At 51.4% G+C, this 57,671-nt stretch carries 46 protein-coding genes (2 of these 46 cut by a window edge); 29 read left to right on the plus strand and 17 right to left on the minus strand.

What is annotated here, in order from left to right; genetic code table 11:
• Positions 1 to 909: the 5' portion of a polyketide synthase gene (locus H6F91_RS20350; RefSeq protein ID WP_190771632.1), read on the minus strand. Its footprint begins 951 nt before the window's first position; the window shows 909 of its 1,860 coding nt (coding positions 1–909); the start codon lies at positions 907 to 909; its stop codon lies off the left edge, out of view.
• Positions 910 to 1,124: 215 nt separating this feature from the next.
• Between H6F91_RS20350 and H6F91_RS20355 the strand changes: the two genes are divergently transcribed.
• From H6F91_RS20355 to H6F91_RS20365, 3 genes are all read left to right on the plus strand, one after another.
• On the plus strand, positions 1,125 to 1,907 hold the full coding sequence (locus H6F91_RS20355; RefSeq protein WP_190771631.1) for a PD-(D/E)XK nuclease family protein: 783 nt from the start codon (positions 1,125 to 1,127) through the stop codon (positions 1,905 to 1,907).
• A gap of 1,078 nt (positions 1,908 to 2,985) precedes the next feature.
• Positions 2,986 to 3,183: a hypothetical protein gene (locus tag H6F91_RS20360; RefSeq protein WP_190789447.1), complete on the plus strand. Its 198-nt coding sequence runs from the start codon at positions 2,986 to 2,988 to the stop codon at positions 3,181 to 3,183.
• Between the two features lie 588 nt (positions 3,184 to 3,771).
• Positions 3,772 to 5,298: a hypothetical protein gene (locus H6F91_RS20365; protein WP_190771629.1), complete on the plus strand. Its 1,527-nt coding sequence runs from the start codon at positions 3,772 to 3,774 to the stop codon at positions 5,296 to 5,298.
• A 143-nt stretch (positions 5,299 to 5,441) separates the two neighbouring features.
• Here H6F91_RS20365 and H6F91_RS20370 read toward each other — a convergent pair whose 3' ends face one another.
• Positions 5,442 to 5,705 carry a hypothetical protein gene (locus H6F91_RS20370; protein WP_190771628.1) on the minus strand — a complete coding sequence of 88 codons (264 nt, stop codon included), beginning with the start codon at positions 5,703 to 5,705 and terminating at the stop codon, positions 5,442 to 5,444.
• 86 nt (positions 5,706 to 5,791) lie between these two features.
• Positions 5,792 to 7,657 carry an AAA family ATPase gene (locus tag H6F91_RS20375; RefSeq protein WP_190771627.1) on the minus strand — a complete coding sequence of 622 codons (1,866 nt, stop codon included), beginning with the start codon at positions 7,655 to 7,657 and terminating at the stop codon, positions 5,792 to 5,794.
• Between the two features lie 314 nt (positions 7,658 to 7,971).
• Here H6F91_RS20375 and H6F91_RS20380 point away from each other — a divergent pair, with 314 nt between their 5' ends.
• The 3 genes from H6F91_RS20380 (at position 7,972) to H6F91_RS20390 (ending at position 11,371) form a co-directional block, all read left to right on the plus strand.
• The gene (locus tag H6F91_RS20380) at positions 7,972 to 9,852 is read left to right on the plus strand and encodes an ArsA family ATPase (protein ID WP_190771659.1); all 1,881 of its coding nucleotides are present in this window, start codon (positions 7,972 to 7,974) and stop codon (positions 9,850 to 9,852) included.
• Between the two features lie 532 nt (positions 9,853 to 10,384).
• Positions 10,385 to 10,606, plus strand: coding sequence for a hypothetical protein (locus H6F91_RS20385; protein WP_190771626.1), 222 nt, complete (start codon positions 10,385 to 10,387; stop codon positions 10,604 to 10,606).
• Between the two features lie 3 nt (positions 10,607 to 10,609).
• Positions 10,610 to 11,371, plus strand: a complete 762-nt coding sequence (locus tag H6F91_RS20390) for a pentapeptide repeat-containing protein (RefSeq protein WP_190771625.1) — start codon at positions 10,610 to 10,612, stop codon at positions 11,369 to 11,371.
• Between the two features lie 302 nt (positions 11,372 to 11,673).
• Here the strand turns inward: H6F91_RS20390 and H6F91_RS20395 are convergent, their stop codons facing one another.
• Positions 11,674 to 12,378 carry a GvpL/GvpF family gas vesicle protein gene (locus H6F91_RS20395; RefSeq protein ID WP_190771624.1) on the minus strand — a complete coding sequence of 235 codons (705 nt, stop codon included), beginning with the start codon at positions 12,376 to 12,378 and terminating at the stop codon, positions 11,674 to 11,676.
• A 150-nt stretch (positions 12,379 to 12,528) separates the two neighbouring features.
• Complete coding sequence (gene raiA / locus H6F91_RS20400; protein ID WP_190771623.1) at positions 12,529 to 13,200, minus strand: ribosome-associated translation inhibitor RaiA; 672 nt, start codon at positions 13,198 to 13,200, stop codon at positions 12,529 to 12,531.
• 383 nt (positions 13,201 to 13,583) lie between these two features.
• Between raiA and lipB the strand changes: the two genes are divergently transcribed.
• Both lipB and H6F91_RS27585 read left to right on the plus strand, forming a co-directional pair.
• On the plus strand, positions 13,584 to 14,270 hold the full coding sequence (gene lipB, locus H6F91_RS20405) for a lipoyl(octanoyl) transferase LipB (protein WP_190771622.1): 687 nt from the start codon (positions 13,584 to 13,586) through the stop codon (positions 14,268 to 14,270).
• A 429-nt stretch (positions 14,271 to 14,699) separates the two neighbouring features.
• Positions 14,700 to 15,038 carry a hypothetical protein gene (locus H6F91_RS27585; RefSeq protein ID WP_199307957.1) on the plus strand — a complete coding sequence of 113 codons (339 nt, stop codon included), beginning with the start codon at positions 14,700 to 14,702 and terminating at the stop codon, positions 15,036 to 15,038.
• A 117-nt stretch (positions 15,039 to 15,155) separates the two neighbouring features.
• Here the strand turns inward: H6F91_RS27585 and H6F91_RS20415 are convergent, their stop codons facing one another.
• Positions 15,156 to 15,677, minus strand: a complete 522-nt coding sequence (locus H6F91_RS20415; protein ID WP_190771621.1) for a phosphoribosyltransferase family protein — start codon at positions 15,675 to 15,677, stop codon at positions 15,156 to 15,158.
• Between the two features lie 176 nt (positions 15,678 to 15,853).
• Between H6F91_RS20415 and H6F91_RS20420 the strand changes: the two genes are divergently transcribed.
• Complete coding sequence (locus H6F91_RS20420) at positions 15,854 to 17,305, plus strand: MFS transporter (protein ID WP_190771620.1); 1,452 nt, start codon at positions 15,854 to 15,856, stop codon at positions 17,303 to 17,305.
• Positions 17,306 to 17,355: 50 nt separating this feature from the next.
• On the opposite strand, the gene H6F91_RS20425 is transcribed toward H6F91_RS20420, so the two are convergent.
• Both H6F91_RS20425 and H6F91_RS20430 read right to left on the minus strand, forming a co-directional pair.
• Entirely contained in the window at positions 17,356 to 17,568 is a 213-nt protein-coding gene (locus H6F91_RS20425; RefSeq protein WP_190771619.1) for a DUF2555 domain-containing protein, read from the minus strand.
• Positions 17,569 to 17,658: 90 nt separating this feature from the next.
• Entirely contained in the window at positions 17,659 to 18,399 is a 741-nt protein-coding gene (locus tag H6F91_RS20430) for a hypothetical protein (RefSeq protein ID WP_242035894.1), read from the minus strand.
• A 267-nt stretch (positions 18,400 to 18,666) separates the two neighbouring features.
• On the opposite strand from H6F91_RS20430, the gene purH reads away from it, so the two are divergent.
• From purH to H6F91_RS20470, 8 genes are all read left to right on the plus strand, one after another.
• Entirely contained in the window at positions 18,667 to 20,202 is a 1,536-nt protein-coding gene (purH, locus tag H6F91_RS20435) for a bifunctional phosphoribosylaminoimidazolecarboxamide formyltransferase/IMP cyclohydrolase (protein WP_190771618.1), read from the plus strand.
• A gap of 93 nt (positions 20,203 to 20,295) precedes the next feature.
• Positions 20,296 to 20,610, plus strand: coding sequence for a hypothetical protein (locus H6F91_RS20440; protein ID WP_190771617.1), 315 nt, complete (start codon positions 20,296 to 20,298; stop codon positions 20,608 to 20,610).
• 320 nt (positions 20,611 to 20,930) lie between these two features.
• On the plus strand, positions 20,931 to 21,413 hold the full coding sequence (locus tag H6F91_RS20445; RefSeq protein WP_190771616.1) for a DUF4079 domain-containing protein: 483 nt from the start codon (positions 20,931 to 20,933) through the stop codon (positions 21,411 to 21,413).
• Positions 21,414 to 21,643: 230 nt separating this feature from the next.
• Positions 21,644 to 22,048 carry a photosystem II protein Psb27 gene (gene psb27 / locus H6F91_RS20450; RefSeq protein WP_190771615.1) on the plus strand — a complete coding sequence of 135 codons (405 nt, stop codon included), beginning with the start codon at positions 21,644 to 21,646 and terminating at the stop codon, positions 22,046 to 22,048.
• 14 nt (positions 22,049 to 22,062) lie between these two features.
• Positions 22,063 to 22,482, plus strand: coding sequence for a hypothetical protein (locus H6F91_RS20455; protein WP_190771614.1), 420 nt, complete (start codon positions 22,063 to 22,065; stop codon positions 22,480 to 22,482).
• Positions 22,483 to 22,857: 375 nt separating this feature from the next.
• Positions 22,858 to 23,697, plus strand: coding sequence for an FtsQ-type POTRA domain-containing protein (locus tag H6F91_RS20460; protein WP_190771613.1), 840 nt, complete (start codon positions 22,858 to 22,860; stop codon positions 23,695 to 23,697).
• Positions 23,698 to 24,340: 643 nt separating this feature from the next.
• Positions 24,341 to 25,543, plus strand: a complete 1,203-nt coding sequence (gene ftsZ, locus H6F91_RS20465) for a cell division protein FtsZ (protein WP_190771612.1) — start codon at positions 24,341 to 24,343, stop codon at positions 25,541 to 25,543.
• A 1,491-nt stretch (positions 25,544 to 27,034) separates the two neighbouring features.
• Positions 27,035 to 30,781, plus strand: coding sequence for a DUF4347 domain-containing protein (locus H6F91_RS20470; RefSeq protein ID WP_190771611.1), 3,747 nt, complete (start codon positions 27,035 to 27,037; stop codon positions 30,779 to 30,781).
• A gap of 538 nt (positions 30,782 to 31,319) precedes the next feature.
• On the opposite strand, the gene H6F91_RS20475 is transcribed toward H6F91_RS20470, so the two are convergent.
• Positions 31,320 to 31,571, minus strand: a complete 252-nt coding sequence (locus H6F91_RS20475) for a TIGR02450 family Trp-rich protein (RefSeq protein WP_190771610.1) — start codon at positions 31,569 to 31,571, stop codon at positions 31,320 to 31,322.
• Positions 31,572 to 31,804: 233 nt separating this feature from the next.
• On the opposite strand from H6F91_RS20475, the gene upp reads away from it, so the two are divergent.
• The 5 genes from upp to H6F91_RS20500 all read left to right on the plus strand — a co-directional run bounded on the left by upp (position 31,805) and on the right by H6F91_RS20500 (position 39,331).
• A complete protein-coding gene (upp, locus tag H6F91_RS20480; RefSeq protein ID WP_190771609.1) occupies positions 31,805 to 32,455 on the plus strand; it encodes a uracil phosphoribosyltransferase in 651 nt (216 codons plus the stop codon).
• A 93-nt stretch (positions 32,456 to 32,548) separates the two neighbouring features.
• The gene (locus H6F91_RS20485) at positions 32,549 to 32,884 is read left to right on the plus strand and encodes a hypothetical protein (RefSeq protein ID WP_190789448.1); all 336 of its coding nucleotides are present in this window, start codon (positions 32,549 to 32,551) and stop codon (positions 32,882 to 32,884) included.
• Between the two features lie 107 nt (positions 32,885 to 32,991).
• On the plus strand, positions 32,992 to 33,903 hold the full coding sequence (locus H6F91_RS20490) for an endonuclease/exonuclease/phosphatase family protein (RefSeq protein ID WP_190771607.1): 912 nt from the start codon (positions 32,992 to 32,994) through the stop codon (positions 33,901 to 33,903).
• Between the two features lie 1,124 nt (positions 33,904 to 35,027).
• On the plus strand, positions 35,028 to 37,295 hold the full coding sequence (locus H6F91_RS20495; protein ID WP_190771606.1) for an SH3 domain-containing protein: 2,268 nt from the start codon (positions 35,028 to 35,030) through the stop codon (positions 37,293 to 37,295).
• 365 nt (positions 37,296 to 37,660) lie between these two features.
• Positions 37,661 to 39,331: a pseudouridine synthase gene (locus H6F91_RS20500; RefSeq protein ID WP_190789449.1), complete on the plus strand. Its 1,671-nt coding sequence runs from the start codon at positions 37,661 to 37,663 to the stop codon at positions 39,329 to 39,331.
• A gap of 279 nt (positions 39,332 to 39,610) precedes the next feature.
• Here H6F91_RS20500 and H6F91_RS20505 read toward each other — a convergent pair whose 3' ends face one another.
• The gene (locus tag H6F91_RS20505) at positions 39,611 to 40,417 is read right to left on the minus strand and encodes an inositol monophosphatase family protein (RefSeq protein WP_190771604.1); all 807 of its coding nucleotides are present in this window, start codon (positions 40,415 to 40,417) and stop codon (positions 39,611 to 39,613) included.
• Positions 40,418 to 40,533: 116 nt separating this feature from the next.
• Entirely contained in the window at positions 40,534 to 41,991 is a 1,458-nt protein-coding gene (locus tag H6F91_RS20510; protein WP_347280065.1) for a BCD family MFS transporter, read from the minus strand.
• Positions 41,992 to 42,359: 368 nt separating this feature from the next.
• Between H6F91_RS20510 and H6F91_RS20515 the strand changes: the two genes are divergently transcribed.
• From H6F91_RS20515 to H6F91_RS20530, 4 genes are all read left to right on the plus strand, one after another.
• Positions 42,360 to 45,917: an AAA-like domain-containing protein gene (locus tag H6F91_RS20515; RefSeq protein ID WP_190789450.1), complete on the plus strand. Its 3,558-nt coding sequence runs from the start codon at positions 42,360 to 42,362 to the stop codon at positions 45,915 to 45,917.
• 159 nt (positions 45,918 to 46,076) lie between these two features.
• On the plus strand, positions 46,077 to 46,736 hold the full coding sequence (locus H6F91_RS20520) for a hypothetical protein (RefSeq protein WP_190771602.1): 660 nt from the start codon (positions 46,077 to 46,079) through the stop codon (positions 46,734 to 46,736).
• Entirely contained in the window at positions 46,733 to 48,475 is a 1,743-nt protein-coding gene (locus H6F91_RS20525; protein ID WP_190771601.1) for a vWA domain-containing protein, read from the plus strand. Before H6F91_RS20520 ends, H6F91_RS20525 begins: the two co-directional genes overlap by 4 nt.
• Before the next feature lie 28 nt (positions 48,476 to 48,503).
• Positions 48,504 to 48,878, plus strand: a complete 375-nt coding sequence (locus tag H6F91_RS20530; protein WP_190771600.1) for a hypothetical protein — start codon at positions 48,504 to 48,506, stop codon at positions 48,876 to 48,878.
• A 181-nt stretch (positions 48,879 to 49,059) separates the two neighbouring features.
• Here H6F91_RS20530 and H6F91_RS20535 read toward each other — a convergent pair whose 3' ends face one another.
• The 6 genes from H6F91_RS20535 to H6F91_RS20560 all read right to left on the minus strand — a co-directional run bounded on the left by H6F91_RS20535 (position 49,060) and on the right by H6F91_RS20560 (position 55,197).
• Complete coding sequence (locus H6F91_RS20535) at positions 49,060 to 50,895, minus strand: AAA-like domain-containing protein (protein WP_190771599.1); 1,836 nt, start codon at positions 50,893 to 50,895, stop codon at positions 49,060 to 49,062.
• Positions 50,896 to 50,901: 6 nt separating this feature from the next.
• The gene (locus tag H6F91_RS20540; RefSeq protein ID WP_190771598.1) at positions 50,902 to 51,996 is read right to left on the minus strand and encodes a response regulator; all 1,095 of its coding nucleotides are present in this window, start codon (positions 51,994 to 51,996) and stop codon (positions 50,902 to 50,904) included.
• 134 nt (positions 51,997 to 52,130) lie between these two features.
• Entirely contained in the window at positions 52,131 to 52,979 is an 849-nt protein-coding gene (locus H6F91_RS20545; protein WP_190771597.1) for a beta-1,6-N-acetylglucosaminyltransferase, read from the minus strand.
• A gap of 293 nt (positions 52,980 to 53,272) precedes the next feature.
• Positions 53,273 to 53,896: a DJ-1/PfpI family protein gene (locus H6F91_RS20550; protein ID WP_190789451.1), complete on the minus strand. Its 624-nt coding sequence runs from the start codon at positions 53,894 to 53,896 to the stop codon at positions 53,273 to 53,275.
• A 32-nt stretch (positions 53,897 to 53,928) separates the two neighbouring features.
• A complete protein-coding gene (locus H6F91_RS20555; protein WP_190771595.1) occupies positions 53,929 to 54,342 on the minus strand; it encodes a hypothetical protein in 414 nt (137 codons plus the stop codon).
• A gap of 468 nt (positions 54,343 to 54,810) precedes the next feature.
• Complete coding sequence (locus H6F91_RS20560) at positions 54,811 to 55,197, minus strand: tautomerase family protein (RefSeq protein WP_190771594.1); 387 nt, start codon at positions 55,195 to 55,197, stop codon at positions 54,811 to 54,813.
• Between the two features lie 75 nt (positions 55,198 to 55,272).
• On the opposite strand from H6F91_RS20560, the gene H6F91_RS28360 reads away from it, so the two are divergent.
• From H6F91_RS28360 to H6F91_RS20570, 3 genes are all read left to right on the plus strand, one after another.
• On the plus strand, positions 55,273 to 55,404 hold the full coding sequence (locus tag H6F91_RS28360) for a hypothetical protein (protein ID WP_277874411.1): 132 nt from the start codon (positions 55,273 to 55,275) through the stop codon (positions 55,402 to 55,404).
• Between the two features lie 169 nt (positions 55,405 to 55,573).
• Positions 55,574 to 57,190: a PEP-utilizing enzyme gene (locus H6F91_RS20565; RefSeq protein WP_190771593.1), complete on the plus strand. Its 1,617-nt coding sequence runs from the start codon at positions 55,574 to 55,576 to the stop codon at positions 57,188 to 57,190.
• Positions 57,187 to 57,671: the 5' portion of a PEP/pyruvate-binding domain-containing protein gene (locus tag H6F91_RS20570; RefSeq protein ID WP_190771592.1), read on the plus strand. The gene runs 364 nt beyond the window's last position; 485 of the gene's 849 nt are visible here — the first part of the coding sequence; its start codon is at positions 57,187 to 57,189; its stop codon lies beyond the right edge, outside the window. Before H6F91_RS20565 ends, H6F91_RS20570 begins: the two co-directional genes overlap by 4 nt.

Below are 57,671 nucleotides of genomic sequence, written 5' to 3' on the forward strand. Positions count from 1 at the left end.
GCGCCCGTCGTGGTTGACCGCTGAGCCGAGAATCACGGCGTGAATGCGATCGCCATCGCGCTCAGCATCCCGCAGCCGCTTCAACACCACCATGCCACACCCTTCCGCTCGCACAAAACCATTGGCGTCGGCATCGAAGCTGCGGCAACGCCCATCGGGCGAGAGCATCCGTGCCCGCGCAAAATTAATTCCGGGTTCGGGTGACAGGATACGGTTCACGCCTCCCGCCAGAGCGAGGTTACATTCCCCATTGCGAAGACTCTGGCAGGCCAGGTGAACGGATACCAGGGAAGAAGAGCATGCCGTATCCACGGCCAGACTAGGCCCTGTCAACCCTAACAGATAAGAGAGACGGCCAGCAGCCACGCTGTGGGTGTTGCCCGTGGCCAAATAGGCGTCAATCTGCTCCGGTGCCTGATTGAGGAGTTGTTGCCAGTAGTCAATGCTGCAAATTCCAACAAAAACCCCGGTCAGGGAAGCATTTAGGGAATCGGGGGCGATCGCTCCATGTTCTAGAGCCTCCCAGCTCACCTCCAGGAGTAGCCGTTGTTGTGGGTCGAGAGAAAGGGCTTCCCGAGGGGCCATGCGGAAAAAGGGAGCATCAAAATCCCACAGATGAGGCACAAACCCACCGCGCCGGGGGCAGCCCGGTAACGCTGGATCAGGGCTGTCATAGTCATCGGGGTTCCAGCGATCGCCCGGCACGTCAGTAATGGCATCTTGCGACTGATGCAGAACACTCCAAAAACTGTCGGGCGAATCAACGCCTCCCGGCAAACGACAGCCCAAGCCAATGATGGCGATCGGTTCGGTGCGCGCCTGTTCCAGGGCATCAACCTTAGCTTGCAGTTCTTTCAGGGCAAGTAAGGCACGTTTAGTCGGTGACAACGAGTCGGGCTGTTCTGCCATGGAGCGTGCGTCGGTCTATGCAAAAGCGTTAATCCTGCTCAGTATGCCAGATAGTGCGGGAATACTGGTGAAGGAAGGGGCCAGTTATAACGATGACCCTCTAGTGCAGGCATGTCTTTGAGAGCTTGAGTGAGTGCAGCCTGGCCAGGCTCAAAAACATGCTTGAATCACCCAGGAACGTTATAACAATCAAACATCATTAACATCGCTGCATCATGATGCAAATTTCTCAAGGGCATTTAAATACGTTGGATTATTGCCCCCGGCTCTTTCAACATATTTACCTCGACCAATTAAGTATTCCACTGACCTTTGAGCAGCAGGAGGCGATGGCCCGAGGTAGCCGCTTCCACACATTGATGCAGCAGCACGAATTGGGGCTCTCTACCCAGGTGCTGGGTGAAGATGCGGCCCTCAGTGAACTAATGGAACGCTTTCTGGCAACGGCCCCAGATGTGATGCGGCGCGACCATGCGCTATTTCGGCAAAGTGAACATCGCCGTCAAATCGTCTTTCAAGATTTTCTGATGACCGTTGTCTATGACCTGTTGATTCTGGAGCCAGAGCAGGCCGATATTTTGGACTGGAAAACAGGCTTGGGTCTACCATCAGCCCAGAAGCTAGAACGCAACTGGCAATTCAAGCTGTACCCCTTCGTTCTGGCAAAAACGAGTTCTTACTTACCCGAACAAATCACAATGACCTACTGGTTTGTGCAACCGGGAGGGCCTGACGAAGCTTCAAACCCTCAAATGATGCGATTTCCCTATGCGGCGGAGAAACATCATGCGATCGCCGAAGAACTTAGCATCCTACTGGCCCGCTTAGAGCAATACCTGGAAGATTACCGGGCTGGACAGTTCCTTCCCCAGGTTGATGACGGAAATGGGCATTGTGAAGCATGTCCCTTTGCAATACGGTGCGATCGCAGTTCTATCCATCGCACGTCAGAAGCTACATTGCCCGCTCTAAATGACATCCATGAAGTCATTATTTAACCTCAGTTCAGGATAGGCTGAAGTGCCCTTAGCGCGAGCTTTGCGCACTCAAAAATACCCTTAACCCGAACTCGGGTTATTTAATATGCATATTCGCTCAACTTGATCAGGAAAAGAGAACCTGAGGTTAACCTCAGGTTCTCTTTTCCTGATCAAGTTGAGCTTTGCAACAAGAACAAATTACTGACAAGTAATATCAACCTTTAACCTTTGCAATTTCTTAAAAGCAACCCACTTGAGTAATGACATCTTTGATACAAAATTAATTCATCCAAAAGGCATAGCCGGACAATTAGTCTTGCAAGAAGCAGTTTCTATCTAAAGAGGGATGCCAGCCATATAGAAGCAAAGGCTTAATTCCTGGTCTTATTAAAACCCTTAAACCTCGATACAACCTAATGGTATTCCTTAAAACTATCTATTAACAACCTGAACCATTTTCTAAAGACTGATGCTCTAGCTGAAAAACACATCTAAGATGGAAATACCTGCAATTCAGGGCTTTTGAACGTATTGATAGATGCCTTCTGCTATTTGTATACGGTTTAACTGAAAAGTCTCCCTAAAGACAGGTGTAATAGGTAAAGGAGGGATATGTAAATGACCGGAGAGCTTTGTAACTTTCTCTTTAGTTTTCTTGTATTTTTGCTTCTATTTAAATTAGATTTAATATTAGCAAATCAGGGATTACTCGGTTATCAGTTCTGGTTCAATTACACCAAAGTAATCCCTCGGCAGTAGAACTCCTGAAAGCATTAAGTTACGATAACTTTCAGAGGTTAGTAGAAGCAGTTTTGACAACTGCCTAAGAAACGAGAAGCTAAGATATTTGCTCCCTACTTCTTGGCATTGTTTCTTTCAAAATCTCCCTCTTGATTGTTCTCTTAAGCTCCCTGACTATCTGCTAAAAATTGTTCTTTTTCCTGTTTTGTAGCTATCTACTTCGTGCAACCGCTTTCAATCCAGCGCTATCTAAAGGTCCAGACATTAAGAAGTCTTCACCTTAAGATGCAGACGCTGAGGGATTGTTCCCGGAACCTCAAACAATTTTAATTAACCTATTTGGCATTTGATGACTATGAATACTTGTCCTTGCTGCTCCGAACCACTACTGCGTCATGCTCAACGTGGCCGCATTTACTGGTTCTGCCCCCATTGCCATCAAGAAATGCCAAATCTTTCCACGCTGATTCTGGCTAATTCTCAAGCGGCAGTTTTGACAAGTGCAGATAACTCTCGGCCTAAGCCTCAAGTGCTGTCCTATGCTGGGCTTTAAGTTTTGTTTATGAAGGTTGGTTTTTCGGGCTGCTTGTTAGAAAAACCGATCTAATCAAGTTTCAAACCCTCATTTATTGCTCTACTTAATTTTTGATAGGACACAAGGAAGGGTTAGGGGTTTACCTTAACCCTTTTCTCGTATTCATCTACTTAACCTCAGTTCGGGATAAGCTGAAATGCTCATTTTGGCGTGCGCTTTGCGCACGCCAAAATGAGCGTTTTCAAGTACCGCGCGTTGCGCGGCACTCGAAAACGCCCTTAACCCAAACTCAGGTTACTTACTCTCCGCTGAAAGTAGCCATCTTTAGCCTCAGGACAGGACGAAACATAAAACTACCTCTAAAACCCAGTTTTTTCGTTGTGAGGGCTTCATCGCCACAATGGAAAAACTGGGTTTTAGAGGTTTTGTCCCATACTGAGATCTTTAACTGTAGATAACAGGTGCGAGGGGTGCATCCCACTTTTGCAAATTTGGAAACCCACTTACAAAAGTAGGATGCACCCGGTGCGAGGGCTCTGGGCTGTTGTACCTCCGACGGTACCTGTGATACGGTTCTGGGTGTTTTCTCTAGCAAGTCAAACTTCTATGAATCTCCCCTTAGTATTTGATATTGCACTAGGGCTCATCTTTATATTTCTAACTCTCAGTTTGTTAGCGTCAGAAGTCCAAGAACTGATTGCAACCCTGCTTCAGTGGCGGGCAGAACATCTTAAGCGCTCCATTGAAAACCTGATACTGGGCCAGGGCGAACAGGATCCGGCTTATCAGGAATTTGTGAATGAACTATACCGAAGCCCGTTAATCCGAGCCTTGAATCAGGAAGCCAAAGGAATTCTTCCTCGCTTCTTCCGGGATGTTGTACATGGAAGCGGAAGTGTAGTTCGTTCTGTGACGGGTCGTCAGGAAACGTTCGGGGGAAACAGAACCGGGCCGTCCTATATCCCTGCTCCAAGCTTTGCAGAAGCATTACTGCAAAAGCTTGGTATCGATGGCCTAGCACAGCAAGCCAGCGAACTAACCTTGAGACAGTTGTGCCGCGAACGGATAACGATGCTAGAGCGACTCCTTCAGTCCCTTCGCAATAGTGCTGGCGATGATTCACTGCTAGCAATAGAATTTGAAAGTTTAAAGCGCCAACTAATTGAGATTACTCGAGATTTCAAAGGTAACCGAATTCCTTTGTCGTTGGCCCTGGAGCAGGCGATCGCCCAAATCTCTCAGTTCCTCGACAATACAGAGCGCTTCCTGGATCACAACGACCAAAATTACGCCATCATTCGTACACGGTTGCCCTTTTTACGTCAGTCAATCCTTCAGAAGAAACTAGAACCCACGATCTATGAACTTCTAGAGGTCGTCGTTAGAAATGATGTAGAGGTGCCAGCGGAATTAGCCGAGACAGTTCAGGAATTGCGTCAACGGCTCCGGTTTATTCCTCCAGAATTGCGCTCTAACATTCTGTCACTGGCCCAGCAAGCCCAATTAAAAGCAAGCAACCTGCGGGACGGTGTTCGCCAATTGCAGGCCGAGATAGAAACCTGGTTTGACCGCTCGATGGATCGGGCATCGGGAGTTTATCGCCGCAATGCTAAAGGGTTTGCTATCATTCTGGGCATTTTGACAGCAATGGCCACGAATGCTGACGCGTTTCTGATGGTGGAACGCTTATCCCAAGACACAGCCATTCGGACGGCCCTCACACAAACAACCGATCAATTGATTAGCCAGCAGTTTCAACGAGATAACTTCCCCGATGCCGTGGGTGGAACAACCCCAGATATCCCAACCAATGAACCTGGCAATCCAACCGAAGTACCCACTACTGGAGAAGCTGATGCCCGTGCCTTAGAGCAAAACTTGAGCAGTGTCAAAGACGCTTTGGGTGATGTATTGGGTGATATTCCGCTTCCCCTGGGCTGGAATTCTGACAATCTTAGACGCCAATTTCCAGCAGAGAGCAACCGCTTTCTCACCATACCCAAGTCACTTCTGGGTTGGCTGGTTACTGGAATTGCCATCTCTATGGGTTCGAGCTTCTGGTTTGACCTGCTGGGCAAAATCGTGCGGGTACGGAACACAGGCACACCGACCAAACCCAGCTCTAGCGATTAATATTGCTATTCGGCTGCAATTGAATCAGCGCTGATGCCAGACGTAGTAAGCTTTAGCAGCAATACAACGGCACAAACTCCATTAACAACGATTGAGGGTGACGTTTTTGCGCCACCCTCAATCGTTTGGTTCTTTCGCTAAGACTACGCTTGAACGCGCCGTTCAAATTCGGCACGGGTATCTTCGACCTGTGCGAGAGCTTGGGTATACAACTCGCTATGCTCGGCTTTGAGCCAGGCCAACAGACGGTTAATTTGAGCGTTTCGCAGTTCCAAATCGGCCTGGAAAATGGTGGCGATCGCCATGTGCTGAGCGTACTGCTCTGGATGGCCCTGAGCAACAAAACTCGCCATTAGTACAGCCAGAGCCTGCTGCTTGACGGGGTCGGGCGTGGGTGAAGTAATCATCGGAATTTTTGAATTGCAGAGGTTAACAGTTGAAATCCTTCTGAAGAACGCTCGCTCAGGCGGATACCATTTGCGAGTGGTCAGGATTAAGCACGGTTTTTCTGAGCTTCCAATAGCTCAAACGCGTGGGCAAAGTCTTCCGTGGTGATTTGCAGGGTGCTGGGGTCCTCCTGTCCTTCCGCCCGGAAGCGACGAATGGCTTCCAGGGCAGCCTGGTTACTCAGGAGAGCCAGATCGGCACCGTTCCAACCGTCGGTCTGGGCAGCCAGAGCCGCAAGATCCACTTCGGACAAGGGGCGATCTTCGTTATGGACTTGCAGAATCGCCAGACGGCTCGGCTCGTCAGGCAAGTCAATTTTAATTTGTAGGTCGAGACGACCCGCTCGTAGTAGTGCGGCATCCAGGGCATCAGGGCGGTTCGTAGCTCCCACAAGCAGCACATTCGTGGCGTCCTGAAGCCCATCCAATTCCGTGAGAAGCTGACCGACGACGCGATCGCTCACCCCTGAATCTCCAGAGAACTTACCCCGAGCCGGAGCCAGGGTATCAATCTCATCCACAAACACTACACAGGGCGATGCCTGACGCGCCTTTGTAAACAGTTCTCGCACAGCCTGTTCGGCAGCGCCGACCCATTTACTGAGCAGCTCGGGGCCATTCACTGCAATAAAGTTAGCTCGGGCCTGAGTGGCGATCGCCTTGGCCAATAAAGTTTTTCCGGTTCCCGGAGGCCCCCATAGCAAAATGCCGCGAGGTGCCTTTGCCCCTGTTCTCTGATACAACTCGGGGTACAACAGCGCCCCTTCAACCGACTCCTGAAGCTTCTGCTTCGCCAGTTCTAACCCACCGATGTCATCCCACTCCACCTTCGGAGCTTCAACTTCGATCGATCGCAGCACCGAGGGCTTGATTTCACGAATCGCCTGGAGAAAATCCGTCTGGTTCACCGTCATATCGTCGGGAATGGGACCGCTGAGAGATGGCACCTGACGGCGCAGGGCAGTGTAGGCGGCCTTTTGGCAAAGCGCTTTGAGGTCAGCTCCAACCATCCCGACGGCGAGGTCGGCGATCGCTCCCAACTCCACCGTTTCATCCAACGGCATGGCCCGTGTCTGAATCCGCAGAATCTCCAGACGACCATCGCGATCGGGCACGCGGAACTGCACTTCTCGATCAAAACGACCCGGACGACGTAGAGCTGGATCCAGGTGATCGGGGCGGTTGGTAGCCGCCAACACCAGAACACCATTGGTAGCAGCGAAACCATCCATCAGGCTCAGCAGCTGTGCAACGAGGCGCTTTTCGACTTCCCCTTCAACCTTGCTGCGATCAGGGGCAAGGCTGTCAATTTCGTCAATAAATACCAGACAGGGAGCTGCTTTCGAGGCCTTCTCAAAGACTCCACGTAGCTTTCCTTCAGCCTCGCCATAATACTTGCCCATCACCTCAGGGCCAACGATAGCGATGTAATTCACACCCAATTCGTCGGCCAGAGCACGAGCGGTCAAGGTTTTACCCGTTCCGGGTGGCCCAACCAGCAGAACGCCACGGGTCGGCTCCAACCCAAGTTTTTTCAATAGGTCAGGGCGTTTTAGGGGCAACTCCACTAACTCACGCAATTCCTGCAAGATTGGCCCTAAGCCGCCCACATCCTGGAGAGTGGGTGGTTCCGCAGACGGCTGGTCGTCTTCAGAGGATGTTGAGGATGTTGTAGAACCGGAGTCCTTGGGGGGTGGGGGAATAATCACCGGATCATCGGCAGTACTAGCGGGGGCATTGGGGCGAATCCGACTGGTGCCGATATTGGTAGGTCGATTCCCCTGACGGGGAATACTACTCAGAGGGCGAGTGTTGATCTGAACATTAGTCTGGAGTTCTCCCTTCTCCGCCTTCTCTTCTAGAAGTTTTGCCAATTCCAGGAGTTGCTCAAAGCCTTTAAATAAGTCGCTCATGGGTGAGTCCGGTGACAACCGTTGGGTAGTGGCTGTTGAAAAGGGGCGCAATCACTTCAGGAATGGCCCGGTAGGCTGATCTATTGAAAAGTCGCGCCCCGATTCAAAAATTGCCTAAGCCCTTCTTCGACCTAGTATTCCCCGCACCAGGAAACCATTACCTTTAAAAAAACATGGACGTTACGTTTCATCGCAACTTTTCCCCTGAAACGGATGGCAACTCTGGAATCAATAGGTTAGAAGCAACACCTCAGATGCCAATAACACTGGAGTACCCCGTGGGGCTAACGCCGTTTCATCACTTACACCTGGCAATGTTTAGCGGCAAAGGAGGCGTCGGAAAAACGACCCTCTCCTGTGGTTTTGCCCGTGCCTGGGCACAGCAATTTCCCAACGAGCGGGTCTTGCTGCTATCCACCGATCCGGCTCATTCCTTAGGGGATGTGTTGCAAATGACGGTGGAGGACAGCCCCCACCCCATGCCAAATCTGCCCAACCTACAGGTGCGCGCGCTTGACGCTCAACGCCTTCTAGCCGACTTCAAGAATCGGTACGGCAAGGTTTTGGAACTACTCGTGGAGCGGGGTAGTTTTGTTCAAGGGGAAGACCTTAGCCCGGTGTGGGATTTGAGCTGGCCAGGGCTCGATGAATTGATGGGCATTTTGGAGATTCAGCGCATTCTGAGAGATCAAGAAGCGGATCGGGTCGTGGTGGATATGGCCCCCAGCGGCCACACCCTTAACCTGTTCGGACTCATGGACTTTCTAGATGAGTTTTTGAAAGCGCTGGATCTATTCCAGGAAAAGCATCGCGTCATCAGTGAAAGCTTTGGGGGCCGTCATCAGCGAGATGAAGCGGATGACTTCCTGATCGAGATGCAGGAAGACCTGCGGACTGGGCGCGAGTTGCTGCAGAATAGCGATCGCACCGCTTGCCTCATCGTCGCTATCCCAGAACCCATGAGCTGGTGCGAAACTCACCGCTTCCTGGATGCCCTATTAACCCTGAACATTCCCGTCGGTGGCATCTTTCTCAATCACTGGCTTCCCGCTGATTCTGCTGTAGACCGTCGAGTAGAACAGCAACATTTATTGGAAAAGTTCCGGGCGATCGCTCCCAGTCCCCTCTTCTGCATCCCTCAGCAAAACAACGAACCTGTCGGAGCCGAAGGGTTGGATCGGCTAATGGCTCAACTGGTTACAGCCCCTGACAGCGTGGGAGAAGTTACACCGGAACAACGTTCCTTCCAGCTTCCGCCCATCTATGCCCCGGGCTTTGAGGATTTTGTAACAGCGGGACGGCGGTTGGTCATTGTCGGGGGCAAGGGGGGTGTCGGGAAAACGACCGTATCGGCAGCGATCGCCTGGGGCTTGGCAGCCCGTCATCCTGATCAATCCGTTCGCATTATCTCCATTGACCCGGCTCATTCCCTGGGTGATGCCTACGGTACGCTGTTGCAACATGAAGCCACCGCTATTACAGCAAACTTGAGTGGCCAGGAAGTGGACGCCGAGAAAATTCTCCAGCAGTTCCGCGAAGATTACCTTTGGGAATTGGCAGAAATGATGAGCGGTGAGACTGGAAGCGATGACTTGCGAGTAGCCTATGGGCCAGAAGCCTGGAAGAAAATTGTCTCTCAGGCACTTCCTGGCATTGATGAGATGCTGGCTTTAATTACAGTCATGGAATTACTGGAAAGCGGGGAACAGCAGCTCATTGTGCTGGATACAGCTCCCACAGGGCACCTGCTTCGCTTCCTGGAAATGCCGACCGCTCTGGGAGACTGGCTCGCCTGGATCTTCAAACTCTGGTTGAAATATCAAGATGTTGCGGGCCGTGTCGAGCTGATGGGCCGTCTCCGCACCCTACGAAAGCGTGTGATGGATGCGCAGAAAAAGCTGAAGGATCCAGCCTATACAGAGTTTATTGGTGTGGTGCAGGCACAATCACCCATTCTGGCGGAAGCAGAGCGGTTGACGCAGTCGTTGAAAGAGATGGCGATCGCCCAACGCTACATCGTCCATAATCGCTACGAAGTCGGCTATGAAATTCCGGCAGAACAGTTTTGCCAGCAATCCATCGTACGCTTGGCCCAACTTCCCCGCCTGATTCCTGCTGGCAATGGTTATGCCGATGCACCTCTAGGGCAGGTGCAAATCGCGGCCTCACTTTTATTTAACCTCAGTTCGGGTTAAGGGCTTTTTCGAGTGCCGCGCGACGCGCGGCACTCGAAAAAGCTTATTGTTGCGTGCGCTTAGCGCACGCAACAATAAGCTTTTGGGCTTATCCCGAACTGAGTTTGTTTAATTGACAGGACTGATATGATTTGACAGCAAGTTATGAGGTCTTGACGTAAATACAGCGGTAGATTCCAATGCTGGTTATTCTCGAGAGCTGGTGTTAATGCCATTCGAGGCTTGGAAAGCCTATTTCCACGGCCTTTCATTGAAGTATTTGTGAATCTCAACCCATGGGTCAGCAATCTCTTCTAAATAGGGGGGATTATAATGAAGAGATGAACATCGTGGATCTCCCCATGCGCGCTCGCGTAGTAGGGGTTATTATCACAGTACTTTGGCAATAGAAAACTGGCTTTTGCCGCTATGAGTTCATCAAATACTTGATGGCTCATGGCATTAGAGAAGTTCGGTTAAGGGCTCCGCTGTTGTCACTGACCCAGAGGGACACCATCTTCCACATCCATTCGTAGAGTTCTGGTTATCTGTTATGCTTCATGCAGAGCGCTTTGAGGATCATCGGGGGCAATCGGTTAGCACGCCTGAAGTCAAACGAGCTTCTCTCAGTTCCCTTACCCCCAGTCCCAGTGAAGCGGCTGATCTCGAAGCACTCCTAGCTGAGAATTTGAGCCCTAATAAGCGCGCTGTTGTCCAAGCCCTCATCCACACGTGGGAAGCCAATCGCAAGGTACGACTGGAGCATACAGGTTAAGATGTGTCCGATGAATCACCTTCTTTAAGGAGACTGATCGAGCTCATTCAGAAAAAGCTTGGTTCCGACACAGATCCGTCTTCCTTAGAGTTAATTGATCTCATTAAGAAGGTCGTCCTGGCAGACACGGACGATTTTTTAGAATTAACGCGGTTGGCTGGCCTCAGCCCCCTCGAAAGCTATGCAGGCCAAAATCTTGTCGGTGTCAATTTAGATGACGCAGATCTCGCTAACGCCGATTTTTCCCGAGCAATCCTCATCCGTTCCAGTTTTTGTAGAGCCGAGTTAAGTAGTGCCAACTTAAATAAGGCTAATCTCACCAGTGCAGCCTTTGCTCAAGCACGTCTGATCAGCGCCACCTTAATGGATAGCAACTTGACCAACGCGGTCTTCAGTGGCGCAGACCTGACAAATGCCAAGCTCAATCAGTCCGTTCTAAAAATGGCAGATTTGAGTGACACGCATTGCATCTGTGCAGAAATACGGTTCGCTGATCTGACAGGGGCTACCCTTTGCCGTGCTCGCCTAGAAGAGGCCAATTTATCATCCACCAACTTCCGCCGTGCCAACCTAACCCGCGCAAATCTTCAAGGAGCCAATCTATTCGGGGCAGATTTTTCCAGCACGCTGCTTTACCGAGTAAATTTTAATGACACTAACTTAGATGGCGTCAAGGTTGAAGGAGCCCACTTCAGCGCTAACCCTGGCATTAACCGCGAGATACGCCGCGATCTGATCCGCCGGGGGGCAATCTTTGAGGATTGATATTCGATGGAGGGGGCTTCACACGCTTTACATTGCATCGAGGTTCAACTGCTGGTTATATAGCGCTACCATCCATGTGTGAACCACGAGAGCGCTATTAGAGCGCTTTTCAAGCGCTTACAATCTGGTTGTTTTTGTGAGAGCCGCGCGGCTCTCACAAAAACAACCGTGGCTGATTCAAGCACAAGGCACTGTAAATTAAGGAGATTTCCAACAATGAAATTACCCCCAGGATGTTGGTGCTTTGCCCGCTTCGCGGGCAAAGCACCAACATCCTGGGTAGATTCTTATGCAGAAACCTCCTAAACAAAGTGGTAGGGAGGCAACGGAGCATCTAGCATGACTTCCCAAAGCGGGCAGAGGGCTTGCCATTGCTCCAGATAGCCTTGAGGGCTTTGGGGCGGCTCAGCTAAGCCGTTCCCCCGACTGAAGTCTGCCAGGAAGTAGAGCCGTTCCATCCCATCACGGGGCTCAGCCGTAAAGAGATGGGGATAAATTTGGGCGATCGCCTCCCGCAACACATCCCGCTGCTGCTGCCGCTGCTGTTGCTGCTCGAACTGTTCTTGAAACTGGCGTTTTTTCGCTAAGAAATACGCCTTTCCACCTGCTTCCGCAGGAATCGCGGAGGCAGAAGCTACAACAGGTTTCAGGCGCACCGTATATTCAGCTTTCCCTTTGACTTTCGCCAGTTTTGCAAGATATGCATCGGCATTATCTTGCAGATGGTTCTCCAGGTCGGTCTGAGAGCGAAAGCAGGTACCAAAGCGTAAGGGTAATAAATCCGTTTGCTCAAACGCTTCGCGGATCACCTGGTCATGATGCAACACTGCCCGCATTAGTCGAGCATCGTCAGATTGCAACGTCTCAATGTCCAGGCCTACTTCTACTAAAGCATCCAGGGAACCAACAGGAATACGCTGCAGCGCTCCTGCAATACCCTCAGGCAGCACCAGCATCGCGTCAGGTGGCAACAAGGCATAGGTATAGGTGGTTTGAAGAGATGCCATGTGACTATGCTCATAACAAACGGCCATACCTGGATGCCTCTAGATATGACCGTTTGGGTCAATTTGCAATTAAACGCTGGCGATCGCCTCAGCACAGGCTTTGCCAGAATCGATAATTAAAGGTTTTCACCCCCAACTATCAATATGTCGCTACCGCATAGTTACCCCAGTATTAGCATGGCTGGAAGAACCATTTTGCGAGGCTTTGGCCGCACCATTCTTGTGGCCATTGGAGCTACTAGTATTACGGGGCTGAATCACCCCATAGCCACCGTGGTTACGCTCATAGATAACGTTAATTTCCCCAGTTTCGATGTTACGGAATGCATAGAAGTCATGATCTACGAGTTCTAGCTGTTCAAGGGCCTGGGCAACCGTCATTGGAGGCATGGCGAAGTACTTGGTGCGAACCACCTCAGGAGGTAACTCTGGGGTGCGATTCTGGAGCAGTTCTTCGACATCCGCTGCATCTGTAGTTACAGGCGTACTATCCAGAGCTTCGGAGGTTTTTAGTGGGGTGCGGGCGTTTCGTTTTTCCTTAAATTTACGAAGTTGTCGGCTGATTTTATCAGCGACCAGATCAATACTGGCATAGAGACTCTCACTACTTTCTTCAGCCCGCACTACTGTTCCGTTCGCGTAAATCGTAACTTCAGCAGTCTGCTTAGGGCTTATCCGAGGGTTACGGGCAACCGACAGATGGACATCCACTTCCGTCGTCAATGTATGAAAATGTTGCACAGCTTTCTCAATCTTTTGTTGGACGTAGTCGCGGATTGAGTCGGTAATTTCGATGTTTTTTCCCTGGATAACAAGCTTCATATAGCTCCTCCATAAACGGTGGATCTACATTCACCCTAGCACCTTGTATTGTGGAGAACTAAGTCGTTAAAAATGTTTTGCATCCCTTGATAATTCTTGATTTGACAGCCGGGATCACTCGGTTGCCAAACGGATAGGTCTTCCACATATGTGGGTAGGAAATAGGTAAAACCCACAGCACGGTTATAGCTATCCTAGATATAGTGCCCCCACATAAATGCTAAGAAACGTACGGACAAGAAACGATATCCTAATCTTGATAAGCAACATCAGCGAATCTATTATCTCTTTTACCTAAAGAAATTGTTAAATTCTCTGTTTTCACGCTTTTAACAGTCCCTTTTTCTCTGAGGTTTGTGTTAAAAGAAAAGGCTCAATTTTCTATGAATTGTAACTGCAATTTGGTATGGGCCGGCCAGGTGCCCTATGAGCAAAGCTGGGAATGGCAGCGATCGCTCGTTCGCCACAAGCAACAAAACCCTGACGCTCCAGATTGGCTGTTGCTGCTAGAACATCCCCCGGTCTACACCCTGGGAACAGGCTCAACCACTGACTTCCTCAAATTTGACCCTGAAGCGGAAGGCGTAACGGTGCATCGCACAGAACGGGGTGGGGAGGTAACCTATCATGCGCTTGGGCAGTTAGTCGGGTATCCCATTCTGAACCTACGCCGATATCAGCAGGATTTGCACTGGTATCTACGGAACCTGGAAGAGGTTGTGATTCAGGCGATCGCCCCCTATGGTCTTCAGGGTGAGCGCATTGACGGTCTCACAGGAGTTTGGGTTGAAGGTCATAAGGTGGCCGCGATTGGCATTAAGGTAAGCCGCTGGATTACGATGCACGGGTTTGCCCTGAACGTATGCCCCGACCTCAGCGGATTTCGGCAGATTGTACCCTGTGGTATTGCAGATCGCCCTGTGGGAAGCCTGGCGCAATGGGTGCCAGAAATTACATTGGAGGAAATGAGAGGGGCGATCGCCCAAAGCTTCAGCCATGTTTTTGAGATTCCACTCGTGCCCACTCCGTTGGAATCCATGACGCAACCAATCTCAGCTCTACCCTCCTGAAAGAAGGTCGTTAGAACTAAGCCGATATGTGTGGGAGCGTAATTCTGACGACCTCTCGATTAGCACGTTGCTCCAGTGATGTTTCAACCTGTGGATGTGGAGAAAGGGGCACTTCGTGCCCCTTTCCCCACATCCCATCCATGGGCCTAGAACACTATCAAAAGTCCCTGAAAGGGCTGATTTTTCAAACACTTCCAAGCTCGGATGCGACTAGTTGAATTCACTAGCTAAGTAAAGTTGCGGGTGTTATGCTTAAGCTACAGCGGCAGGAAAGTCTTTTGAGACAAGGCTTTAGTGTGAATACATACACTCAAGCCGCCCTGGTTAAGTCTGTTTCCTTCATAACCGTCAGGGAAAGCATTCACGCTCACTCATAACTTTGTGCGGATGAAATAATTCATCCGGCATTTTGGCATAGGTGCTCTCCCCATGGGAAATAATTTTTCCGGTAATTCCATTGACCTGGATTGGTCTGAGCAGACAGAGGAGGTGTTTCGCCTTCCTTCAACCCGGGAACATTCAGCCCCTTCTACACCAGCAGCGCAACACACAACCTCCTTCTTACTAGAACTTGGGTTAGGCCGCATTTACTCTGGTGCGGCGCCCCTTGCGCCTCTGAGAAAACGAGACTGGGCCGCACTTGAAGACTGGTTCCAAGCTGACTCTATGCCTGAAATTGAAGCCGATATTCACCACAATTTATTGTTGCGATTTCCAGAACCCTGCTGGGAAGATCACATTTTTGGTTTTTTAGGCGAGTTCCTATAGCGCTTTCTCCTAACGTTTTTCGAGCATGCTTGAAACACTACCCAAATGTTTTTTCGTGCGCGAGGCGCACGAAAAAATAACCCCGTCAGCGGGTTTTAAAGCGTTCCCTAGTTCCGATTAATTAGACGAAGTTTTGAGAGATGCAAAAAACTCTGCTGGAGTTGTCTGCTCATATTTCTCGAAAGGTTGGTGAATCCATGGATCATCGGGCAAGTAGGAGACATAGTAGTCTGGCTTGATGATGGAGCAGTCCTTATACCAGAGGACAGCCGTACGAATCTCATCAACGTAAAACCCGTACTTGGTTTGCAACCAACTGATACTCCGCTTCAAGGTATGCCCGGAGTCTACCAAGTCGTCTACCAGCAAGACATGGCTACCCAAGTTGGCCGTGGTTTTAGAGAGATCCTGAGAAAACGTTACCGAACCTCGAATCTGATTATTGGGGCCACCGTAGGAAGCAGTCGATAGTACTGCAAGGGGTTGATCAAACAGGCGGGCCAGGATATCGCCAACCCGTAACCCACCCTTTGCCAGACACACAATTTGATTAAATTGCCACTGAGACTCGTAAACTTTCAGGGCAAGTTGCTCGATAGTTTCGTGGTACTCGGGCCAGGAGACATACAGATCGGGCATGGGAGCAGCAGTAGGGAAAGAGGAATAATGGCACCAGGCAACGATTTTTTCCAGCTAAAACCGGAATACCACGATGCAGCTTAGTGAAGATGATGAGCATGATACAACTCTTGAACATCATCATGGAATCAGCAACGCCGAATCGGTATTAGACTGATGACCTGACCTTTTACAGCATGGATGGTAACCCTGTGGTGGCAAGTAAACGCCCCTCTGACAAACTCAGCTTTGCAACCAAGTTAGCCTATGGGGCCGGAGACTTGGGGCCTGCCATCACTGCCAACATGCTGGGTGTGTTTTTGCTCATTTTTTTTACGAGTGTAGCGGGATTGAACCCCGGCCTTGCGGGTAGCGTACTGATGATCAGCAAAGTTTGGGATGCGGTCAACGACCCCATGGTGGGTTGGTTGAGCGATCGCAGCCAGAACCGCCTGGGTCGTCGCCTTCCCTGGATGTTATGGGGAGCCATTCCCTTTGGCCTCTTCTTCTTTTTGCAATGGCTTGTGCCGCGCTTTAATGCTGACCCCACGGTCAATCAATGGAGTTTGGTTGCCTACTATCTGGCGATCGCTATCGTCTTCAACACCTTCTACACCGTCGTTAATCTTCCCTACACAACCCTGACCGCCGAACTCACCCAGGATTACGACGAGCGCACCAGCCTCAGCAGTTTTCGATTCACTTTCTCCATTGGTGGCAGTATTCTCTCCCTGGTACTCGCTCTAGGCGTTTTCGCCCTGGTCAAAGATAACCCCGTGAATCAGTACCTGTGGATAGGGGGCATCTCAGCAGTGCTGTCGGTATTACCACTCTACTGGTGTGTCTATGGTGTGCGAAAACGGGTTATGGAGGTGGAGCGCGAGCGCCAGGAACTGCCCCAACCGGAATCCATTCCCTTTGCCGAACAAATCAAAATCGCCTTTAGCAATCGTGCCTTTCTATTTGTGATCGGCATTTACCTCTGCTCCTGGCTGGCGGTACAGAACACGGTTACAGTCATTCCCTACTTCGTCAAGAACTGGATGGGTCTGGGCGATCAGGACTTCACTAAAGTGGTAATTGCAGTGCAAGTCACCAGCTTACTGATGCTCTTTGTCTGGAGTGCCGTCAGTCGCCGAGTCGGCAAACGAGTAGTTTATTTCATGGGAATGGTGCTGTGGATTGTGGCACAAATCGGACTCTTTCTACTCCAACCGGGACAAGTGGGATGGATGTACGGTCTGGCCATCATGGCTGGCTTTGGGGTTTCCACAGCCTACCTAATTCCCTGGTCGATGATTCCCGATGTGATCGAATTGGATGAATGGCAAACAGGCCACCGCCGAGAGGGGGTGTTCTATAGCTTTATGGTGCTGCTGCAAAAGCTGGCTCTGGCTCTAGGCCTGTTTTTAGTGGGGCAAGTATTGGAAAAGTCTGGCTTTATCACAACTGCTGCAGGTGAGGCCCCACCTGTGCAACCCGAATCGGCCTTGTTTGCCATTCGCCTCATGGTTGGCCCGGCTCCTGCCATTGTCCTGATTATTGGCCTGGTGCTGGCTTACTTCTACCCGCTCACCCGCGAGGTACATGCCGAGTTGGTCATGCGGTTGGAAGAGCGGCGAGCCCAAGCCAGAGTGTCCGAAGAGTAGCCCAAAAAATAAGGGCCACCCTTTTGGGGTGGCCCTTATTGGGACAAATCTCACGATTCGTCGTAGGCTTCCATATCCAGCAGGTAGTAGTAAGGCTCTGCGAGCTCCGGCCGTTGAAAGGCGATCGCTCGCAATAAATGCCAATCCTTTAAGCAATCGAAGGGACTGCTGTAGGAATCCTGCTCCAAACGCTCTGCCAGGTCTGCTACATCTTTCTCGGTCAGGTGAGTTACATCCTGTTCGGAAAAGCTCAGCGTCGTCATCACCGGTCCTCCCCATCGATTGCAAGAGACAGCATAGTCTTCCGGCTTTTGCCTAGAATTCTATCTGTTTTACTATCCTCATTACTTATCCTAAGCGGTTCCGCCGGATGGCTGAAAGATCTGGCGTGTAAAGTTTTGCACAAGCTGTAACACCCGCAGCGAGATCTCGTGGCCCCCCTCCAGTTCCTGATAGGTCACTGAAACGCCCAAGTCTTGCAACATATCTCGGCTGGTTTGGGCCGACTGGAGCGGTACAACAGAGTCTTGCCGTCCATGCACCATAAACACGGGCGGAGGTGAATCCAGGGGTTGCACCGGGCTATGGAGGTAACCGCTCAGGACAATCAGCCCGGCGAGGGGGAGTGTAAGTCCCACTTCCATCGTCATGGCTCCTCCCTGGGAAAAGCCAGCCAGTATGGTTTTCTCAAGGGGAACTCCGGTTGAGGTGGAGAGCGATCGCACCCACTCCGTCAACATATGACGGCTCTCCACTAACTCTGGTTGTTGAGCTAACGAGGGTTCACAGGTAAAGGTGTAATTGGGCGGAAAGTTATACCACACACGCCCATCCGGACCAAAGGGAAAGGGAAACGGTGCGTCTGGGAAGATCATTTGGAACTCCGGCAACTCCAAATAATCTGCCAGGGCAGCAACATCCTGGGCACTGGCTCCCCATCCATGCAGAGCGATCAAAAGCCCCTGAGATGCCTGACCGTTGCGGGGAGGGATAGAAATCGCACGTAAAGACAGAACAGTACCTCCTGAACACTTCACTACAGGCATCATATAGCTAGAGCTATTTTCGTTAACCCCAATTCGGGACAAGTTCAAGAGCCTTTAACCCGAACTCAAGCTCCGTTAGGAGATAGGGCGAGAGTGAGTGCTGTGGACTCACTCTTGCCCTATCTCCTAACGAAAGAGTGTGCCTATTCATTTCGTTGAGGGAGAGAACGGCGAAGCAGCCATTTCTTTTAGGGCTTCAAGCCTGAGAGTTCAGTTTTTCAGGGTTTAATCCCATGCGATAATGGAACGTTGCGGCATTGTCATCCGCCTACAGATCGGCAACCGCCTGTTGTTTTTCGTTACATCCAAAATCCCATGAGTCTTGCCCTGTTGAGCGTTTCCGATAAAACTGGTCTGGTGGAGTTTGCTCGTCGCCTGGTTGATGAGTGCGGCTATGGGATTGTCAGCAGTGGCGGCACCGCCCAGACTCTCAAAGATGCCGGTATTCCGGTTACGAAGGTTTCTGACTACACGGGTTCCCCAGAAATTTTGGGTGGCCGGGTAAAGACGTTACATCCCCGGATCCATGGTGGGATTTTGGCTCGGCGCGACGTTCCCCAAGATGTCACCGATCTAGAAACCAATCAGATTCAACCCATTGATCTAGTCGTTGTCAACCTCTACCCCTTCGAACAAACCATTGCTAAACCTGGGGTCACGCTGGCAGATGCGGTAGAACAAATCGATATTGGTGGCCCCGCCATGCTGCGGGCATCCGCCAAGAACTTTGCCCATGTCACCGTGCTGTGCAATCCGGCTCAATACGATGCGTATATGGAAGAGTGGCAGCGGGGCAACGGACAAGTTTCCTTTGAATTCCGCAAAGCCTGCGCGTTAGCTGGGTTCCAGCATACGGCGGAGTATGATCGGGCGATCGCCGCCTACCTCAGCGCCGATCCTGAAGCTCCCCTTCCCGCTCAATTCACCCTCAGCGGTTCTCAAATCCAGGCACTGCGTTATGGCGAGAACCCACACCAACCTGCCACCTGGTATCAAACAGGAGCAACTACCAGTGGCTGGGCCGCCGCCACCAAACTCCAGGGCAAGGAACTTAGCTACAACAATCTGGTAGATTTAGAAGCCGCCCGACGCATCGTTGCGGAATTTAACGACGACCCAGCCGCTGTCATCATTAAACACACCAATCCTTGCGGGGTAGCCCAGGCCAGCACCATCGCTGAAGCCTACAAGAAGGCCTATGAAGCCGATGCCACCTCGGCCTTTGGCGGCATTGTGGCGCTGAACCGGGCGATCGACACATCAACCGCCTCGCAGCTCACCGAAACCTTTTTGGAGTGCGTTGTTGCCCCAGCCTGTGATCCTGAAGCTGAAAAAATCCTGGCTGCCAAATCCAAAGTTCGGGTACTGGTTCTGCCTGACTTAGCGAAGGGTGAACCCACCACCGTCAAAGTTATTGCTGGTGGATTTTTGGTGCAAACCGCTGATGATCCCATCATTGACCCAAGTCAGTGGAAGGTCGTCACGGAGAAGCAGCCAACGGATGCTCAGTGGGCTGAACTGGTATTTGCCTGGAAAGTTTGTAAGCACGTGAAATCTAATGCCATTGTGGTGACGAACGATCGCACCACTCGCGGTGTGGGTGCTGGGCAGATGAACCGGGTAGGGTCTGTGGCGCTCGCCATCAAACAGGCTGGCGATTTTGCAAAAGGTGCCGTGTTAGCCAGTGACGGCTTCTTCCCCTTCGACGACTCTGTGCGAGAGGCAGCAGCAGCGGGGATTGGGGCGATCGCCCAACCGGGAGGCAGTCTCCGGGATCAACTCTCAATTGATGCAGCGAACGAATTAGGATTGGCTATGATCTTTACGGGCTTCCGCCACTTTTTACATTAATCGCGGTTTTACGCGGAATTTGGCGCAGCCCTGTTGCAAGGTTTACTAGGCACATCCGTGTGGGTGTGTCGTGCCGTTACTGTGAGGTTTTTTATGGCATCTGACGCACAACCATCTCTTCCTGCCGAGGTTTCCCTGACACTATTGCTGGAAGGGGGTCAGCAGCATACGCTCAAAATTGCGTCTAACAATCGGCTGCTACAGCAGTTGTTTGAAACAATTGTGAACCGGACCGATAACCGTCCCCAGCATGTTTTTCAAATCCCTATTAACAACGGAGCAGGGGTTCTTTGCTTCGCAGGTGAACGGCTGGTGGGCATTATCACGGAGCCTCCGCTGATCGTCCAACAGCCCCCCGCACAGGAGCAGACAGTTCCTATGAGTGATCCCCTCGCCCCTGGTGCTTAAGGGATTTTGACTGTGGATTCTATTGAGCCCCACGGTCAGGAACATCTTGGATGCATCATGTAATCCTTCGAAGCCCTTTGAAACGTTAAGTTTCAAAGGGCTTTTCACAAGTCTGCTATACGGCGCTGTATGGGTTGATCAAGAAGGCTGGGTATAGCGCAATGCACTACACCCAGCCTTCTTAATTGTTGTATGTGCCTTTGCCGCGCAGGTAAGGCCGTTCAGGCCGCAAAAACTACCCAAGTTGTGGCCCAATAGGTATACCCTTTCTATGATAAGTTTTATGAAGAATCTAAAATCTTCCGAAACCGCAGAGACGTATGAGCGTTGCCCTTCCGGAGTCCGTTAAAGTCTGGAGCCAGTTCTTTCATCCAATTTTGATGTGGGTGCTGTTTGCTCTCACCCTGTATGCCTTTTACCTGGGTATGCAATCGCGTCGGATTCGCTCTGCAGAGGCTGATGTGCGTAAGCAGCTGATTCAAGGTAAGTTTGGCTTTCGCCATCATCAGCTGGGAGCAATTCTGCTATCGACCATGGTGCTGGGCACCCTGGTCGGTATGGGTGTCACCTACATCAACAATGGCAAATTGTTTATGGGGCCTCACCTGCTTGCTGGTCTGGGAATGACAGGACTGATGGCAACGTCCGCCGCGCTGACCCCCTTTATGCAAAAAGGCAATGATTGGGCTCGAAGCTTCCATATCGGTTTGAATGTAGCCCTCGTTGGATTGTTTGGTTGGCAAGCGGTCACAGGAATGCAAATCACTCAGCGGATTGTTGGTCGTATTCTGGGTGATAGTTGATTCCTTTAACAAGGATTTAGCGTAGATTTTCTACGCTAAATCACTGGATTCAGATTCCTTGAAAGCTCTTTGATTCCTTAAGAAATTAGAAAACTTGTAATGAAGGGCGATCGCACAACCCCCTTCCCTCTGCCTCTCTGGAGAGATAGAAGGGCGATCCCCATTCAAGATAAGATAATGCTCAACGCCCTTCCGGGTTTTTTCGCTGTCAAAGTCAACCGCGAGGTTTTATGAAATCATTGCTCTCTCGTATTTTTGCCCTGGTACTAGTGCTTGTCGTCAGCCTAACCGGGCTAACCGCCTGCTCGAATCCGAGCAATCTCACGGGAAGCTACCGCGACGATTCCTTGATGGTGATCGAAAGCCTGCGAACGGCCATCAACATTCCCGATAGTACCCCTCAAAAGGTAGCGGCTCAGGCAGAAGCTCGTCAGCTGATCAACGATTTCTTCTCCCGTTATCGCCGCGATGATTCTCTGGCAAAGCTGACCTCATTCACCACCATGCGTACTGCCCTTAACTCCCTGGCAGGTCACTACAGCTCCTACCCCAATCGTCCTGTACCTGAAAAACTCAAGCAACGCCTGGAGAAGGAGTTTGCGCAAGTTGAAGCTGCCCTCAAGCGTGGTGCTTAAGCCCCTCTTTTACTATGGAACGTGGCCTGCTCTGGTTACCACTACTCGTTCTTTTTTTCTGGTTAGCTTGGGCTGGCTGGAATGAGTATCAAAAGTTGGAAGCCTACAAGGTTTGGGCATCTGATTTTGAGCGGGCCAAATACGATATTTTGTCGGCCCTAGGCCAGTCTGGAGATACCCTTACCTGGGGTAAACCGACTCGCCAAGGGCCGATTAATTTGCAAACGCTATCCCGTCAGCAAATTTCATCCGTGCAGGTTTGGGTGGATGGAGGAGCGATCGCCCTTGACGCAGAAAGTCCGACAGGCCGCCGTTCTGAAATTCGGTTACAGCTCCCTGAAACATTTATCAGCATTCCATTCACCGACGCAACACTGGCCGTGCGATGGGGCCGTTTTTTGAATGAATGGTTGCAATCCGATCAAACTGTGTAGATTTTGAAGATAAAAATGAAGCGCTGCACACCATGTGGTGCTTGTTTTCATTAACTTAGGAGATTTCCAGAAAAGAACTTCCCCATTTTTTGGAAAAAGGACGCGGCTTCGCCGCGTCCTTTTTCCAAAAAATGGGGATATTGTTTCTCAGAAACCTCCTTAGTTCTACGCATCTGTGGTTGAAATGAAGTCCCGAAACAGTCCACCTTCGGTGGACTGTTTCGGGACTTCAAGCTTGGGAAGGCATGTCCTCCTAAGCTTGAAGCGCATCATGAGAATTGCCAGTATTCGGTGAGTTCGTTCGACCGACGCAGATATTCGCAGTAGAATCAGGGGTGCCTGCTGAGCCTATCCTGGCTATTCCTCCTCATCGTCATGGCTGATTTTTCGCGTATTTCCCGTTCTACTCTGGCCGATCGCCGGCGTCAGTTGCGGCGGCATCGTCGTATGCGAGCCATTCAGGGTTTGTGGCGCACTGTCGTGGTGATGGGGCTAGCAGGTGGAGCTATCTGGGTCATTCAGTCTCCCATATGGATTGTCCAAAGTGCTGATCAGGTCGTCATTCAGGGCAATGAGTTGTTGTCGCCCGAGCGAGTTCGATCCTTATTGGGTCTTGAGTACCCCAAACCCTTGTGGGCTGTACAACCGGAGGCGATCGCCCAAAATCTGGAAATCAGTGGCCCCATTGCGCAGGCGACGGTTACTCGCCACCTGTGGCCTCCCAACATTGTGGTAGATATTGAGGAGCGCCGTCCTGTAGCAGCCGTTCAAGGCTATATCGCCGATCCTGCTGCTCCCAACGCTAGTCCTGCTAGCAACGGAACTGGCTTACTTGATGCCACAGGAGCCTGGATCCCCATGGAGGACTATGCTCTGCTGAGTTCTTCCCTACAAATGCCACCCTTAGTGGTGATTGGGATGAGGGGGAGCGATCGCACGCAGTGGGTCGAGATTTACAACCAGCTCACCTACTACCAGCAAAACACTCCCAATGCCGTTCACATTAGCGAGCTCGACTGGCGATCCCCATCGAATTTAATTCTGAAAACAGAACTGGGATCGGTACACCTGGGGGTTTATCAGTCGACGAAGTATTTAGCTCAGCAATTACAAGCACTTACTCAGATGCGCCAATTGCCAAAAGAAATGAATGGGCGACAGGTTGACTATATTGATCTACGTCGACCCGAAGACCCAATTCTGCAAATGCGCTAATCACCTACCCATTCCCCTAAATACAGGTGGGCACGCAGTACCGGGCAAATTGGTTGAGTTACCTCAATTCGGGATAATCCCAACAGCCCATTTTTGCGTTCACCCTACGCACGCAAAAATGTTTTTTTCAAGGGGCGCGCCTTGGGTGTCTCTTGAAAAAGCCTATAGCCCAAACTCAGGTTGAGTACAAGCGGAATGTGGGGTGAAACACTTCGCATTCCGCTTGTACTTAAGTCCTTACAGTATCAATTAGGGTGATAATTTAATTTGGGGTTAGACCACTTCTGGTGGTGTGGAGCAAGCAGATGCATGACTATAGATAGATATTTCAAACAAATTTTATTGGTGTTTCTAGACAAGTTCTCCTAATATGGTTAAAATCTAGAACCGCAATTGCCAAAACGCCCATCGCTGGGTGATTAGCGACCTTATCAGGTCATGATGAGTCTCCTGAAAAAGGCAAATGAGTTCAAAATACACTGATGTAGAAAACATTCTATAAATAGAGTCATTCGGATTTTCCCAACCTTGTGTAGAAACAGGCTAGTATCGATTCGTTCAACTTGCTGGTCGTTCAGTAGTAGATTGGTAGAGAAGAATTTTGGTTAAACTGCCATCCCCCCAACCTTATAACAACGGTTCAATGAATACTGCGAATCCTTTTGCGAACTCGGGTGCCAATTCTGCACTACACTTGGGGCAATCCGGCGAGAATAATCCTACTGTGTCGGAAGAAACCAGGAGCAACGATATTGTGCCGAGTAGTCTAGCCAGAATTAAGGTCATTGGGGTCGGTGGTGGCGGATGCAACGCCGTTAACCGAATGATTGCCAGCGATGTGTCTGGCATCGAATTTTGGACAGTTAACACTGACGCTCAGGCACTGAGCAACTCCATCACAACAAATCGGTTGCAAGTTGGGCAAAAGCTGACACGCGGGTTAGGCGCGGGTGGGAACCCAGCGATCGGTCAAAAAGCAGCAGAAGAATCCCGCGATGAAATTGCAACTGCGCTAGAAGAGGCAGATCTTGTTTTCATTACCGCCGGTATGGGTGGTGGTACTGGAACTGGAGCCGCACCTATTGTGGCAGAAGTGGCCAAGGAAGTAGGGGCTCTAACGGTAGGGGTTGTAACCCGGCCCTTCACATTTGAAGGAAAGCGGCGCACAGGCCAGGCTGAAGAGGGAATTGCTGCCCTTCAAAGCCGGGTTGACACGCTTATTATTATCCCTAACGATAAATTGCTGACCGTTATCTCCGAGCAAACTCCGGTTCAGGAAGCATTCCGGGTTGCCGATGACATTCTGCGTCAGGGGGTACAGGGGATTTCCGACATCATTACAGTGCCCGGGTTAGTTAACGTTGACTTTGCTGACGTGCGTGCGGTCATGGCGGATGCTGGCTCTGCGCTGATGGGCATTGGCATGGGTTCCGGCAAATCCCGAGCCCGTGAAGCAGCGATGACGGCAATTTCGTCTCCGTTGCTTGAGTCATCGATCGATGGAGCTCGTGGAGTTGTATTCAACATCACTGGAGGAAGCGATTTAACCCTCCATGAGGTTAATGCAGCAGCAGAGATTATCTATGAAGCTGTTGACCCCAATGCCAACATCATCTTCGGAGCCGTGATTGACGATCGCCTCCAGGGTGAAGTGCGGATTACAGTGATTGCAACGGGCTTTGCGGCAGATGCAGCAGCGGCTAATTCCGCGAACAAAGTTTCAACGTTGAAGCGACTGCCGACAACCCCAATGGGAACAACACCGCTACCTCAACCACCTTCCGTAGGCGGCAAACCTAGCTTGGATATTCCTGAGTTTCTGCAACGTCGCCGTCCAACCCGCTAGGGGTCGTGCATTTAATAACCTGTAACTCTTTTTTGGAGTGACGGCGAAGCCGTCACTCCAAAAAAGAGTTACAGGTTGTTTTATTTGTGATCCTAAGCTTCTATGCTGAAGTGCCCTGAACTGAGGTTAGTTAAAACATTAGGAGCGAGTAAGAGTAATGCTTCCAGCCCTCCTGACGTGCTAACTAACGTGCCACTAGCAAGACGTGAGCCAATCTAGACCATCGTGTACTGAAGCTTTTAAGGGAGAAATTTTAGCAAGCACCATCCCTCGAAGGGTTATTTTTATGTGCGAAACACACGAAAAAAGAACTCTTAAAACAGTCCCTCGTACCTGATGGCTGAAGTTTACTGATGCTTGAAGATGCAGAACGCTTCGTCTTCCCCCAAACAAAACGATCTTCACATGCAAAGCCTAAGCTTTCATGAAAACCGTCACTACAGATTCACTGACTCTTCAGGCAAAGCAACGATCTTCCTTTAAAGAAGTATCGACAATGATACTTCGGGTACATCCCACTTTTGCAGATTGAAATCCCAGTTTTGTTAATGTGGCGGGCGAAGCCCGCCACATTAACAAAACTGGGATGCACCCGATACTTCTTACGTTAAGAAGCCGGAAGGCCCTCCGTATTTTCTTCTTCTCCTCCTCCATTACCAGATACTAATCTATAGGCTGAGACAATTCTGGAGAAAAACTTTTGTCGGCCATAGCACAGTAAATTAGGCTCCCAAAAACTGAATGGGTTGTTATGGCCCAAAATCTCATACTTGTCGCTATTTCCCTCAAGGCAAGGGGTTAAGTTTGCCGCCAAATACTTGCCTCAGCATTTCATACAAGGAAAAATAAAATCTGCTCACGGGGTCTTTCGGGCGAGCTTTGATATAGCCTCAGCTTTGAGAAGCCTTACGAGATAGGCAACGCCGCTTTCCCGACCGGATTGTGTCAACTAGCAATATAAATAGCTACTTATCGCCCGGAAGAGAGATGATGCATTCTAAAACTAACGTTACTAAACTTCTATTAGCTGAGCTCAGCAAATATTCAAAAAGTATTTAGATCAAATGAATAGAATAATTTAGCCAATTATGAGATTTTTATTTTTTACTGTTAAAGTTTGACTAAACAGTGAAAGTTTGAAGATGGCTTCATCTTTCCTCACACAGAAAGTAATCATTCTTGGGGTGCGTGTACGAGGGGACATCTACGCTATAAGATTTTGCAAATTAATTGCAAAAAAAACCTCGGAGATCTTGAATTTTTGACAAACATGAGCAACGAGAAATTCCTTTACAGCCTAACAAGGCTGTATCATAACGACGTTTCAGGGTGTGTTTTTATGAGTAACCGCCTTCACCAAAGTTACTCATTCAATCGTGAAAAGTTTTCTGGATTTTTCAAGGTTTCCTCAGACGGCATACAAATTCTGCCCCCTTGTACGCCGCCTGCTAAACCTTTCCTGCTCGCTATCTAAATTTTGAGGCGTCTATCGTGATTACCCAAGCTTCCCCTCATCTGCTGATTCTGGACCAGAGTGTAGAAAACTATGAGACGCTCCTGGCAGGTGTCTCTCATAGCTTTGATGTGATTCATTTGGACCCGAGCCTCGATGGTGTCGAGCAAATCTCCCTGGCTTTAGCCGAGCGAGTTGGGCTCCAAACGCTTCATATCGTCTCTCACGGTTCATCTGGCAGCCTTGCCCTGGGGAACAGCCCCCTAAATCGAATAACCCTGAATCGTTACGCCCCATCCATTATGGCTTGGGCCAAAGCTCTAGCTCCTAATGCCGAAATCTTCCTGTACGGCTGCAATGTTGCCCAAACCCTGGAAGGACAACAGTTCGTTAATGCCGTATCGGAGTTGACTGGAGCCGCGATCGCCGCCTCCACCACTCCCACTGGCTCGGCCCTCCTCGGGGGAACCTGGGACCTGGCCTACCGCACCGGTTCCATTCGCACCCCTCTCGCATTTTCAGCCCAGGCTCGGGAAGCATACCCAGCCGTGCTGGTTTTAGCCATACCCAACTTACTATATGGTGCTGCCATCTCAGGCGGTGGCACTAATACCGCCACCACGATTTACGAAATCGATACCGAAACGGGTAACGCGCTACAAAGAGGCCAGTTAATCGACACCAGGAATGGAGGATCAGATAACATTGGAACCTTTGCGATCGCTCGTGTCATTCAAAACAACGAAGGCCGTTTATACTTCATTGAAAATCAACCAAGTGCTGGCCTCGGTAATAACCCAGACCCACCACGCCGTATTGGTTACTGGGTTCCGTCAGCAACTGACCCCGCTGGGGTGACGACCATTCTTGCAACCATCCCAACGGGTTCGGGGATTGGCGATGTTCTCAAGATGGCCCAGTCAAGCGATGGAACGATTTATGCAATTGCAAATGCAACGGGTGGGTCAACTCTCTATACCATTAACAGTAATACAGGTATTGTCACACCACTGGGGGCTATCACAGGTCTTCCCAATGGCAGCGGTGACATGGCCTTTAACCCACAAAATCCCAACCAACTATTTGTCACCTCTTTAGTAGCTGGCAACGCTGCTGTACAGCTCTATAGAGTCAACCTGGCCACGTTGCCCACGTTAGAGGCACAACCAATTGGCTCAGCCTTGACTGAGGTGGGTTCGCAGGGGATTGGTGCTTTAGGTTTTGGGGAAGATGGCAATCTCTACATCAGCTCTACAGCTACCATCAATAACCAAACCGTCCGTCAGGTCTATGAAATAGACGAAACAACTGGCGCTATTGTTGGTGCCCCAAGAACTGTCCAAATACAGGGAGGCGGTGCACTTACAAATGATCTGAATGATTTCGGTAGCCTACCTACTCCAACACAGCAGATTAACCTGGAAGTCATTGCGGGGACTGACCTGCCACCAACTGTACGGGCTGGGCAGCAAATTACCTTTACGCTTCAGGTACGTAACACCGATCCAAATCTAGACGTTCGAGGTGCGTCGTTTACCTCCCTCCTCCCTCCCGAACTTACCAACATTACCTGGCAGGCACAGGGCGGTGCTGGCGTTACCTTCCCTGGTGCCTCCAGTGGCACTGGCAACCAAATTGACAACCTGGTTAACCTGAACGCCGGATCTACCGTCACCTACACGGTCACCGCAACTGTCGCTGCCGGAACCCCTGAGAATACAACCCTCACGGTATCTGGCCGGGCAGACCTCCCCCCCGGTCTTGTAGATAGCAACCCTGCCAACAACGTAGCCACCGATACCACTACCGTGGTTGATGAAGATGGTGGTTGCGTCGTTGGCACTCCCATTCTTGGCAATAGCCGCGCAAACCGCCTGGTTGGAGCCACTGGTATCATCGACACCATCCGAGGATTTGGTGGTAATGACGTACTGCTAGGGTTGGGTTGTCCCGACCTACTCATCGGGGGTTCAGGCAATGACACCCTGAATGGGGGCGCAGCCAATGACACCCTGAATGGCGGTGACGGACGTGACATTCTTACGGGTGCCATAGGTAACGACCGTCTGCTGGGTGCCAATGGCAATGATATTGGTCGAGGTGGTTTAGGCAACGACCGTCTCGAGGGCGGCAATGGTAATGACACCCTGAATGGAGAGTTGGGCAATGACTTCCTGAATGGGGGCGCTAATGAGGATAGGCTCTTTGGTAACGAGGGCACAGACCGTGTGTTTGGGGGCGGTGGCAATGACACCCTAGATGGTAATGCCGGAAATGACCGCCTGTTTGGTCAGGCTGGCAGCGATCTTGGCCGGGGCGGCGGCGGCAACGACTTCCTCAATGGTGGAAGTGGTACCGATACCCTCTTTGGGGGCGGCGGTACCGACAGCATCTTTGGGGGTATAGGTAATGATTTCCTCAGTGGAGATATTGGAAACGACCTGTTGCGGGGTGGTGATAATGCAGACCGCTTGCAGGGTGGTGATGGCCAGGATCAACTATTAGGGGATGACGGTGAGGATGTCTTAGCCGGTGGTGACGACGACGATATTTTGGATGGGGGTACCAGCAACGATTTGCTCGCTGGCGATAATGGCAATGACACGCTACGTGGGCAGGCAGGAAACGACACCCTACGAGGCAATGGTGGCACAGACACCATCTTTGGTGGCCTGGGTGATGACTTCCTCAACGGAGGTCTTGCTGATGACCAGTTGATCGGCAATGAGGGCAACGATCGCCTGCGCGGTGCCTCTGGAAACGATCGCCTCCGTGGGTTGGAGGGCAATGACTTCTTAAACGGTGGCACAGGCCTGGATACGATCAATGGCGGAGATGGTAACGACCGCATCTTAGGTGGCCTCGGAAATGACTTCCTGAAAGGTGGCTTTGGCGATGATGTGTTTGAATGCGGTGACGGAGACGATACCGCTAGCGGCGACACAGGCAACGACCGCATTTCAGGAGAGGCCGGAAGCGATCGCCTCAATGGAAGATTGGGGAATGATGTGCTGGATGGTGGTGCCGGCAGTGACAGCCTGAATGGCAGCCGAGGTCTCGATCGCCTGTTTGGACGAGCCGGAAGTGACCTTATCCTTGGGGCTCAAGGGACAGACACCCTGTTCGGCGGCGATGACAACGATACGCTGTTAAGCGGAACCCAGGATGACCTTGTATTCGGGGAAGATGGGGATGACAGTGTTGACGGAGGCCAAGGCAACGACTATCTGTCTGGTGGGCTCGGCAACGACAGTATCCTTGGCAGCACAGGCCGAGACTCTTTGTATGGACGGGAGGGTAACGACTTCCTGGAGGGAGATATTGGCCAAGATCTTCTGGCAGGAGGCGCGGGAGCAGATACATTCCAATTTGCGACTCCTAACCTAAATGAGACGATCTTCTCAGACTCAGTTGTTACCCAACCGGACCAAGTTGTAGATTTCGATCAGACCGAAGGCGATCGTTTCCGGCTCAGCTTTTCTGTGGGTGTCCTAACCGATCAGCCGAGTGCCTTGTTTAATGCTGGAACATTAACTGCAGATAGCTTACGGGCAGCAGTTGGTTTAGCCTTTGAAGATCGCAACTTCAAACAACCAGGTAAACAAACTGCCGTTGCCAAACATGCCATCTTCTTCCAATGGAATCAGCAGACGTATCTAGCAGTTAACAACTTCGATAAAGCCTTCAATGGTGGGCAAGACTTAGTGATCAACATGAACAATATGGTCTTTAAAGCCGGAGATTTGACCCGAGGTGCATTGACTGTGGCGGACTATTTTGCTTAAGGCAATGTTGCAGCCTCGGGTGACATCTGGGAGCATGGCGAATGGCGATCGCCATTCGCAATAGCCCACTCGAGCTACGTGTTAAGTGATCAGGAGAGCCTGGGACTTGGCTCCAGGCTCTCCTTTTGTCGTAACCAAACGTCAGTTCGGGATAAGCCGAACCGCCCATTATTGCGTGCGCGATGCGCACGCAATAATGGGCTTTTTCGAGTGCCGCGCTTCGCGCGGCACTCGAAAAAGCCCTTAACCCGAACTGAGGTTAACCAAACGATTGAAGTCCGATACGAATTCCGCCTTCGTATCGGAGCGGTCTCAGTACAGAACACAACCGCTAAAACCCAAGTTTTTCATTGTGGGGGCGAAGTTACGACAACAAGAAATCTCGGTTTAGTTGCGCATTGCGTGGCACTCGAAAATACTCTTCACTCGAACTGAAATTATTGGACCTCCTGCATAAGTCGGTTTTTAAGGAAGTGAATTGTTGCGCGGCAAAGCCGCGCAACAATTCACGCAGGCAGTTGATTGAAGTTGGCGATCGCTACAAAGGCATCTCAGAACCTGCTTGCTCCTGCAGAGACTTCCATCCCGCCTGCCAGAGACTAGCGTCTTTTAATTGCTTGGCACTCACCCAAAACCGCACCGATGGATCACAGGCAGCGACCATCTCCGCAAACACCCAGGAGCCTTCGTTTTTACGGTTCACCACCTGAAAATGTCGCCACCCCCAAGTTTCCTGGCGAGACGTCCATTTCGAACCAACAAGATAAGGAAACCGTTGTTTGCGAGCCATGATAGAAAACTCTGCTGGCAGCGTTGATCTATCTAAAATGGTACACTTTGAGGAGATTTGAAGCGTTGCTTTCCCGTGAGGTAGACCCACGTAAAATCAACGTTTGGCTACGCTTTTTGAGACGGCTTCTGACTGAGTGTTGATCGGCGAAGCGTTTACCTGGTGCCCTACTACAGGGCGCTACCTATCGGTGCTGTTATTCCGTTATCGTTTTACGCGATCGCCCCTGACTTATGGCTTTGCAACTGCGTGTTCATGTTCCCACCCACCCATTGATTCAGCACTGGCTGGGAGTTGTGCGAGATGAAACTACTCCCTCGGTACTGTTTCGCAGTGCTATGACCGAATTGGGCCGCTGGCTCACCTACGAAGCCATCCGTGATTGGCTCCCCACTGTCAGTACCGAAATCAATACCCCCCTGGCCCCTTGCCCGGCGACCTTCATCAACCCGGAAGTGCCCGTTGCGCTGGTGCCCATTCTGCGGGCTGGATTAGCCTTGATGGAAGGAGCACAGGCACTTCTGCCGCTGTCATCCATTTACCATATCGGGTTGTCTCGGGATGAAGAAACCCTTCAACCCCTCTGTTATCTCAATCGTCTCCCTAAAGCCTTTGCGCCCGAAACCCGTATCCTTATTCCAGAACCAATGCTGGCAACGGGGGGCACCATCGTAGCCGTGATGTCTGAGCTGACCGAACGGGGAATCGACCCCTCTATGGTGCGCATCATATCTGTGGTGGCCGCTCCTAACGCATTGCAATTACTAGGTGGACGTTATCCCGAAGTCATTATTTATTCGGCTGCCATTGATGAGGGGCTGAATGACCGGGGCTTTATCGTGCCAGGGCTAGGGGATGCAGGCGATCGCACCTTTGGGACGTGATAAACCGTTACTGTTCACCGCAAAGCCTTTGAAACTGCTGTAAGCTGTGGAATGGATGATATCCCTCCACCGCTCGTTTATCAGGAGAGGAGCATGAGTCAGCAAGACAACTTTTTAGGCGGGTTTATCCTGGGAGCCGTCGTTGGCGGAGCCGTCGGCGGCGTACTCGGTGTACTCACAGCCTCTCGGTTACCGAAGCAAAAACTTCAGGCCAAGACCGATGTCCTGGCTCGTCGCGCCCTGAAACGCCCCATCGAGAAGGGAGCAACCCCTCCCACGCCCCAAAGCATTGAGGCCGCCCGTCGGGGTTTGGAGGATAAGATTGCCCAACTGAATGATGCCATTGACGATGTCCGGCAAAAGCTGGGCACCGTAAACAGTAGCGCCGGGTTTGAAACGCGCGACGTGATGAGCGATCGTCCCGAGTAATTTGGCATTGTAACGGCCTAGAATCCCGACTTTGCCACACAAAACGCTGGTAAAGCCGGGATTTTGGGTTTCGAGAATGCCCATTCCTCTCATAGGAGCCCTGCGGTATGCGTGTCCGCATTGGAACGTTTAACGCTGAGAATTTATTTGCCCGCTTTCGGTTTCGGGATCAGGTTCTCCCCATTGCCCCGACTCAGCCCAGTTGGACGAGTGATGAAACTCGCTACGCCCCTTTCTCGGAACCTCGCCACCGCATCACAGCCGAGGCCATGGGTGCTATTCGAGCTGACATCTTAGGGTTGCAGGAAATTGAGAACCTACCAACCTTACGGCTTTTTTTAAAGCAATTTACCCTCTGGATGCCTGCGGAGGGCTATCCCTATCCTCTTGTTATTGATGGGAATGATCCACGGCAGATTGATGTCGGCATTGTCAGCCGTTTTCCTTTAGGAGCCATTCGCACCCATCAATTTGACCGCACCCCCGAGGGAGCTCATATTTTCTCACGGGATTGCCTGGAGGTGGAAATTTGCCTACCCCACGGCAAAACATTGACGATTTTCGTCAATCATTTCAAATCCATGGCAGAGAACCGAGACAGCACCATGGCGATTCGTCAAACCCAAGCAAAACGGGTCGTGGAGATTTTGCAGGAGCGGTTTGGCCCCGATCCAGGGGAGGCAGCCTGGGTGGTATTAGGAGATCTGAATGACTACCTCCCTTCCAAAGGCCTGGAACCTCTACTCAGCCAACCCTGGCTCGAAAATGTGCTGAATCGACTCCCATCAGCCGAGCGGTGGACCCATTACTTTGCTGAGCATGACACCTACAACCAGCTCGACTATCTACTCCTGTCACGCTCTCTAGCAAAGGCTAACCCTACAGCATTGCCCGAAATCGAACGGCGAGGGATGCCTGGACGAGCGACGAAAATTAAGGAAGCTCGATTTAAAGGCGTGGGCCACCGTAACCCCAAAGCTTCGGATCACTGCCCGCTTGTGATCGAAATTGATATATAGCGCTGTGCACGTTGGTTAAGTACGGTGATGTGGGGCACTTCGTGCCCCACATCACCGTTGCTGTACTTAACGCACTTGCACATTGCTATATAAGGATAAACACCCAAGCCATGCGGTAGTTAAGCAGGCAGCGTAGGCTTGCGTTTATGCCGTACCGCACCAGATCGGAAAGGGTTATGGATGCGTCAGATTACCTCCGTGCTGGAGCCGTTGATGCGATCGCTAGATTTAGTAGATTTTGACTCTTTTTTTGCTAATTTACGCTAGCAATAGAAGCAAGTCTTTTGCTCGATTTACCTTGGCTCTTTGCGATCCTTGAAACGAGCTTTTTATTGATGTCGTGGATCATCTCATATCACTTCGATGTGAAGAGACGCCTAATATTCTACATCCACCTAAGAAGGGCATAGAATATTAGGCGCTTCTTTAGATTGAAAAGACATTGGTGCTGTTTTAAGACTCTTTCCGGCCATATATAGGTGAGTACCTTTAGAACCTTAAAATGTAATCGACTGGACGGTAGCCTGAAAGTTTAGAACATGCGCTTTAACCGATCGCCCCAAAAACTACTACCAAAGTTAATTTCAAGCCATTACCTCTAAAACCGATCCGTTTCAGTGCCGAGCCTGTAAGGTTAATCAAGGGTAGAATTTTGCGCCTGAAAGGCAGGGAGTTAAGAAAAAACAAGTGTTCTTGTCCCATTTCTTAATGCTTACCCAGATTTAAGTTAAGGTTTTTGCTCTAATTACGTCCGGATCAGGATAGATTTTGAGGAAAGCTCATCGCCCTATTTATATAGACTAGGGCAGTAGTAGGGGGATAGCACTTTACACTGTCTCTCGTTCCCTGCCTTAACCCCAAATAAATGTGAGTTGAAGGATCGGGATGTGATCAGAAAGGGGGCAGAGCTATCACCTGATACGTATGATCAGTTGTGGAAAAAATAAACCCGGCAAAGGAAACTTTTGGGGTGCAATTGCATGATATTGAAACCCGGTAATTTTGTTTAGCGATCGCCAATTTTGTCGTTATTATTCTAGGTAAACGAATCTGACGAGCCGTCTGCCAGATTTTCGTCTCTGATGCCCACGTTGACCGCTTTAATTTTGATGAGGTAAAGCATCATGGAGTCCCTCGCCTATATCCACAATGCCGTTGCCTACGAAAGCAACGATCCTGTACCAGAGTTGCGACCGCTCCTGGCTGATTGGGAAATCCCTAGCTCTGCGTGGATTGCGACCTCCACATTAGTGATCACTCTACTAGTGACGGGAGTGCAGCAAGAGGCGATCGCAGCCGTTACCGGCGTTGTCCAAACGGGGGGCGCAACCCTCAACGTACGTAAGGCACCTGATGGGCCAATCGTCGGCACACTTCCCAACGGCTCTACCTTGCAATTGACCGGGCGCGCCCGAGATGGCTGGCTAGAACGAGCCGATGGCACCTGGGTTATGGCGCAATATGTGCAGCCACCGATGGATCAAGCTGCTGCTCCCAAGAGCGGCTCGCCCCAAGCAGCGCCCCAGGGCAACACAGCTCAGAGAACCACACCGGCGGGTGGTACAGCCCAGGCAGCACCTCAAAGCGGCAACACTTTCGTCGCCTATGCCCGCACTAACGGAGCTCCACTCAATGTGCGGAGTTCTCCCAATGGTGGTGTCATCAGTACAGTACCCAATGGCGGAGAGTTACGATTAACCGGGCGCAGCAGCAACGGCTGGCTAGAACGCACCGATGGTACCTGGGTAGCTGCACGATTCGTTCATGATACTCCTCCAGGTCGTACCGCCGCGACGACCCCCAAAAACGATACTGCGGTTGCCACAAATCCCAGCCCTAGTGCAGCCCAGGGAGGTTCGACACGGGTAGGCTATGTCAGCACAGGGGGCAACCCCCTGAATTTCCGGAAATCTCCGGGGGGTGAAGTAGCAGGCCGTTTAGCCAATGGGACTCAGGTTGAACTGACAGGCCGAGAACAAAACGGGTTTCTAGAACGGACTGATGGTACCTGGGTGCAGGCTCAGTATATCCAGTTCACTCCACCTGCGTCGCCCTCGCCTGCCCCTGCGGCATCAGCGTCGCCCAGCCCGGCTGCTCCAGCGTCGCCTGCCCCCGCAGCACCAGCGTCGCCTGCCCCTGCGGCATCAGCGTCGCCCAGCCCGGCTGCTCCAGCATCGCCTGCCCCCGCAGCATCAGCGTCGCCCAGCCCGGCTGCTCCAGCATCTCCGAGCCCAGCGGCCTCAGCATCGCCCAGATCGGCTCCTGCTACAGCTCAGTCCCCCAGACCGGCTGCCCCTCCCGCCCCAGCAGCACGCACCTCGGCTGCACCAGCAGCAGCGCCCAGTCCAGCCAGTGCTTCCCAGGCTACGGTCAGAACCAACGGCACCCCACTGAACGTGCGCAGTTCTCCAGGAGGGGCGATTGTTGGCAGTTTACCCAACGGGAGCGTGATTGAGCTCAGCGGCCGACAGAGTGGCAGTTGGACCCAACGGAGCAACGGTACTTGGGTGGCCAGCCAGTTTATTGGTCCCCAAAGCAGTGGAAGTGATGCTTCAGTTGCCTTTGTACGCACTAATGGTAGCCCGCTGAATGTGCGCAGTTCACCGGACGGCGCTGTAGTAGGAACCCTGCCCAATGGGGCACAGGTTGAGTTAACAGGTCGCCGCAGTGGCGAATGGGCACAACGGACCAACAGTACATGGATTTCTAGCAACTGGCTCTCAACCAGCGGCAGCGGTGGTAGTAGCGGCGGCAGCAGTGGTGGCGGCACCGGCAGCGATGCTAGCACAGCCTTCGTGCGGACCAATGGGACGCCGCTGAATGTACGCAGTTCGCCCGGTGGAGCCGTCATTGGGACACTACCCAATGGTTCGCAGATCGAGCTGAGCGGTCGTCGGAGTGGCGAATGGGTACAACGCACCAACGGCACTTGGATCTCCGGCACTTGGATTTCCACGAGTGGTGGTGGCACGACCCCACCCCCGGATCAGGGTGGTGATGCCTCGACCGCGTTTGTAAGCACCAATGGGACACCGTTGAATGTACGCAGTTCGCCGGGTGGAGCCGTTATCGGTACCTTACCGAGTGGTTCTCGGGTCGAGCTGAGCGGTCGCCGCAGTGGTGAGTGGGTACAACGGACCAATGGCACCTGGATCTCGGCCAACTGGATCTCCACCAGTGGTGGTAGTGATGGCGGTGTTGGCGGACCTGATGCGACTGCGGTCGTCACGACGAATGGAAACCCCTTACTGGTCCGGAGTTCGCCCGGTGGCAGCGTCATCGGCGAGTATGCCAATGGCACACGGATTACCCTCAATGGGCGCACATCTGGAAACTGGGTTCAGCTGAATAATGGTGGTTGGGTTTCTGGTGACTGGGTGAGCCGGTTATAGGTTACGGCGATCGCGCCACACCCCAGGAGAGCGTGGACTTTACGCCCACGCTCTTGCAAAATTCAGCTCTCTTTTTGAGGCCAGGATAACGAATCCCATAAAACCCGGATTTTTGTGTGGCAGCACAGGGGAGCCGTGCTTTCCACACAAAGTCCGGGTTTTATTTTGTACAAGATTCTCGGTGATGTATCAATAACAGGACTTATGCATTTGTGTTGTAGGTGGGGTGCTTCGCACCCCACCCACAACACAAATGCACTATGGATAGCGGGCTTGTGTAAGTCCTGAATAGAATGAGTGCAGCTAAGGCTGTATCTATCAAGTACGCATGCGTGGGGGATCACGCGTGGATTCAGGCATCCAGCATGGTTGAGTTTCAGACACTTTTGAGATGGGAGCATGATGGTGAGCGGGTCAGCAGCCATTCTTCCTACTGGTATGAAGGGCGTTGTCCCTATCGAGGCACGTTGTTGCGGTTGCCACGAACGGCGTTGGTAGAGGCGATCGCTCACGAACTCATGCAACAGCTTGCGGACGACCCCCGCTACTCTCGCGAGGGCAAAATGTATGGGGTGCTGCTTGTTGAAACGCCAACGGGACTTCAAGTCCTAAAGGCATTTTCTGGGCTGTTGAATGGCGAGAGCCAGGTAGCAGGCTGGCTGCCTCCCATTCCAGGACGCGAACACGTTGCTCAGGAAGAAGCCCGTACCCTGAGCCAATTGGAAACGATTAAGCAGCATTTGTTGACCCTCCAACATCTGCCAGAACGACAGCAGTATGCAGGGCTAGTTGAGGAATTTGCAACTCAGTTACAGCAGCTATCGCAGCAGCAGCACCCGAGAAAGCTGGAACGGCAGCAGCAACGGCAGATCGCACTCGACACTCTAGATGGTGAAGCCCTGGCGATCGCCCTTAACCATTTGGATGACCAGAGCCGCCGGGACGGTATTGAACGACGCAACCTTAAACGGCAACGGGATGAAGCATTGCGATCGCTCAAGCTCACCATCGAAGCAGCCGATGCCCGCATTCGGGAATTAAAACACGAGCGCAAAGCCTTATCCCAGCAGCTGCAAGCCCAGATGCATGCCGTCTACCGCCTCACGAATTTTGCCGGTCAATCCTTAACCTTGCAGGATGTGATCACCCACGGGGCAATTCCTACCGGAACAGGTGATTGCTGTGCCCCAAAACTTTTACATTACGCGGCAATTCAAGGTTATAAACCGCTATCAATGGCGGAGTTTTGGTGGGGGCCGTCGACATCCAACGGAGACAAAGTGCAGGGAGAGTTTTATGGAGCCTGTGCGGAACGATGCCAGCCATTGATGGGATTTTTATTATCCGGGCTATCTGGAAAGGGCTCCTTCATGGCGGCGATCACAGGTGAGAAAAGTCGTGATGCCAACCAATCCCTTCACACGATATATACGGATGAATGGTTAATCGCTATCAATAAACCGGCTGGATTGTTATCTGTGCCAGGGCGAAGCAGCGATCGCCAGGATAGCGTCCTCAGCCGTCTCCAATTATGCGAGGGAATGGGTCTGATTCCAGTCCATCGCCTCGACCAGGATACCTCTGGCATTCTCCTGTTAGCCCGTGATTTGGACACCTATCGTCATCTCAGCCGACAGTTTCAGCAGCGGCAGGTTCACAAAGTATACGAAGCCCTACTTGTAGGCCATCCCGAAGCCGAGAAGAATGTGATTGAGTTACCCTTATGGGCGGATCCGAGCGATCGCCCCTACCAAAAAGTTGATGTGGAACGTGGAAAACCCAGTGTTACCCATGTCCAAATTATTAGACAGGATGCAACAACAACTCGTGTAGAATTCATCCCCCTCACGGGGCGTACCCATCAACTACGAGTTCATGCCGCCCATCCAGAAGGGCTAGGGGCACCTATTTTGGGCGATCGCCTCTATGGAACATCCTCACTTGACAAAAGACTCCACCTACATGCCAGAGAATTGCGTTTTCAGCATCCCCACTCTGGCAAATGGATTCATCTAAAAACTGAGACCCCATTTTAATTAACCTGAGTTCGGGTTAAGGGCGTTTTCGAGTGCCGCGCGTTGCGCGGCACTCGAAAACGCTCATTTTGGCGTGCGCTTTGCGCACGCCAAAATGAGCACTTCAGCTTATCCCGAACTGAGGTTAATTAGGACTTAGGGAACGCCTATCAAATCCGCTTGAATAACCAACCATAAAAAGAGGTGGTGTCGCGCTGAGCGCCACACCACCTCTTTTATAAATGGGATTCGTCCTGGCAAAACTGGCCTAGCCAGTTCTGCCCCAAAATTCAAGGCCCGTTATCGTACAATTTCCTGAACCAATGGGACAAACGTATCGACTTGTTTTTCCTGGTTCACAACCAGCGTAGGGTAAGGCTTTCGACCATAGTCCTCACCCGGCACCAGGGGAAAAATGGGATCATTGTTGAGAGCGTGCCAGGTTGCCCCAGCCGCCTGGGCGATCGCCCACACCGCTGCGATATCCCAAATCTTGGGCGTAGCCTCCACGCCACCCAGAGCCGCTCCCGCTGCCACTGTCAGCAAGTTATAGCTCGCCACACCCAGCATTCGAATCTTGCAGGGAAAAGGCTTTTGCATGACTGTTGTACTACGAGCACAGAGGTTAAAGAGCTGATTACCGGACGGCTCTGCGGTGCTGGCATGAATCGGTTCACCATTACAAAACGCCCCCGTTGGCCCCGTTAAACCAGAGTTGCCATACCAGTAGCCATAAAAGTGGGCTCGGATGGGCGGCACATAAATATGACCAAACACAGGAGTGCCTTTGTACAGCAGCCCCAACGAAATTGCCCACAGGGGAATGCCCCGAGTGTAGTTCGTCGTGCCATCCACGGGATCGATCACCCAGCACCACTCCGTATCCGGAAAAACGTGAGTGGTTTCTTCACTGAGAACACCGTGTTCGGGAAAGGCTTGGGCGATCGCCTGCCGCAGGGTTTCATCCGCCCACTGATCGGAACGAGTAACCAGGCTGCCGTCGTCTTTTTCAACACCCTGAACATGACCGAAGTCTTTCAGGAGTTGTTCGCCAACGGTGGTGGTCGTGGTTTGGGCGAAGGTTTGAATAGCGTTCCAGTCGGGCATGAGGATGGGCAGTGGTAAAGGGAACGTAGAAGCGTGGGTTAGGACGTGCTTTAAAGCTAGCGAAAGGGAGCATTATTTGTGCGCTATGGGCACAAAAACGGCTTGTCAGACAGGCCCTAGTCCATGTCGCTAGCGATGGCCGCCGCAATGGCATCTTTGGCATCAGCCTGAAATTCCTGGATGCTGACTCGGCTCAGGAGGAAGATGGCAACGATCATGCCAACAGCCTGGGTCAGGAAAACGAGGGTATAGGCAGGGAGAACGCTGGGGCTGGAGGCAAAGAGCGATTTGCCCAGGTCAAGGACGCCACCGCCGAGAAGAGTTGCGCTACCCCGGGCGATCGCCTGAGCCAGACCCCAGGCCCCGATGAAAGTGCCTGCGGTTTCAGCAATGGTCAGGTCTAACATGAGAACAATCGCCCCCAGGGTCAGAATGCCGGAAGCAAGGCCAAAGCAAAAGACAGCGGCCATCAAAAATGGGGGCTGTCCGGTGGTGCCCGAAAGGGCAATCATTCCCAGACAAAAGGCGGCCCAGAAACAGCCAATTTTGACGGTACGCTGCTTACCGATGCGGGGCACGATGAAAAATCCGGTCAGAATAATACCGATCAGAGTACCCATGCCAAACGCAGCATTAAGCTGGGTCGTCTCAGAGATGAGCATCCCAAAAACCTCGCCACCATAAGGTTCGAGGATGGCATCCTGCATGAATAGGCTAAGGCTCAGCACCAGCAGGAAAGAGAAAAACAGCCCTGTTTGGCGGCTGGCGGTGAGAATGCGTAGAGCACGACGTAGGGTAATGCCGTCTTCCCGGTTTCGCAGGGAGGAACGGCTGGTCAGACGGGAGTATTTGCGCTCAATGCCGTAAGTACTGGCGATCGCCAATATACACACAATAACCGGAGCAATGATAAACAAGCGATTAATTGACGCTTGCACCTGGTCTACTGATGAGTTGAGTGCCAGAGATTTGAGCACGATGGAGGTGATGATCACGCCAACGATAATGCCAACCATCAACATGGCCCAGCCAATACCGATGAGGCGCGATCGCGTCTTATCATCGGACACGTCCACCAACAAAGCGGTAAAGGGGGTGGATGTCGCACTCAGCGCCAGACCATATACCGCAAACACCAGAGCTAGCAAGGCGACCCAGGGATAAGCATGGCTGCCCCAGCCCAGATTGGCCATGCTGGCATTCAGCTGCCAAACCACCTGCACGGCGATAAAAGAGGTGATGGCCATGGAGAGAATACCCAACCAGATGTAGCCGCTGCGGTGGTACCCCAGTAATGGTTTCGAGTCAGACAATTGCCCAAACCAAACGCGAGCAGGTGCCATGAATTGATGAACGGCGATCGCCCCCGCTGCAATTAGCGCCGGTACTTGCAACTCGTCAATCATGACCCGATTCAACACCCCCAGGGTCAACAGAGACATAATCCCCAACCCCATATTGAAAATGCCTAACCGCAACATTGTCAGCAGGCCGATTGTGGGAAGTTGGTCTTCCGAAACTACACCCTTCTGCAATGGGTCAGATGCCGAATCTAAAAACTCTTCTCGTGCCATTTTTCCCTCTTACGCCCGTGAAAAGCAGTTGTCTCAATCAAGATGTTATCGAACTCAATCCTAGGATAGAGGGTTACCTCCAGGGCCCGTTTTAAGAGTTGTTTTTTCGCATGGGAAGGTATGCAGGCTTTGATGCAGTTTCAAGGCATATCCTAATTTGGCGGAACCTGGTTGTGATGAGTACCTGTTAGAGATTGTTTTTCTTGCTCAAAGCGCAAGAAAAACAATCTCTAACAGGCATCTATTTGTAACGCTGAGCTTGTGAGCACTCCAATTCCAAAGAAACTCTCACAATTTGCGAAAGAGTCGTCCATGGAGCGTACAATCGAATCCTTCAATTGGCGTTCTTAGCCACATCCTGACGCAGTATGGCCTACTCATCGTGGTATCAGGTGGGCGGCAGTTTGCCCCTGGATGCACCGACCTATGTGGTGCGACAGGCCGATACGGTGCTTTACGAGGCCGTGCGATCGGGAGAGTTTTGCTATGTGTTGAATTCGAGGCAGATGGGAAAATCGAGCCTGCGAATTCGCACAATGCAGCGGTTACAGGCGGAAGGCGTGGCCTGTGCAGACATCGATCTAAGCGAGGTGGGAAGCCAGCAAATCAACCCCGAGCAGTGGTATTTAGGGCTGACTCGCAGCATTGCCAGTTGTTTTTCATTGTCCATCTCATCGCGTAAGACCTTGTTTGAGTGGTGGCGATCGCTCGATCTGCTTTCCCCAACCCAACGCCTTAAAGAATTCGTCGAAGCCATTCTGCTACCGGAAGTTGCCTCAAAAATTGTCATTTTTATCGACGAAATCGACAGCGTTATCAGCCTCAACTTTCCCGCCGATGACCTGTTTGCCTTTATTCGTGCTTGCTACAACAATCGCGCAGAGCATCCCGAATATCGACGGCTCACCTTTGTGTTGCTGGGAGTTGCAACGCCTCAAGATCTGATTGCTGATCGCAGTCGCACACCCTTTAATGTAGGGCGCGCCATCCCGCTCACCGGCTTTCGGTTAGATGAGGTGACCCCACTTCTAGAAGGCATGGTTGGAACGTTTGAGCAGCCCTCCTGGGTCATTACTGAAATCCTTTCCTGGACAGCCGGACAGCCATTTCTCACACAAAAACTATGCAAGCTTGTGACCAGCGCCTGGCAGGCTGAACCACATCCAGTTCCCTGGCACGACCCACCCAATGCCGCGCTATCCCTCCGCATTTGGATTGCCCATGTGGTGGTGGAGCATATCGTTGAGAACTGGGAGTTTCAGGACGAACCCGAGCATTTGCGAACAGTGCGCGACTTCTTATTGTTTGATGAAGAGCAGGCCAGCCGCTTACTTGGGGTCTATCAGCAGCTCTGGCAGCAGGGCTTTTTACGCGAGGACAACAGCCCCGAACAGTTAACTTTGCGGCTAAGCGGATTAGTCGTTAAGCACCAAAACGATCTAAAAATCCAAAATCGCATCTATGCCACGGTGTTTGATAACACCTGGGTGGAGAAGCAACTGGCCGCTCTGCGCCCCTACGCCGAAGCCCTTAACGCCTGGGTCGAGAGTGACTGCCAGGATCGATCGCGCCTACTCCGGGGGCAAGCCTTGCAGCAGGCCGAAACCTGGGCTATCGGCAAGAACCTGAGCCCAGTGGACTATCAATTTCTGTCCGCCAGCGAGGAGTTAGCCCGGCAGGAAATGCAACAGGCTCTCGAAGCCGAGCGGGTTAAAGAAGTAGAAGTCCGTCTGGCGCAGGAGCGCACCGTCGCCCGATTGCAGCGGGGCATTCTAGGGGCCGTGAGTGTAGGGTTAGTGGTAGCGATCGCCCTCGGTTCTCTCACCTACCGCCAGTATCAACGCACGCTAGCACGAGAAGTGGAGGCGATCGCCCAATCCTCCGAGGCACTCTTCGCGTCCGATCGCCATCTGGATGCGCTGATCGAAGCGATTCGGGCCAAGCGCAAGCTCACCCATTTAAAGAGCGCATCCTCCGTTCTACAAGAGCAGGTGGATAAGGTGTTGCGGCAAGCGGTTTATGGTGCAACGGAATACAATCGCCTATTGGGTCACCACTCCGAGGTGAACTTAGTCCGGTTCAGCCCCAATGGGCACTATTTGGTTTCGGGTGCTCAAAATAGAACCCTGTCTATCTGGAAGCCGGATGGCACACTCGTGAAGAAGATCAGCGGCTTTACCAGTGAGACCTATGCCCTCGCCATTAGCCCCAATAGCGAGGTATTTGCCGCCGGAAGCCCCAATCGTCTTGTAAAGCTGTGGGATGCTCAGGGAACCTATCTTCAATCCCTGGAAGGACATAACTCTAACGTCTGGGGCATCCAATTTAACCCCGATCGCTCTCTCTTGCTGACTGCCGGAGCCGATGGCTTGATTATCCTCTGGAAACAGGGTTCTGACGGTCGGTATCGCCACTTCAAAACCCTGACTGAGCATGGGGCCGCCATTTTCTACCTGACGCTGAGCCGGGATGGGCGATCGCTCCTCTCCGGCGGCGAAGAAGGCATGTTCAAGCTTTGGAGGTGGGATAATACCGCTCAGACGTTCCGGGTTGAGCGCACCTTTCAAGGGCATCAACAATCCATCCTGGCTCTGGCCTTTAGTGCTGATGGCAACTATCTATTTTCTGCCGGCCAGGACAAAGTGATCCAGGTTTGGCAGCGGGATGGCACCCTTGTTCGAACCCTGGTCGGGCATACCGGAGCCATCTGGGGGTTAGATGTGAGCCGAGATGGAACATTTCTGGCTTCCAGCAGTGTGGATAGCACGGTAAAGCTCTGGGCGATCGCTGACGGTAACTTACTGAAGACCCTATCGGGACACGATGCCCTGAGTTGGGGGGTCTCCATTGCCCCTGACAACAATTCCATCGCCGTCGCAACCTACGACCAGAGCATTCACCTCTACCGGAGAGAAAACCCTCTTTTGCGTACCCTTACCCATTCTCAGGACACCTACACGCGGCTGGCTTATAGCCCCGATGGCTCTTTTGTGGCCGTGGGCAACCTGGAGGGTACTGTGCAGGTTTGGAAACCCGATGGCACACTCCTGCATGTCTTGAAGGGCCACGGAGCCGAAATCTGGCAAGTCGTCATAAGCCCCGATAGCCAGCGCATCATTTCTGGCAGCCTCGATAAGACCATCAAAATTTGGGATGCCAAAACGGGGCGTCTTCTACACACCTTGAGAGGTCACAATGATGCCTCCTGGGGAGTCAATATTAGCCCCAATGGTCAGCTCATCGCCTCGGGTAGCCTGGATCAAAGTATTCGCCTATGGGATGCAAACACAGGGCAATTCTTGCGCGCTCTGCCCGGTAACAGGAATGGGGCGGGGGAGGGCCATACCGATGCAGTTTGGGGGCTTGCTTTCAGCCCGGATGGACAATTTCTCGCCTCCAGCAGCACCGATCGCACCATCAAACTTTGGCGGCTACAGGATGGAGCCTTGCTCAGGACGTTGAGAGGGCATGAAGATGGTATTTGGACTCTGGATTTTAGCCCCAATGGTAGGCTGCTGGCATCGGGTAGCTTAGATGGCAGTGTACGACTGTGGGACATGGCAACCGGAGAGGTACGTCACACCCTTCCGGGAACGATGGCTATCTATAGTGTGGCCTTCAGCCCCGATGGAAAAACGATCGCCTCCGCCAGTATGGATAAGACGGTGAAGCTCTGGGATGTGGAAAACGGCACCCTGATGCGCACGCTGAATGGACATAGCTCTGGGGCAACAGGGGTAGACTTTAGCCCGGATGGAAAAATGCTTGTGTCGTCATCCATTGACAAGCAAGTGATTTTGTGGAACCTGGAACGGATTCGTAATACTGACTTGCTGCAATTTGGGTGTGATTGGGTTCGCGATTATCTACGAACCAGCGAAGCTGTGGAGCCGAGCGATCGCACTCTTTGCGACCAGCTTCCTTAAGCGAAGTTGTTCAAACACAAGCGTTCTGCATAAGTGCTAAACGCAAGGTGCTATGTACCCATAGTTCAAGGTGTACGGATTGTAAAATCATGTACGTCTTTCCCACAGCAGGTTCGACCTGACGAGTACAGTAGATTCACCATCCTCTCGTTTTCGGGTATGCCATTGTTGCAGCATCTTTTGCGATCGCCCCAGACCTATCTGCTCCTGGTGGGGTTGGGGTTGGGTTATGGGGGGCTATTGCACTGGCAGGGAACACGGCCAGTCGTCTGGGTGTGCGGTGGGGCGATCGCTCTCATCACTCTGGCGGCCTGGATCTGGCAAAATCGCCCTCAGCCCCAACTGGAAGGAGCTACCGATAATCTGCTAGACCCCGTTGTCTTTCGGGAGCGCCTCAAGATTGTGGAGCGGCAACTCCCCAATGCTGCACAACCAGAATGGACACAGGCGCAGAGCTGGGCGTTACAAATTCAGCAATCTGCAGAAAGCATTGCCCAACGGGAACCCAGCCTCACCCCCGATTTACTGGAAGCATTGCACACCGTTCTCGATCTATCAGGACAAGTGGCCGGAGCCCTGCAAGTCACCCAGAAGATTCAAACCGAGAGCTATCGCCAGTTAGCGCAAGAACAATTGGCTAAGAGTAGCGATCGCCTTCGCGAAACCTGGACGCAGATGCAACAACTGCAAGATCAACTCGCCCTCTCGGCCCTGGAACAACAGGCGGCCCAGACAGAACCGCTCCCGGCCCAACTGCGCCTGTTAATTACCCATAACAAAACCACACTTCAAACTTCAGACCATCCTCCTGCCCTATGAAATCCTTCGTCAGACGTTTCCGCCTGTGGTTTTTGCTCGGAGTTTGCCTCAGCCTGCTGTTCGCCTGCAATGGGGATTCGCTACCCAAGGTAGACTCTTTTGACTCCGCTGAGAAGGTACTCCAGAGCAACATTCTCCCCAACATTCAGGTTGAGGATGCATTGGTACCGGATGCGATCGCCGCTCAGTACACCACCGATCAGATTGCCGAACCGCTGCCCAAGCCCGACGACTATCCGTTGTACGCAGCACAACCGTCCACGGACCCACAAACGGTTTATCTGGAAATCTATAGCTCCAGTGAAAAAGGCAACGCAAAGCTAGAGGATGAACGGTGGCTCGTGGATGTTGCCGATGCCTTTAATGCCCGAAAAGAAAAAGTGGGTTCAGGCCAGGTCGTGCAGGTGGGCATACGCAACATCCCCTCAGGATTAGCCAGTCAGCTGCTAGCAGCACAAGCCGTCAAACCTGCGGGTTTTACCCCAGCGAACGACCTCTGGCTTAAGTTGCTAGACAGTCAAAAGGTCAAATTCCAATCGATCGCGCCGTCTCTGGTACCCAACCATGCCGGATTTGTGGTGGATGACAAAACCTATCAAGGGTTGGCATCCGGAGGTAATGTAACATTCGAGCGCTTGCTGGATGCCATTCTCGGTGGGGAGATGACCATCGGCTATCCCAACCCCTACGCCAGTTCCACGGCTCTCAATCTGCTCTATACCATTTTCTGGCGAGCCGCAGGACACCACCAGGACGGCAAGCCTCTGACCGCTGCGGATCTGAAATTACCGCAGGTCACATCGGTTTTCGACACGTTTCAGAAACAGGTTCTGGTTACGACGCTGACCGCTCCTGACCTGCGCGATATCTTTGTGCGCGATCGCACCAAACTCCAGGCGTTCCCACTCGAATATCAAAACTATGTGGGATTGAAGAAGCTACCGGACTTTAGCCAGACCGTCTTTGTCCCATTTGGCGTGCCTCATAACAGCCCTTTAGTAGGCTTTGAGTGGAATACTCCAGCCCAAAAGGAGGCGCTGAAAAAGTTTGCCGACTTTGCCCTCAGCCAACCCATGCAGGACCTGGCAAGCACCAAAGGCTTTGAGCAGGCCAGCGGCCAGCAGCAACAGGAACTCTCTTCCCCTCCCGGAGATGTATTACAAGCAGCTCAGGCCTTCTGGAAAGAACGCAAGGATGGTGGCCGAACGGTCTACATGATGGTCGTCATCGACTCTAGCGGTTCCATGGAAGGTGAGCGTCTCGCAGCCGTGCAGGAGGGACTACGGATTGCCACGAAACAAATTAATGCAGGTAATCATGTCGGCCTGGTCAGCTTTGGCGATCGCCCCCGTCGCCTGGTCAACATGGCCCCTTTTGATGAGATGCAGCAAAAGCGCATTCTGGCCGCTGTTGATTCTGTCGTAGCCGATGGTTCAACAGCCATGTATGACGCTTCGCTGATCGCTCTATCAGATCTCATGGCTCAGAAAAAGAATGACCCCGATGGACGCTATTACCTGTTGTTATTAACTGATGGCGAAGTGAACGCAGGCCACACCTTTGACCAGATCAAAGACGTCCTGAAACATAGCGAAGTGCGGATTTATCCCATTGCTTATGGCGAGGTGAACCAGGGAGAACTGCAAGCGATCGCCAGCTTGCGGGAATCAAACGTTCAGGCAGGCAACCCACAAAACGTGGAGCAACTGCTACGGGGATTATTCCAAACCAATTTGTAATTTCCAGCATTTCCAAACGCGAGGATTTATGACCCAGATAAATCGCAAATTGTTGGTGACCCTGGGATTGAGTTGGGTGGGTTTTGCGATCGCCGGTCTCCTGATCACCCTGCTCTTTCCCATTCCCACCGTTGCTGTGCTGATCGATCGCAGCTATTGCCCACCCGATGCCTGGAAACAGGTGGTGCAGCAATACGATACCCTTTACAGCCAACATCAGCAAAAGCATCTCAAAATTCAACAGGTTGTTGTCTTTAGCGACCTGGGAGAAGATGTTCTGCCTTCCATCCCATCCGGAGATGAGATTCAAGCGCTCTCAACCTATGGACGGCAAAATTTGGATCATCGCTCTCAACTGGCGACTCAATACCCCAACGCTCAACTACTCTCTTGCCCAACTTAAAAGTCGTTTATAGCAACGTGCGAGTGCGTTAAGTACAGCAACGGTGGTATGGGGCACGAAGTACCCCACACCACCGTACTTAATCAACCCGCACATTGCTGTATTTGTGTGCAACGCGCACAAATAAACGTCCCTTCTAGGGAGGCTAATCCTTATAAAGGACACCACAGCGATCGCGTCACTATTGCAACAGATATTGGGCGAAATACTGCCGATATAAATTGCAGCGGGGGGCCACTAATGTTCCAACAAACTTGACCAGGCCCATGCGTTGCAATTGATAGGCGGCCATTGGTTCCAATTGCACAGGTGTTGGGGAGGCGATCGCCCCCTTAAATGCCTCTAACAAATCAGGATGATGGTTTAAGTTCAACCAGTATTCCCGCAAGTGAGAACCATAGATGCCCATCTCCGTAGGAGCCTTACTCAGCAACATCTCTAAAGTGCTGTGAGGATTACTTCGTAAATGCACAAAGGCTTGTTCCAGAAGATAGGGATGCCCGCCAACCATCTCCATTAATGGTGTAATTAAAGTGGCATCACCGCTTAAACCATGTTGTTGTGCAAGTTCTTGTACTTGTTCACGAGTAAATTCTGTCAACTCAATAGGTAAACCAACGTTAAAGGGGGATTGATTAATGTGTAATCGGATATAAACATCCGTGGAGTGGGCTAATACTAATCGTAGTTTTTGCCAAAGCGGGCGGCTTTTCGCTTTCTCATGCCAGGAGCGTAATAAACCAAAGAAATCTTCGTAAATTTCGGGATGAGGAAAGAGTAAATCGACATCATCCAAACATAGCACTAAAGGTGATTCCGCGTGAGGCAAGAGGTATTCCTCAAAATAGGTCGTGCAGCTAATTTTCACGCCCATCTCCTCTTCATTCCAAAATTCATCCAATTGGTTAGGCAACCCCAATTCGCGGGTGAGAATGCTGCAAAACCAGCGCATGAACTTGCTCATGCTGGTGAGGTGGGTATTGCGATCGGCTAGCTCAAAGCTGAAGCTGGCGGTGCGATACTGGTGTTGCGACACCTGGGATAGAATGCGGGTAATTAACGCCGTTTTGCCCATTAATCGAGGTGCTTTAATTCGCACCAGTGCCCCCGGTTGCAGCAATGTCTCATAACAAATAATTTCGGTTGGGGGCCGCTCAACATAAATCTCAGTTGCCATCGGTGATGCGACAGGTTCTGCAACTGATGGCAATGTTGCAGGCTCGCTTTTTGAAGCTGGCTCCGGTTGGCTGGTGGTGGTCTCTGCCTTACCTCTAGTCATATTGCGCCACCGTTCCAGAGCGGCCTGAAAATTGGTCTTACTGACGCTTTCCCCCAACGCATCGCTGAGAGATTTCCAGAGCTTCGGCCCCACATCTCGCTTCAGATAGCTAACGGAATAGCCCGAAGTCTCGGCAATTTCTTCGTAGGTGTGGTTGGCGATCGCTCCCTGCACAATAGCCGTCTCGACATCACTGAGATGCTTACCATTACGTGCGACCAGAGCGCTATTGGCGATCGCCAACAACTGCTCCGGCGTCATCGGCCCATCTGCCTCTTTGGGCGCCGGTGCAGACGTTTCCATCTCATTGGGCACATGGGCCATCATTTTTTCCAGGATGCCCGGGCCAAACTGAGTGTAGCCTCGGTGAATGGAGGCGATCGCCTCGGCCAACTCATTCGTCGGCATATCCTTTAGCAAATAACCCTTGGCACCATGACGCAGGGCTTCCGCCACATACTGAGTATCGTCAAAGGTGGTCAGAATCAAAATCTTGGTGCCAGGAAAGCGCTGACAGATGTGTTGAGTTGCCGTCACCCCATCCATCACCGGCATGCGGATATCCATCAGTACCACATCTGGCGGCTGCTGAGCAGCATGGAGCGAGGTCAGCACATCAATGGCCCGCTGGCCATTTTCCGCTTCGGCAATCACCCGCAAATCCGGCTTGGTTTCGAGGATGGTTTTGAGGCCACGCCGAATGATTTCTTGATCTTCAACGAGGAGGAGGCGCAGCATAGGCGTTTAGCAGGGAAGAAAAGCTGTAATGGTGCAGCCCTGTTCAGGGGCACTATGGAGGATGAGGGTTCCACCCAGAGCGGCCGTGCGCTCATGCATGCCACGCAAGCCAAACCCGGTAGGATTGGCGCTCACCTGGAAGCCTTTGCCGTTGTCTTGCAGGGTGAGGTGTAGCCCTGCCTCCGTAGAGGACAGGTGTAAGTTAACCGTGGTGGCAGCCGCATGTTTCACAATATTGGTTAGGCCCTCCTGGATGATGCGGTAGGCAGCGGTATTGATAGGATTGGAGCAAGGATGAACCAGGTGAATGTCACATTGGGGCTGAATCCCGGTGGTGTGGTGAAATTCCTCAGTTAGGGTGGCGATCGCCGCCTCCAATAATTTTCCCTGCAATGGTTCAGCCCGCATATCGGCTACCGATTGCCGCACAGCTTTCAGAGCACCAGCCCCCAACTGCTTAGCTTCCTGCAAAAAGCTACGAGCTTTGGGTAAATCGGTATCCCACAGGGTCAGCACTGTTTCTAGCTGAATGTTGAGGGCCACCAGCGCATGACCGAGGGAGTCGTGGATGTCTCGGGCAATGCGGTTACGCTCCTCTAGAGCAGCCATAGCTTCAATGCGCTGATTCAGGGCCTTCTCCTGGTCGAGGGATCGTCGCAACTCGGCTTCTGTTTTTTGGAGCTGGTCATTTTGCGATCGCAACTGTGTTTGAAGCCGACACAACTTGAGCTGGTTCTCGATGCGAACGATCACCTCTTCCACCTGAAAAGGTTTGACGATGTAATCGACGCCGCCTGCCGAAAAAGCGGCTACCTTATCAAACACCTCATTCAGCGCACTGATGAAGATAATGGGAATGTCCTTTGTTTCGGGGTCAGTTTTTAAGCGGCGACAGACCTCTAATCCGTTCATCCCTGGCATGTTGATATCCAGCAGGATCAGGTCGGGAGCCTGAGCCCGCACTCCCATGAGCGCGGTGGAGCCGTTGGTAACACTGCGCACATCATAGTGCTGCTCCTCTAACATGGCAGAGAGTAGCCGCAGGTTATCCAACGTATCGTCAACGATTAGGATGTCTCCCCGCGAAGGCAGTGGGTTCATGGAATTTGGGCACAATAAAAGCCAATTTACGGTAATAGTACGGCAAGGGCTCCCATAACGCCAACTTCGCTGCCAGACTCAACTTCATCATTCATCAACTCAAATCTTCCAAAACCCAGAAGGATAATTTTGTTTCACAGCAATTGATCGATCAGATCTAACACTTCATCACTCCTACCGGGCTCAAATTTTCGCGCAAATAACAAGTCAGATATTTTGAGTGCGTCAACATCTTCCATAGTCAGGACTCGTGGAGGCGTTGGATTGGGATTTGACCAATCCGTGTACGTCAAGCTGTAATTTGCCACTGCTTCTTTAAAGGGAGAGTTACAAACCAGAGTTTGAAAAAACATTTCGTCTGGAATAAACGTGTACTTAAAATAAGTAATTACATTGGGATGAGTATTCAGATAATTGATCATCCATTGCACAAACTCTCCAGTCAAAGCCCACCACTGCGAACCGCCATAGGGTACGAGTGCATTAGGAAGCTTCCGCTGCAATGGAACATGAAACGGACGACTTCGCAGAAAGAAATGCCAATTTGAGACTCGCTTCATCGCTTGATAAGCCCCTCCGGCATTCGTCCATTTATTAGGTTCCGCTAAAGGAAAAGCTTCAATAAATTGCTGTCCCCGGTTCTCTTCAAGAAACCGCTTGATTTCCGATAAAGGCCTTATGGGATAGTCTTGCCCAGAGATCAAGAAAACATAGTCATAATTTTCCTGTGTCAGACAAGCCCTCCGCAGGCAATTCAGCGTAGCATTCACGATACTGAACTGCCCCCATCGACAAGCATCCCGTTGATCCATCAAGAAAACATGAGAAGTATTGCCTAGTAACTTTTCAACGTCACTAAAAACAGATGTCGCCCGCTGATCGATATGAATAAAGAAATGATCGCCTTCTGAACTCAGCGCTTTGACTAATCGAATAATTTGCTCAGGATATTTGTGCGCGAGTATCACAAATGCAATTTTCATATCAGGAGACTTCCTCGATTGCTTCTGACAAATGCTAGACAGCAGTAGACGGTGGCTTCATTCTGACATGAGGAACAGCCAATCAGCGTTTATCTTTCATTTCTTCACTGAACGTTGCTACTTAGATGCATTTCAAGGCATGTGCTCCTAAGACTCACTCTCCAGAACACATCCTCTCATACCGCATTGGGTTAAATGATCACAATAAGAAGCGGCGTGGTACTGAGCACCACGCCGCTTCTTATTGTGATCATTTACCTTGACTTGATACAAAGTATGGCTTCCTCATGAACTTAGGTATTCTCATGCCAATCAAAGTCCATCTGGCGGGCAGTTTGTAACGCGAGCTCTCGGCCTGCAAGACGTTCAACTAGATGAAGGCTCATATCAATACCGGCTGAAATACCTGCCGATGTCACTACATCTCCGGCATCGACCCAGCGCTGCTGTTCAACCGTTTGCACATTGGGAAACATAGCCCGCATATCCGGAATATCTTCCCAGTGAGTCGTTGCCATTTGGTTATTGAGGAGACCCGCTTTTGCTAGCAGAAAGGAACCTGTACAAACTGAAGCGGTTAATGTAGCGATCGCCGAACGTTGAGTAATCCATTCAACAACATCTGGAGTTTCAAGTTCTTTGGTAACAACCCCTCCTGGAATGAGTAGCAGATCAATAGGGGGATGATTGGCAAAGGTGTAATCCGGTTGTACAACAAGACCAGCGCGGGCTCGTATAGTACTAGGTTGAGGGGCGATCGTGAAGACTGTAAAGGGTTCAGGCAAGGACAGGTTTGCACGTTTGAACACCCGAGACGCCGTAGTAAAAACTTCGTAAGGCCCAGCAAAGTCTAAAACTTCAACATCAGGAAAGATGTAAATACCAACAGATACAGTTCCAGAATCCGATTGATTCATCTTGTTTCCTCTCAAGCACTATAGAAGCTGAACTATCGTGAACCATTCCAGGGAAATTCAGGTTTTGAGTTTTCTTCACCCCAGTATCCATTGAAGCTAGAAAAGTCTTCAGAGAAAGTCACTTCAAGGTTTCCAGTGCCGTATACATCATTCCAGACACAATGCATAACTCGAACTTGCACGGCTTCACATTGAGACAATGTGCCTGGCACCATTTCTCCTAGTTCATTCATGGTGTAGCTACCTTCCAGAGAACCATCTTCTGCTTCTCTAAATTCCGTTGTTGCCGGCAGTAAATCACCTGCCGCCCAAATCTGGCCCTCATAGCGGCCTAGAGTTTGCTCCATCCAACTACCAGACGGTTGTGCATTGACGTTGAGGCTCCATAAACCCGTTAACACCAAAGAAGCCGCTAGAGAGTTAGCAATATAGTTTGTACCTTTCACAATGTTCTCCTTAGAACGTTTCGTTGATATAACATCTTGATTGAATCGCACTGAAATCAGCGGCATTTGAGTACCTAGAGCTTTGGTTTTTCTGAAAAACTGGAACTCTAAATCTTCTACGTCAGCACCATGCCACCTTGGTTGTGTTTTACCATTTGAGGAGAAGGGGACGGAACATCTAACTCCATTAAGCCTTGAAAGATTGTCTCATTCTGGACAATCCCAAAATAGTTCAATGTATTCAACCGTTCGCATAGGGCAAACATCCCAAGGTTTACCACTGCTACTACAAGCAAGTTCTTCTTTATATCGGAAAACAGGATAAACCCGTCACATTTACCCTCTCCAAACACAGGTCAGTTTTCGGTTTACCGAGAGTTCCTTGCCTATAGAAGTGAGTGGAGGGCGATCGCCCTCCACTCTTTATATTCGCTTTCAAGATTCATGCTGCTTACTCCGAGTGCAGCATTACACATCGATCCGATAGTTCAGCTGATGCTCATCCCCAGGCAAACCTCGAAACCCCCAGTTGTGCTTTGGAGTTTCAAAAATTGTCATTTCCAAATCGTGCGTTGAAATTCCAAGGGTTTGCACTCGCTCAAACATCAGGCGCATTAACTGTTTCTTCGCCTCTACCGTGCGTCCCTCTATCATGCTGAATTCCACAATGGTGTAACGCAGGGTACGCCCTTCAGGATAGAAAAAATCAGAGGATTCAAGCGGAAAGAAACGATGTGCGCGTTTATCAGATGGATACTGAAGTGCATCGATAATGCAGGAATGAATGACATCAGAGAGTTGATGTTTGATTGGATCAAGATACTCTCTTAATCCATAGATTTTGACCTGTACCATAGCCCTATATCAACAAAACAGTATTGATTAAGATAAACAGCATTATCCGGTCTTAACGAGATACGAGAGAGAGTTATGGGACAAAGTCCCACACCCCTCTCTCGTACCTTCACGTGGGGCGATCGCCCAAATCCACACCTCACCCGAGAAGAACCTGCTCAACTCCTCTGTACGGCAAAGCTACATTGCTGTTTAAAGAAAAGTTAAGGCCTGGTTAATTTTACGGAAAATCTGTAGAAGCTAGAGAAGCTCCTATAAGAAATCACCAGAAGTTAAGCTCTTTCACGCCTCACCTGTTATGTCTGTGTACGTAGAAAATTTTGTACCACCAGGCCCCGGTTCCTGGACGTTAGAAACAACTCATTGGGCGCGCCCCATGACACGTTGGGGGGCAGATGTCTTTCCCCCTGCATTTAAGCGAGGATTCCGGGAAGGAACAGCTCGATATGGGCTATTGCTGGACTATTTAGAATACGGTGTCGTGAATGGTTTTGCCTACAACTGCGCGCATGTCGTAGGGGCACCACTCGAAGCCAAAGCACCGCCGCCAAAATTGATTTTTAAGCTACTCACCCGCTTGCATCCCCAGGTTCGCCAGCGCATTAAAGCCTCTCAAGCTGCTTTTGAGCAGAAATTATGGCGGCAAGACCTGAAACAATGGGACGAAACCTGGAAACCAGAACTGACCCGTAAATACCTAGAGCTGCAAAGTGTTGATCCCAAACAGCTATCGCTTGAAGACCTCATTACTCACCTTACGGCTTGTCGAGATGCGGTCGCCGAGGCGATTTACTTCCACCATCGGTTGAATCCCTGTGCATTGCTACCCCTCGGCGATTTTCTCGTACAAACGCAAGCATGGACTGGGCTGGAGGCTCAAACGCTCCTACAACTGCTGCAAGGAGCAACGCCTGTTTCGATTGGAGCGATCGCCGAAATTCAACATCTGGCCCAAGCCATTTCCCAACAGCCCGCAGCCGCCTCCATCCTCAATAGCCAACAACCTGCCGCCGAGATTCTGCATCAATTGGAAACGATGCCAGGGGACGTTGGTGAGGCAGCAAAAGCCTATCTCAATACCGTTGGGCTACGCGTCTTAACCGGGTATGACGTTGGGGATTTGTCGGCTCTGGATACCCCGGAGTTATTGGTCAAAACAATTCGTTCCGCCTTAGAGCACACAGTACATGAGAGCGCGACTGAACAGTTGGCAGAGCAAACGGCAAAAGTTCGAGCCGCTGTACCGGAGGAACATCGTGCCGCCTTTGATGAACTACTCGCAGAAGCCCGTCTAACCTATCGCATTCGAGATGAGCGTGGCTATCTCAATGATGCCTGGGCCACCGGAATTGCGAGACGGGCTATCTTAGCGGCGGGCGATCGCCTCGTAGCCGCAGGCAAGCTAGACAAGCCAGAGCACGCCGTTGAACTCACCCACGACGAACTGGTTGCCATGCTCAATGGGCAGGACGGAATTCCCGCCAGTGAGCTGGCGGAATATTTCCATTACCGCACAAGCAAAACCATTGCCGATGCCCCCGTTCATCTGGGCGCGCCCCCCAGTCCCCCGCCACCTGATGAGTGGTTGCCACCTGCTGCGGCCCGTTTGAGCCGCGCGATTAACTTGGTCCTGGGGCACTTATTTGCAGCACCGGGTAAGCAAATTGAGCCTCAAACCATCCAAGGGGTTGCAGCTAGCCCAGGCCAGTATGAAGGCATTGCCCGATTGGTGCTCAACCTGGAAGACATGGCGCAGGTGAAAGAAGGCGATATCTTAGTCGCTCGGATGACCGCCCCTTCTTATAATGCGCTGTTGCCGATGCTGGGAGGCATTGTCACCGATCGCGGTGGATTGCTATCGCACGCGGCGATCGTCGCCCGTGAATATGGTTTGCCTGCTGTCGTGGGCTGCATGGAAGCAACGCAGGCGATTCCAAATGGTAGCCGCATTCGGATTGATGGAACAACTGGAGAGGTGAAAATTCTGGCATGACGCTGTTGAATGTACCGCTATACGCACCGATCAACTTAATTGACGCTGTTGATGAAACCGCTTGTGGTGGTAAAGCTGTGCAATTAGGGGCCGCTATTCGGGCGGGCCTTCCTGTTCCACCGGGCTTTGCGCTAACAGCCGGTCTGGTGGACGCGATCGCCGCTCAAGACCCGGTTGCGATCGACTTGGCCTTACAAGCCTTTGCTCAACTGAAAGGGCCTGTGGCCGTGCGCTCCTCGGCTGTGGGGGAAGATTCCAGTGAGGCAAGTTTCGCGGGTCAACATCTCACCTGCTTGAATATTTGCTCACCTGACAGCATGGTCAAAGCGGTGCAACAGGTCTGGCAATCCGGGCAAAGTGCCGCAGCACAAAGCTACCGCCAGCGCTTGGGGATTACTCAAGCACCTCAGGTTGCCGTTGTCGTGCAACGGTTTATTCCTGCTCTGCAATCGGGGGTACTGTTTACTCGTAACCCGATCAC

Origin of the sequence: Leptolyngbya sp. FACHB-8 (assembly GCF_014695575.1) — a bacterium.
Classification (GTDB): Bacteria; Cyanobacteriota; Cyanobacteriia; order Elainellales; family Elainellaceae; genus Vacuolonema.

Excerpts from the sequence above, each read along its gene's own strand:
- H6F91_RS20425 (WP_190771619.1), bottom strand. The coding sequence starts at position 17,568 with ATGACGACGCTGAGCTTTTCCGAACAGGATGTAACTCACCTGACCGAG.
- H6F91_RS20510 (WP_347280065.1), bottom strand. The coding sequence starts at position 41,991 with ATGGCACGAGAAGAGTTTTTAGATTCGGCATCTGACCCATTGCAGAAG.
- H6F91_RS20520 (WP_190771602.1), top strand. The coding sequence starts at position 46,077 with ATGCCATTGTTGCAGCATCTTTTGCGATCGCCCCAGACCTATCTGCTC.
- psb27 (WP_190771615.1), top strand. The coding sequence starts at position 21,644 with ATGAAATCATTGCTCTCTCGTATTTTTGCCCTGGTACTAGTGCTTGTC.
- H6F91_RS20440 (WP_190771617.1), top strand. The coding sequence starts at position 20,296 with ATGGCATCTGACGCACAACCATCTCTTCCTGCCGAGGTTTCCCTGACA.
- upp (WP_190771609.1), top strand. The coding sequence starts at position 31,805 with ATGGCTTTGCAACTGCGTGTTCATGTTCCCACCCACCCATTGATTCAG.
- purH (WP_190771618.1), top strand. The coding sequence starts at position 18,667 with ATGAGTCTTGCCCTGTTGAGCGTTTCCGATAAAACTGGTCTGGTGGAG.
- H6F91_RS20375 (WP_190771627.1), bottom strand. The coding sequence starts at position 7,657 with ATGAGCGACTTATTTAAAGGCTTTGAGCAACTCCTGGAATTGGCAAAA.
- H6F91_RS20550 (WP_190789451.1), bottom strand. The coding sequence starts at position 53,896 with ATGAATCAATCGGATTCTGGAACTGTATCTGTTGGTATTTACATCTTT.
- H6F91_RS20455 (WP_190771614.1), top strand. The coding sequence starts at position 22,063 with ATGGAACGTGGCCTGCTCTGGTTACCACTACTCGTTCTTTTTTTCTGG.
- H6F91_RS20365 (WP_190771629.1), top strand. The coding sequence starts at position 3,772 with ATGAATCTCCCCTTAGTATTTGATATTGCACTAGGGCTCATCTTTATA.
- lipB (WP_190771622.1), top strand. The coding sequence starts at position 13,584 with ATGAATTGTAACTGCAATTTGGTATGGGCCGGCCAGGTGCCCTATGAG.
- H6F91_RS20560 (WP_190771594.1), bottom strand. The coding sequence starts at position 55,197 with ATGGTACAGGTCAAAATCTATGGATTAAGAGAGTATCTTGATCCAATC.
- H6F91_RS27585 (WP_199307957.1), top strand. The coding sequence starts at position 14,700 with ATGGGAAATAATTTTTCCGGTAATTCCATTGACCTGGATTGGTCTGAG.
- H6F91_RS20545 (WP_190771597.1), bottom strand. The coding sequence starts at position 52,979 with ATGAAAATTGCATTTGTGATACTCGCGCACAAATATCCTGAGCAAATT.
- H6F91_RS20420 (WP_190771620.1), top strand. The coding sequence starts at position 15,854 with ATGGATGGTAACCCTGTGGTGGCAAGTAAACGCCCCTCTGACAAACTC.
- H6F91_RS20495 (WP_190771606.1), top strand. The coding sequence starts at position 35,028 with ATGGAGTCCCTCGCCTATATCCACAATGCCGTTGCCTACGAAAGCAAC.
- H6F91_RS20490 (WP_190771607.1), top strand. The coding sequence starts at position 32,992 with ATGCGTGTCCGCATTGGAACGTTTAACGCTGAGAATTTATTTGCCCGC.
- H6F91_RS20380 (WP_190771659.1), top strand. The coding sequence starts at position 7,972 with ATGTTTAGCGGCAAAGGAGGCGTCGGAAAAACGACCCTCTCCTGTGGT.
- H6F91_RS20355 (WP_190771631.1), top strand. The coding sequence starts at position 1,125 with ATGATGCAAATTTCTCAAGGGCATTTAAATACGTTGGATTATTGCCCC.
- H6F91_RS20485 (WP_190789448.1), top strand. The coding sequence starts at position 32,549 with ATGAGTCAGCAAGACAACTTTTTAGGCGGGTTTATCCTGGGAGCCGTC.
- H6F91_RS20540 (WP_190771598.1), bottom strand. The coding sequence starts at position 51,996 with ATGAACCCACTGCCTTCGCGGGGAGACATCCTAATCGTTGACGATACG.
- H6F91_RS20415 (WP_190771621.1), bottom strand. The coding sequence starts at position 15,677 with ATGCCCGATCTGTATGTCTCCTGGCCCGAGTACCACGAAACTATCGAG.
- H6F91_RS20565 (WP_190771593.1), top strand. The coding sequence starts at position 55,574 with ATGACACGTTGGGGGGCAGATGTCTTTCCCCCTGCATTTAAGCGAGGA.
- H6F91_RS20525 (WP_190771601.1), top strand. The coding sequence starts at position 46,733 with ATGAAATCCTTCGTCAGACGTTTCCGCCTGTGGTTTTTGCTCGGAGTT.
- H6F91_RS20385 (WP_190771626.1), top strand. The coding sequence starts at position 10,385 with ATGCTTCATGCAGAGCGCTTTGAGGATCATCGGGGGCAATCGGTTAGC.
- raiA (WP_190771623.1), bottom strand. The coding sequence starts at position 13,200 with ATGAAGCTTGTTATCCAGGGAAAAAACATCGAAATTACCGACTCAATC.
- H6F91_RS20500 (WP_190789449.1), top strand. The coding sequence starts at position 37,661 with ATGGTTGAGTTTCAGACACTTTTGAGATGGGAGCATGATGGTGAGCGG.
- H6F91_RS20360 (WP_190789447.1), top strand. The coding sequence starts at position 2,986 with ATGAATACTTGTCCTTGCTGCTCCGAACCACTACTGCGTCATGCTCAA.
- H6F91_RS20370 (WP_190771628.1), bottom strand. The coding sequence starts at position 5,705 with ATGATTACTTCACCCACGCCCGACCCCGTCAAGCAGCAGGCTCTGGCT.
- H6F91_RS20535 (WP_190771599.1), bottom strand. The coding sequence starts at position 50,895 with ATGCTGCGCCTCCTCCTCGTTGAAGATCAAGAAATCATTCGGCGTGGC.
- H6F91_RS28360 (WP_277874411.1), top strand. The coding sequence starts at position 55,273 with ATGGGACAAAGTCCCACACCCCTCTCTCGTACCTTCACGTGGGGCGAT.
- H6F91_RS20460 (WP_190771613.1), top strand. The coding sequence starts at position 22,858 with ATGGCTGATTTTTCGCGTATTTCCCGTTCTACTCTGGCCGATCGCCGG.
- ftsZ (WP_190771612.1), top strand. The coding sequence starts at position 24,341 with ATGAATACTGCGAATCCTTTTGCGAACTCGGGTGCCAATTCTGCACTA.
- H6F91_RS20505 (WP_190771604.1), bottom strand. The coding sequence starts at position 40,417 with ATGCCCGACTGGAACGCTATTCAAACCTTCGCCCAAACCACGACCACC.
- H6F91_RS20475 (WP_190771610.1), bottom strand. The coding sequence starts at position 31,571 with ATGGCTCGCAAACAACGGTTTCCTTATCTTGTTGGTTCGAAATGGACG.
- H6F91_RS20515 (WP_190789450.1), top strand. The coding sequence starts at position 42,360 with ATGGCCTACTCATCGTGGTATCAGGTGGGCGGCAGTTTGCCCCTGGAT.
- H6F91_RS20530 (WP_190771600.1), top strand. The coding sequence starts at position 48,504 with ATGACCCAGATAAATCGCAAATTGTTGGTGACCCTGGGATTGAGTTGG.
- H6F91_RS20445 (WP_190771616.1), top strand. The coding sequence starts at position 20,931 with ATGAGCGTTGCCCTTCCGGAGTCCGTTAAAGTCTGGAGCCAGTTCTTT.
- H6F91_RS20395 (WP_190771624.1), bottom strand. The coding sequence starts at position 12,378 with ATGGCATCTCTTCAAACCACCTATACCTATGCCTTGTTGCCACCTGAC.